This is a genomic window from Streptomyces amritsarensis, assembly GCF_001953875.1.
In the GTDB taxonomy this organism is placed as follows: domain Bacteria; phylum Actinomycetota; class Actinomycetes; order Streptomycetales; family Streptomycetaceae; genus Streptomyces; species Streptomyces amritsarensis.
The window spans coordinates 1-54,449 of the sequence record NZ_MQUR01000053.1 but is presented as its reverse complement, the minus strand read 5'-3'; the positions used below and the strand labels follow the sequence as shown (position 1 = coordinate 54,449).

Sequence of the window (54,449 nt, the reverse complement as noted above, 5' to 3'; positions counted from 1 at the left end):
GCCGTGTCCCCACCCCACGCCCCCGCTTCGACAAGCCCACCCCCAAAGCCGCCCGCACTGCGAGCCCCTGGCCCGGCCGGGAGGGCTCCCGGAGCCGGGCTCGTACTGCTGGAGTGGGGACGGGGAGGGGTGTCCCCGCAGGACGAGCGCGCTACCACCGCTCACGGCCGAGACACCCCACGCGCCGAGCCGAGGAGATACCCCTGCGCGGCGCCGCGACCCGCCCGCACCGAGCCCGTATCCCGCCCGGCGGGCACGACCCGGGCCGGCCGGAGCTTCGGCCCCCAGGGCGACGCCCCCGCCCGTGCGGCGAGGCCGCGGCCCGCAGGCTTCCTGCGGCCTCCGGGGGAACCCGGCGGGCGTGCGGGTTACGGCAGGCGGCCCGACAGCAGCCCCCGCAGGGTGTGGGCGGCGGCGAGGAGCCAGGCCGTCAGCAGGGCGAGGAAGAGGGCCGCGGCGAGCCACCCGAGGGCGGTGAGCCCGGTGTGGCGGGCCAGGCCGGCGGCGCCGGTGACGCAGGTCCCGACGGGGAAGGTCAGCGCCCACCAGGTCATCGTGAAGCCCATGCCGGCGCGGGCGGCCCGGACCAGCATGCACAGGGCGAGGGCCAGCCACAGCAGGGCGAACCCCATCACGGGCACCCCGTAGACGACCGCCAAGGCGCCGAGCGCGTCGGCGTAGGGGGCGCCGATGGCCCCGGGGGCCATGTCGGCGAGCTGGTTCACGGCGGTGGTGGACTGCCCGAGCGGGCCGAGGACCAGGAACAGGGTCGGGGTCAGCACCAGGGGCAGGGGCCCGCCCAGGATCAGTCGGCCGAAGATCAGCGGGAGCATCAGCAGGGTCGCGAGCAGGCTGATGCCGAACATGGCGTAGCAGGCGAGCAGCATGGCCTCGCGGGGCTGGCCGGCGGGCAGGTGGGGTATCAGCAGCGGGCCGAGCGCGGCCGAGACCATGGGGGCGACGAGGGGGAGCAGCCAGACGGGGCCGGCCTGCTTCGGCTCGACCTCGTGCCGCACCACCATCAGGTAGGGCACGGCCACCGCCGCGACCAGGCCGACCGCGGTGCCGGCGGTGAACAGCACGGCGTCCACCGCCACGGCGGCACCGGTCCCGATGAGGTCCTTGCCGACGATGAGGGTGCCGCCGCCGACGGCCAGCAGCGCCATCGAGAGGCAGCCGTAGAAGGGGGCGACGGCCGGGTCGAGCAGGTGGGCGCGGGCCTGGTCGCGGTGGTGGAGCCAGTGCCCGGCCCGGGCGGTCAGCAGGACCGCCAGGGCGGCGGCGGACAGCGCCCAGACGAGCTGGCAGGCCACGCGCTGGCCGGGAAGCTGGTACGGGAGGGTCGCGCCGGCGTTGGCGACGATCGCGGTGCCCATGACGCAGGCGTACCAGTTGGGGCCGAGGTGTCGCAGCGCCGGTGCCTTGTGGGCCGGGGGCGCGGGTTCGGTGAGGGTGCGGGGTCGCACGAGGGTGGTGGCCATGGGTCCAGCGTCAGGTGGGGGCGGGTCGAGCGGCAGGGACCACCTGTCTATAAGGCCATAAACTGATGTTATGGGTGATGAGACATGGGTTCCGCTGGCGCACCGCGTACCGGACCTGGGTGCGCTGGAGTTGCTGCTCGAGGTCGCCCGCGTGGGGAGCCTGAGCGGCGCCGCCCGGCGGCTGGGCATCACCCAGCCCGCGGCGAGCAGCCGGATCCGGGCGATGGAGACCCGGCTGGGGGTGGCGCTGGTGGACCGTTCCCCGCGGGGTTCGACGCTGACGGCCGAGGGCGCGCTGGTCACCGACTGGGCCCGGCGGGTGGTGGAGGCGGCGGAGGCCTTCGACGCGGGTGCGCAGGCGCTGCGCGGGCGGCGGGACTCCCGGCTGCGGGTGGCGGCCAGCATGACCATCGCGGAGTACCTGCTGCCGGGGTGGCTGATCGCGTTGCGCGGGCAGCGGCCGGACACGGCGGTGTCGCTGCACGCGGGCAACTCGGCGGTGGTCGTGCAGCGGGTGCTCACGCACGAGGCGGACCTCGGCTTCGTGGAGGGGCTGACCGTGCCCGAAGGCCTGGACTCGGCGGTGATCGCGCAGGACCGGCTCGTCGTGGCGGTGGCGCCGGTCCACCGGTGGGCGCGGCGTACCAGGGGCGTGGAGGCGGCGGAACTCGCGGCGACTCCGCTGATCCTGCGGGAGCGGGGATCGGGTACCCGGCAGGTGCTGGACGCGGCGCTGGCCGGGTACGGCGGACTGGCCGCGCCGCTGCTGGAGCTGGCGTCGACGACGGCGGTGAAGGCGGCCGCGCTGGGCGGTGCCGGGCCGTGCGTGCTGTCGGAGCTGGCGGTGGTGGACGAGCTGGCGGCCCGTCGGCTGGTGGAGGTGCCGGTGACGGGCGCGGAGCTCGGCCGGGCCCTGCGGGCCGTCTGGCCCGCGGGCGCCCGCCCGGCGGGCCCGGCCCGGGACCTGCTGTCCCTGACCCGGGGCCCTGCCGAGGCCGCGTGAGCCCGCCCCTGACCGCCGGGACAGCTCCCGGCCCACGGTGGGAGAACGGCTGAAGAGCCGAGCGGCCTGCGGGACACCGGCCGGGCCGCCGCCGCAGGCCCGGCCGGCGTCAGTCCGGCGCCTCCGACCGGGAGTGGAGGGTCTTCGTCAGCAGGGAGCCCGCGACGATCAGGGCCACGCCCAGCCACCACATGTCGTCGAAGATCAGTACGGCGATGCCGATGGGGACGAGCAGGCCCGCCAGCGGCACCAGGAAGCCCGCCCAACGAGTGCGCTCGGGAGGCAGCCCGGCGGCTTCCCGGGCCGCCCGGGCGCGGGCGACGTCCGGGTACCAGACGGTGAACTTCACCGCGGCGACGATCGCCAGGATCTGGATGATCCAGCCGGTCCAGATGTTGTTCGGGTTGTGCAGGACCAGGTCCCCGTACGCTCCCGCGGCCGCCGCGACCAGGAAGGCCGTGCCCCACGCCCCCGTGATCATGTAGTTGGTGCGCAGGAAGCCGCGGGTGTGCCAGAGGGACGGATCGACCTGCTCGCGGGCGTACTGGAGGGTGAACGGCATCCGTACGGCCATCGAGCCGAAGGCGATCACCGCCAGCGCGATGTTGGCCACCTCGCCCGCGTACGTCTCCAGCCAGTTCAGGGTTCCTTCGCCGACGAGGGCTCCGATGACGGCCATCGAGCCGAAGAAGACCACGTCGGCCAGTTCCAGCAGCTTCCAGGAGCTGCCGCGGTAGACCAGGTGGGTCAGCGCGATCAGGGCGACCGCCGCGGCCAGCGCCAGTCCGACGGCCAGTTCGAACCGTCCCGGGCCGACCAGCAGCGAGAAGATGATCCACGGCGCCATGCCCACGACCGGGTTGTCCAGGAACCCGGCCACCGGCCCCTTCGCCGCACGGTGCGCGTCGGTGCTCACCCATCCAGCGTGCGCGCGTGCGGCGCCCGGGGCCATTCGGGCGGTACGGGTCCGCCCCCGGCCCCTTCCGCGGGGCCGGGGGCGGGGCGCCGTGCGCCGGGCGACGTGCGCCGGGCGACGTGCGACGTTCGCATGTGCCGGTCAGGCCACCGGTACCATGCTGCGCGCCGTGGCCGCCTCGATCAGCGACGCCATCACCCGGGTGTCCTTGTCGCGTTCCGGGTGCCACTGGACGCCCAGCACCCAGCGCGCCGGATCGGGCAGCTCGATCGCCTCCACCGTGCCGTCGAGCGCGTGCGCCGAGGCGACCAGGCCGCGGCCCAGCCGCTCGACCGCCTGGTGGTGGTAGGTCGGGACCTGCGCCTCCTCCGGGACCAGGTCCCCGTACCGGGTGCCCGGGACCGGGCGGACCGGGTGCCGGCTCATGGCGCCCGGGGCGTCGACGTGGCCGTCGATGTGCTGGATCAGGGTGCCGCCCAGGGCCACGTTCAGCGCCTGCATCCCGCGGCAGATGCCGAGCACGGGCACGTCCGCCTCCAGCGCCGCGTTGATCAGCGCCAGCTCCCAGTGGTCGCGGACCGTGGCGGGGGCGCCCGTACGGGGATCGCGTGCGGCCCCGTAGTGCACCGGGTCCACGTCGGGGCCGCCCGCGACGACCAGGCCGTCCACCCGGCTCAACACCTCCGCCGCCGAACCGGGTTCGTCCGGGGGCAGCAGGACGGCCGCGCCGCCCGCCGCCTGGACGAGTTCGCAGTACCCGGTCGGTACGAGGGACGTCGGGAGGTCCCACACCCCGTAGCGGGTGGATTCCTCGACGTAGGTGGTGATGCCGATGAGCGGCCTGGGCACGTTCTCTACCTCCGTGAACGGGACGGCGGACGACGGGAAGGGACAGGATCTCAGTCGCGGGCCAGCTCCGCCTCGGCTTCCGCGAGGGCCGCGAACTCCTCCTCGGGGGCCGATGCCACGAGGTGGTGCCGACTGTAGAAGGCGAAGTACGCGAGGGCGACGGCGTACACGGCCAGGGCGATGAACGCGGCGTCCTTGTCCACCAGGAAGGTGGCGACCAGGGCCGAAAGGGCCAGTACGAAGGCGACCGAGGAGGTCAGGATGCCGCCCGGGGTGCGGTACGGGCGCTCCAGCTGCGGCTCCCGGCGGCGCAGCACGATGTGCGAGAGCGCCATGAGGGCGTAGGAGATGGTGGCGCCGAAGACCGCGATGTTGAGCATGCGGGCGCCGTTGCCGGTGGATGCGGCCAGGGCGAAGCCGATCGCGCCGGGGATGATCAGGCCGAGGTACGGGGCCTTGCGCCGGGAGGTGAGCGAGAGGAAGCGGGGCAGGTAGCCGGCGCGCGAGAGGGCGAAGAGCTGGCGGGATCCCGCGTAGATCAGCGAGAAGAAGGAGGCCACCAGGCCGGCCAGGCCCGCGTAGTTCACGAAGCGGCTCAGCGCGGTCGGGCCGTCGTCCCCCTCCAGGGCGACGACCAGCGGGTTGCCGGCCGTTCTGACGGCGTCGGCGCCCTGCGCGCCGGTCGCCGCGAAGAAGGTGATCAGGGCCAGCAGGGTGAGGATGCCCATGGAGATGGCGAGCGCCTTCGGCATGGACCGGACCGGGTCCTTGGCCTCCTCGGCGGCCAGCGGTACGCCCTCCACGCCGAGGAAGAACCACATGCCGAAGGGGAACGCGGCCCAGATGCCGAGCACGCCCAGCGGCAGCCAGGAGTTGGAGCCGAAGGCGCTCGGGTCGACCGGGATGTCGTTGAGGCCGTCCGCGCTGAACTCCGTGAAGGCGCCCACCGCGAAGATCAGCAGCGCGGCGACGGCCACCGCGGTCACCACGAGGCTGAAGCGCAGCGCCTCACCGACGCCCCACAGGTGCACCCCGATGAAGACCACGAAGCAGCCGAGGTAGACGGGCCAGCTGGAGGTCAGGCCGAAGAGGCCGAGGGACTCCACGTAGTCGCCGATGAAGATGACGATCGCCGCCGGGGCCAGGATGTACTCGATGAGGATGGCGGTGCCGGTGAGGAAGCCGCCCCAGGGGCCCAGCGCGCGCCGGGCGAAGCCGTAGCCGCCGCCCGCCGTCGGCAGGATGGTGGACAGCTCCGCGAGGGAGAAGACCAGGCAGGCGTACATCGCGCCCATCAGGACGGTGGCGATGGCGAGTCCGCCGAAGCCGCCCTTGTCGAGGCCGACGTTCCAGCCGGAGAAGTCGCCGGAGACGACGTAGGCGACGCCGAGACCGGTCAGGAGCAGCCAGCCGGCACTGCCGCGGCGCAGCGTGCGGCGCTCCAGGTAGTCGTCCGGGCCGTCGCCGCCGCCGGCGGGTGACGTGGTGGGTGCGGGCACGGCTGCCAGCCGTGCTTCGATGTCGTCGGCCATCGTGCGCTCCTGCCTCAGGGCAATGGTTGTGGGGCGTACCTTTGTCCTAGTGGAGCGGAGCGCGCAAGACCTCTGCGTAAAACAGAAGTTACGAAAACCTCTCGGACGCCCCCCCGCGCCCCCCGTGCCGGCCGGCTCAGGCGAGGAATCCCCGCAGCAGCGCCGCCGTGCCGCAGCAGTGCTCGCGCATGGTCTCGCGGGCCCCGGCCGCGTCCCCCTCCAGCACCGACTCCACCAGCGCGCTGTGCTGCTGCTGGGAGTGCTCCAAATTGCGGACCAGCAGCGGGATGCAGTCGAGCAGGTCGTTGACCGTGGCCCGGACGGCCGCGTACTGGGCCGTCAGGGTGGCGGACCCGGCGAGCTCGCACAGGGTGAGGTGGAAGAGGGTGTCCTGGCGGCGGTAGTCGGCGAGCGGGGCGTCGTGGGTGGCCCCCAGTGCGGCGAGCAGCCGCTCGGTGCCCTCCTCGGTCAGCCCCTGGGAGGCGCACAGCCCGGCCGCCCCCACCTCCAGGACCTCGCGGAAGCGCAGGACGTCCTCGATGTCCACGCCCGCCACCCGCCTGCGCAGTTCCTCCTCGGTGCCGCCGGCCGGGGTGTCGGGGCGGGGGAGTACGAACGTGCCGCCGTACCGGCCGCGCCGCGCCTCCACCAGGCCCTGGTCCTGCAGTACCTTCAGGACCTCGCGCAGGGTGACCCGGCTGATCCCCATCCGCTCCGCCAGCTCGCGCTCAGGCGGAAGCCGCTCGCCGCCGGGCACCAGACCCAGGCGGACCACCTGGAGGATCTGCTCCAGCGCCTCCTCGAACCCGTTGCCCGCCCGCACCTGGCGCAGCACCGGGTTCAGGCGCCGGGCGGCGTCGCCTTCGCTCGCCGTATCGGTCATCTCGGCTCCTCCCCTTCCCAAGCAATGGTTCTATTCAATACCTTAGGCCTCCTCGGCTCACCGAAGGAGAGATTCCCGTGGTAGACCGCAAGCCGCCGCTCGCGCCCGAGGAGCTCCGCGCCCTCGTCGCCAGCGGTGAGATCGACACAGTCGTCCTGGCCTTCCCCGACATGCAGGGGCGGCTCCAGGGCAAGCGGTTCGCCGCACAGTTCTTCCTGGACGAGGTCCTCGCGCACGGCACCGAGGGCTGCAACTACCTCCTGGCCGTCGACACCGACATGAACACCGTCGACGGCTACGAGATGTCCTCCTGGGACCGGGGCTACGGCGACTTCGCCATGCACCCCGACCCCGCCACCCTGCGCCGCATCCCCTGGAACCCCGGCAGCGCCTTCATCCTGGCCGACCTGGCATGGAACGACGGCACCCCCGTCGTGGCCGCGCCCCGGCAGATCCTGCGCCGCCAGCTGGAGCGCCTCGCCGAGCACGGATACACCGCGATGGTCGGCACCGAGCTGGAGTTCATGGTCTTCCAGGACACCTACGAACAGGCCTGGAACGCGAGCTACCGCGGCCTGACCCCCGCCAACCAGTACAACATCGACTACTCGGTCCTCGGGACCGGCCGCGTCGAACCCCTGCTGCGCCGCATCCGCAACGAGATGCAGGCCGCCGGCCTGGTCGTCGAGTCGGCCAAGGGCGAATGCAACCTCGGCCAGCACGAGATCGCCTTCCGCTACGACGAGGCGCTCACCACCTGCGACCAGCACTCCGTCTACAAGACCGGCGCCAAGGAGATCGCCGCCCAGGAAGGCGTCTCGCTCACCTTCATGGCCAAGTACGACGAGCGCGAGGGCAACTCCTGTCACATCCACCTCTCGCTCACCGATACCGACGGACGCAACGCGATGGCCGGAGAGGGCCAGGGGGAAGACGGCATGTCCCCCGTCATGCGCCACTTCCTGGCCGGCCAGCTCGCCGCGCTGCGCGACTTCTCTCTTCTCTACGCCCCGAACATCAATTCGTACAAGCGTTTCCGGCCGGGATCCTTCGCGCCGACCGCCGTCGCCTGGGGTCTCGACAACCGCACCTGCGCCCTGCGCGTCGTCGGCCACGGCCGCTCCATGCGCTTCGAGAACCGCCTCCCCGGCGGTGACGTCAACCCCTACCTCGCCGTCGCCGGCCTGGTCGCGGCCGGCCTCTACGGCATCGAGAACCGCCTGGAGCTGCCGCCGATCTGCACCGGCAACGCCTACACCGGCGACTACGCCCACGTCCCCGCCACCCTGCGCGAGGCCGCCGAACTCTGGGAGAACAGCGAGATCGCCAAGGCCGCCTTCGGCCCCGAGGTCGTCGCCCACTACCGCAACATGGCCCGCGTGGAACTCGACGCCTACGACTCCGCGGTGACCGACTGGGAGCTGCGCCGCTCCTTCGAACGCCTGTAGCCACCCACGCCACCGAACCGAAACTGTGAGGCACCACGTGTCCGATGCGCCGGCCCCCTTCGAACTGACAGTGCTCAATCCGGCCACCGAGGAACTCGTCGCCGTCGTCCCGGCCGCCACACGGGACGACGTCGACGCCGCAGTGGCCCGGGCCGCCGTGGCCCAACGGCCCTGGGCCGCGGCCGCCCCCGCCGACCGCGCCCGCCTCCTGCGGCGCTTCGCCGCCGTCGTCGACGGGCACATCGAGGAACTGGCACAGCTGGAGGTCCGCGAAGCCGGCCACACCATCGGCAACGCCCGCTGGGAAGCCGGCAACGTACGCGACCTCCTCGACTTCGCCGCCGGGGGAGTGGAACGGCTCTCCGGCCGCCAGATCCCCGTCGCCGGCGGCATCGACGTCACCTTCCTCGAACCCCTCGGCGTCATCGGCGTGATCGCCCCCTGGAACTTCCCCATGCCGATCGCCGCATGGGGCCTGGCCCCGGCCCTCGCCGCCGGTAACGCCGTCATCCTCAAGCCCGCCGAGACCACCCCGCTCACCGCGCTGCGCCTCGCCGAACTCGCCCTCGAGGCCGGGATCCCCGAACACCTCTTCCAGGTGCTCCCCGGCCGCGGCGACACCGCGGGCGACGCCCTCGTCGAACACGCCGGCGTCGCGAAGATCGTCTTCACCGGCTCCACCCGCGTCGGCAAGCACATCATGGCCAAGTGCGCCGACCGGGTGAAGCGCGTCACCCTCGAACTGGGCGGCAAGAGCCCCAACATCGTCTTCGCCGACGCCGACCTGGAGGCCGCCGCGGCCGCAGCCCCCATGTCCTTCCTCGACAACACCGGCCAGGACTGCTGCGCCCGCACCCGCATCCTCGTCCAGCGCTCCGTCCACGACCGCTTCCTCGACCTCGTCGCCCCCGGCATCGCGGCCGTCGCCGTCGGCGACCCGCTCGACGAGAAGACACAAGTGGGCCCGCTGATCTCACGGACCCAGCTGGACCGCGTACGGTCCTTCGTCACCGACGACCTCACCGCGATCCGCGGCACCGCACCCGAAGGCCCCGGCTTCTGGTACCCGCCGACCCTCGTCACGGACGTCGCCCCCACCGCGCCCGTCGCCGTCGAGGAGGTCTTCGGCCCCGTCGCCGTCGTCCTGCCCTTCGAGGACGAGGAGGACGCCGTACGCCTGGCCAACGCCACCGAATACGGCCTCTCCGGCTCCCTCTGGACCCGCGACATCGGCCGCGCGCTGCGCGTCTCGCGCGCCGTCGCCGCCGGCAACCTGTCCGTCAACTCCCACAGCAGCGTCCGCTACTGGACCCCCTTCGGCGGCTACAAGCAGTCCGGACTCGGCCGCGAGCTCGGACCCGACGCCCTCACCGCTTTCACCGAGACCAAGAACGTCTTCATCAGCACGGAGGCCTGAACCCATGTCCGTAGAGCCCACCGAGATCATCTGCCGCCGCCTTGTCGGCCGCACCGCCGTCATCACGGGAGCCGGCAGCGGCATCGGCCTCGCCACCGCCCGCCGACTGGCCTCCGAAGGCGCCAACGTCGTCTGCGCGGACATCGACGAGACGGCCGGCAAGGCCGCCGCCGAGGAGGTCGGAGGCCTCTTCGTGAAGGTCGACGTCACCGACAAGGAAGACGTCGACGCCCTCTTCAAGACCGCCTTCGACACCTACGGCTCCGTCGACATCGCCTTCAACAACGCGGGCATCTCTCCCCCGGACGACGACTCCATCCTCACCACCGAGCTCGACGCCTGGCGCCGGGTCCAGGACGTCAACCTCACCTCCGTCTACCTCTGCTGCAAGGCCGCCCTGCCCTACATGCAGCGCCAGGGCCGCGGCTCCATCATCAACACCGCCTCCTTCGTCGCCGTCATGGGCGCCGCCACCTCCCAGATCTCCTACACCGCCTCCAAGGGCGGCGTCCTCGCCATGTCCCGCGAGCTCGGCGTCCAGTTCGCCCGTGAAGGCATCCGCGTCAACGCCCTGTGCCCCGGCCCCGTCAACACCCCGCTCCTCCAGGAACTGTTCGCCAAGGACCCCGAGCGCGCCGCCCGCCGCCTCGTGCACATCCCGCTGGGCCGGTTCGCCGAGCCCACCGAGATCGCCGCCGCCGTCGCCTTCCTCGCCAGCGACGACTCCTCCTTCATCAACGCCACCGACTTCCTCGTCGACGGCGGGATCTCGGGCGCGTACGTCACCCCCCTCTAGGGGGTGTCCGGCGGATCAGGGCCGGGCCCGGGCCACCCGGCACCGCGGCCTGCCGCGTTGTCGTCGGGCGCCGACGCTCCGCGTGGGCTTCCTCCTCCGCCTTGCATTCCACGGCACCGGACGACCCGGGCTGTCCGGCCCTGATCCGCCGGACACCCCCTGAACCCCACCGCACCACCACCCACCCGACAGCCGGGCGTCGCACGACGCCCGGCTGTCGTGCTCCACCACCCGTGACCCCTTCACCGCCAAGGAGCGTTCACCCGTGTCCCCACGCCACACCACCCGGCGCCTCCAGAGGCTCGCCGCCGCCGCGATCACCGCGGCGGCCCTCGTCGCCGTCGCCCCCTCCGCCGAGGCCGCACACCCCGGAGCCCCCTGCACCACCCCCCAGCTGAAGGACGGCTGGTACGGCGACAACCGGGCCCGCCTCCAGCAGCTCATCGACCGCCACGCCCGCTGCAACCCGTACCGCCCCACCCGCGCCAAGCCCGTCGCCGTCTTCGACTGGGACAACACCGTCGTCAAGAACGACGTCGGCGACGCCACCATGTTCTGGCTGCTGCGCAACTCCAAAATCCGCCAGCCCGCCCGCGGCGACTGGAGCACCACCAGCCGCTTCCTGACCCCCGCCGCCGCGAAGGCCCTCGCCGAAGCCTGCGCCCCCCTCGCCCGCCCCGGCACCCCGCTGCCCACCGGGACCCCCGCCGGAGCCGGCTGCGCGGACGAGGTCCACGCGGTCTACGCCACCGCGGCCACCCGCACCGGAGCCGCCGCCTTCACCGGCTGGGACCACCGCACCATGGAACCCGGGTACGCCTGGCTGGCCCAGCTGATGCAGGGCTGGACCGCCCGCGACATCCGCAGGTTCGCCGCCGCCGCCCGCACCGAGAACCTCGCCGCGCCCGTCGGCGCCACCCAGCAGGTCGGCACCGGCCGCGCCACCGGCTGGGTGCGCTACTACGACCAGCAGAAGGACCTCGTCAACAGCCTCCGCAGGGCCGGCTTCGACGTCTGGATCAGCTCCGCCTCCCCGCAGCCCGTCGTCGAGGTCTGGGCCCAGGGCGTCGGCATCGACGCCGGCCGCGTCATCGGCATCCGCAACACCACGACCCGCGCCGGGACGTACACCCCCCACCTCAAGGGCTGCGGATCCGTCCCCGACGGCGCCGACACGATGATCACCTACATCGACGGCAAGCGCTGCTGGATCAACCAGGAGGTCTTCGGGGTGCGCGGCCCCGCCGCCGAGAAGGTCCAGCCGGCCGCCCGCCGCCAGGTGTTCGCGGCAGGCGACTCCGACACCGACATCTCGTTCCTGCGCGACGCGACCGGCCTGCGCCTCGCCGTGAACCGGAACAAGAACGAGCTGATGTGCCGGGCCTACGACAACAGCGACGGCAAGTGGATCGTCAACCCGATGTTCATCGAGCCCAAGCCGCACCGGAGCAGCCCCTACCCCTGCTCCACCACCGGCTACGTCGACCACGACGGCACGCCCGGACCGGTCCGCCGCGACGACACCACCGTCATCCCGGACCAGACGGACACCGTGTTCTAGAGGAAGGTACGGCCCTCGCCCCGGTACGTCGGCACGCCGGCCGTGACCCGGTCGCCCTCGACGAGGTGCAAGGTGTCGAACCGCTCGCACAGTTCGCCCGCCTTGGCATGGCGGAACCAGACCCGGTCGCCGATCAGCAGGTCGTCGGCCGGGCTCCCCAGCAGCGGCGTCTGCACCTCGCCCGCACCCTCCTGCGGGTCGTAGCGCAGCCCCTGCGGCAGGTACGGGACCGGCAGCCGGTCCGGGCCGGCCGCACCGGACGCCGGATACCCGCCGCCGAGCACCGTCACCACCCCGACCCCGGGCCTGCGCACCACCGGCTGCGCGAACAGCGCCGCCGGACGCCCGCGGAACGACGTGTAGTTGTCGAAGAGCCGCGGCACGTACAGCCCCGACCCGGCGGCGATCTCCGTCACCGCGTCCTCGGCCGCGGTCTGCTGCACACTGCCCGTACCGCCGCCGTTGACGAACTCCAGGTCCGGTACGACGTCCCGTACGGCCGCCACCACCGCCGCCCGCCGCGCCGCAAGCTCCCTACGGGCCGCGCCCTGCATCAGCCGGATCGCCCGTGACCGCAGCGGGCGCCCCGCCAGCGCGTCCCCGACCCCCGCGACATGACCCTCGTACGCCATCAGCCCCACCACCCGGAACCCGGGCCGCGCCGCGACGGCCCGGGCCAGCGCGGCCAACTGCGCGGGCTCGCGCAGCGGGGAGCGGCGCGCGCCCACCCGCACCCGGCCGCCCAGCAAGTGCAGGGCGGTGTCCAGCTCCAGACAGACCCGGATCTCCTCGGTGCCGCCGTCGCGGGCCGCGTCGATCAGCTCCCACTGCGCGGGGTCGTCCACCATCACCGTGACGGCGGCGGCCAGCTTGGCGTCGTGCGCCAGCTCACGGAAACCGGCCCGGTCCGCGGAGGGATAGGCGAGGAGCACGTCCTCGAACCCGGAGCGGGCCAGCCAGAGCGACTCGGCGAGCGTGTACGACATGATCCCGGCGAACCCGGGCCGGGCCAGCACCCGTTCGAGCAGGGCGCGGCACCGGACCGACTTGCTGGCGACCCGGACCGGCTTGCCGCCGGCCCGGCGGACGAGGTCGTCGGCGTTGGCGTCGAAGGCCTCGAGATCCACGATGGCCAACGGCGCGTCCAGGTGCGCGGTCGCCCGGTCGTACCGGGCGCGGTCGGCGGCGGGGGAGTTCATGGGCGGCAGCTTGCCAGAGGTCCGTACCGGTGGGTAGGGGTCGGGCAGTCTCCCCCCGAGGCTCCGCCCCGGACCCCGCGCCTCAAACGCCGGCGGGGCTGAAATCCAGCCGGCGGAGCTGGAAGCGGGCCGGCGGAGGCAGGAAGGGGGTCGGTGGGGGGCCGGGGCGTCGGGGCGGATCAAGACCTGGATCTCCGCCCCGGACCCCGCGCCTCAAACGCCGGCGGGGCTGAGTGGGAGCGGGTCGGGGCTGAAGGAGGCCGGCGGGGCTGAGGGGGAGCCGGTCGGGGCTGAGGGGGAGTCGGTCGGGGCTGAAAAGGGGCCGGCGGGGGCTGAGTGGCGGAAGGGGTGGCTGCGGGGGTTCGCGGGGGCGGGGGCGGGGACGGGGTGGGGTGTTGGCCGGGACGTAAAACGTGATTTGTTGGCGCGTTGGGAGCCCGTACGGGCGGGCCCGGCCGAGGCGCCATAAATCATGCAGTCCCGGACGACATCCCACCCCGGCCCCGGCACCGACCCGGCCACCGCTCCCGCCCGGCCCCGCCAAGGCTCCGTCGGCCCCGCCCCCGCCCGGCCCGCGCCGCCCCGGCCCGCGCCGCCCCGGCCCGCGCCGCCCCGGCCCGCCCCGCCGGGACCCGCGGGGCGGCCGTCTCGGCAGGGCGTTCTCGGCAGGGCGTTCTCGAGGACCACGTAGAGTACGGACAGGCAGCCGTACGGAACGGGGGGCGGAGCCGCCGGATGACCACGACGACACCGCGGACCACGATCCCGGGCGAGCCCGACCCCTGGTCCCCGCCGCCCCAGCCCGTTCACGCCCCACCGCGCCGCCACCCCGGCCGGGTCGCGGCCGCCACCCTCTGCGTCATCCTCGGCGGCGGCCTCATCGGCGGAGCCGCCGTCACCACCTGGGCCGAACACCGCGCCGCGAACCGCCCCCTGCCCGCGGACGCCGCCTACCGCAAGGCCGGCTCGCTCTGGCGCGCGGCCCCGGTGGACAGCCTCCTCCCGCCCGTCCTCGCCGGCCCCTCGGCCGGCCCCGGCGGAGCCGACCGCACCTGGACCCGCATCGCGCTCGCCCCCGACGCCGACTGCCCGACCGCCCTGCCCGCCGACTGGCAGGCCGCGGTGGCCGCGACCGGCTGCACCCGCGTGCTCCGCGCCACCTACACCGACGCCACCCGCAGCTTCCTGATCGCCGTCGGCATGGTCTTCACTCCCGCCGACGAGCCCGCGATGAACGCGCTCGGCGGCCGGCTCACCGCCCCGCCCGCCTACGGATTCGCCGACAACCAGCGGGCCGCCTGGGCGGCTTCGGTCCGCAGGGAGGCCCCCGTCGTCGTCTACGCCGTCTCCGCCTTCGCCGACGGCCGCACCCAGGACGCCCCGCGCCCCGCCGAGGACCTCGTCAAGAAGGACGCGACGGGCGCCGCGGCCCAGGCCGGCCTCGGCCACGAGGCGAAGGCGATCGCCGCCCGCCTCGGAGACGGCCTGGCCGCTCTCGCCGCACCGCCCGCCACCCCCGCCGCACCGCCCGCCACCCCCGCGCCGAAGGCCGCCCGATGACCCCCGCCCCCGCCCCGGGCGCCCTGCGCGGCGCGGCCGTGCTCGCCGCCGCGGCCCTGCTCGCGACCGCCACCGCCGCCCCGGCCGCCGCCGACACCGTCCGCGACCGCCAGTGGGGGCTGCTGGCCCTGCGCGCCGAGGAGGCCTGGGGCACCACCCGGGGCGACGGCGTGACCGTCGCCGTCCTCGACACCGGTGTCGACGAGTCCCACCCCGACCTGTCGGGCCAGGTCCTCGCCGGCACCGACCTCATCGGCATGGGCGCCGGCCCCGGCGACCGGGCCTGGGCGCGCCACGGGACCGCCATGGCGAGCATCATCGCCGGGCACGGCCACGGCCCCAGCCGCGGCCAGGGCGTCCTCGGTATCGCCCCGCAGGCACGGATCCTGCCCGTGCGGGTGATCCTCGAAGAGGGCGACCCGGGCCGCGCCAAGGCCCGCGAGAGCAAGGGCGGCGCCCTCGCCGAAGGCATCCGCTGGGCCGTCGACCACGGCGCCGACGTGATCAACCTGTCCCTCGGCGACGACAGCGACTCCGCCCACCACGAGGCGGGCGAGGACGAGGCCGTGCAGTACGCCCTCGCCAAGGGCGTCGTCGTCGTGGCCTCCGCGGGCAACGGAGGCGAGACGGGCGACCGGGTCTCCTATCCGGCCGCCTACCCGGGGGTCATCGCCGTGACCGCGGTCGACCGCCGCGGCCGGAAGGCAAAGTTCTCCACCCGCAACTGGTACGCCACCGTGAGCGCCCCCGGCGTCGACGTCGTCATCGCCGACCCCGACCGCTCCTACTACGAGGGCTGGGGCACCAGTGCCGCGGCGGCCTTCGTCTCCGGGGCGGCGGCCCTCGTCAAGGCCGCGCACCCCGACCTGTCCCCGGCCCAGATCAAGAAACTGCTGGAGGACACCGCCTCCGACTCCCCGGCCGGCGGCCGCGACGACGCCCGCGGCCACGGGATGGTGGATCCCGCCGCCGCCCTCCAGGTCGCGGAGGCGATGCAGCCGGAGGCCGCGGTCCCCGCCCCCGTGGCGGCAGCCGGCCCGTACTTCGGCCCGGGCCCCGAGCCGGTCCGCCCGCCCGAGCGGGGCGCCCGGCTCGGCGCACCGGCCGCCGCGGTCGCCGGGGCGGCGCTGCTCCTGCTGGCCGCCGTACTGGCCCGGCGCCCGCGACGGGGTCCCCGGGGCGGCGAGGCGTACCCGGCACAGTAGGGTCGGGTAACTGTGGCGAACATGGCGAACAAGAACATTCCCGACCCGGGCTTCTCCGACGACGACGGCTCCGCCGATCCCGAGCTGACCGCGGCGCTCGCCGCGTGGGCCGAGGACCGCACCCAGGAGCCGCGGGTGCTGGCGGCGCTCAAGGGCGCCCGGCTCCTGGTCCCCGTGGTCGCCGTGCTCGGCGAGGTGGAGACCGACCCGGAGACCGGCCTGAAGCGGGAGAAGACCAGCGACATGGCCGTCCCGACGCTGCGGGCGGGCGACCGGCGGGCCCTGCCCGCCTTCACCTCGATCGCCTCGCTCGCGCTCTGGGACCCGGCCGCCCGGCCGGTGGCCGTACCGCTGCACCAGGCCTTGGCCGCCGCGGCCCACGAGAAGGCCGACACCGTGGTGCTGGACCTGGCCGGTCCCGTCGCCTACCAGCTGACCGGCCCCGCGCTGCTCGCGCTCGCCGAGGGCCGCACGGACACCGATCCGCTGGCCGACCCCGCTGTGCGGGACGCCGTACGGGCCGCGGTGGCCGGCGAGCCCGCCGTGCTGCGCGCCCACCTCGGCCCGGGCGGCCCGGACGCGGACGGAACCCTCGCGGTCGTGCTGGCCGCCGACGCCCAGGCCCCGGCCGCGGCCCGCCGCGTCGCCGAGGCCCTGGCGGCGGACACGACCCTGCGGGCCCGCCTGGTGCGCGGCCTGAACCTGGCGCTGCTGCCCCCGGACGCCCCGGTCCCGCCCGGCGAGCCCCTCTTCACCCGCTGAACGACGAGGGAGGGGCGGACCGTGGTGCTGCCACGGTCCGCCCCTCCCTCGTCGTGCCCGGCGAGGCCGCCGGATCAGCCGAAGACCGGGCCGGTGAACTTCTCGCCCGGGCCCTGGCCCGGCTCGTCCGGGACGATCGAGGCCTCGCGGAAGGCGAGCTGGAGCGACTTCAGGCCGTCGCGCAGCGGGGCGGCGTGGAAGGAGCTGATCTCGGTGGCGCTCGCGGTGACCAGGCCGGCGAGGGCCGTGATCAGCTTGCGGGCCTCGTCGAGGTCCTTGTGCTCGGAGTCCGGCTTGTCCAGGCCCAGGTTGACCGCCGCGGCGCTCAGCAGGTGCACGGCCACCGTGGTGATCACCTCGACGGCGGGCACGTCCGCGATGTCGCGGGTCATGGCGTCGTAGTCGGGGGCGCCGTCGGCAGCGGGGTCGGTGGGGGTGGAGGGTGTCGCGTCAGTCATGCGCCCCACGATATGCCGTGCGGCGGGCTTGCAACGCGGGTGCTAGTATGTACATCGACCGGCCGGATGCTGTGGTGTCCGGCCCACAAGTGGAGGCTCCGTTCTCCCACCTGACCGCCTTCCGGGGCGGCGGGTCACCGGTCAGGCGGCATCCATCGTTCCGTACGGACGATGGAAAGCCGCCCGAGTCTGCGCCCCGCGTGTTGCATGCGGCGGTGCTCCGGTTGTTTTGGAGCCCCTGCCTGTGCCCGGCGGGGCTTTTTTCATTCTCCCGCCGCGGTCGGTCTGACGGAAATACACGTCAGCGGCTGTCTGCCAGGCAGTCGTGTGGTGCTACCGAGGAGGATCCATCAGCACCGAGCCCCGCATCAACGACCGGATTCGCGTTCCCGAGGTACGACTCGTCGGTCCCAGCGGCGAGCAGGTCGGCATCGTGCCGCTTGCCAAGGCGCTTGAGCTCGCGCAGGAGTACGACCTCGACCTGGTCGAGGTCGCGGCGTCCGCACGCCCGCCGGTCTGCAAGCTCATGGACTACGGCAAGTTCAAGTACGAGTCGGCCATGAAGGCCCGTGAGGCGCGCAAGAACCAGGCGCACACGGTCATCAAGGAAATGAAGCTCCGGCCGAAGATCGACCCGCACGACTATGACACCAAGAAGGGTCACGTCGTTCGGTTCCTCAAGCAGGGCGACAAGGTCAAGATCACGATCATGTTCCGTGGTCGCGAGCAGTCCCGGCCGGAACTCGGCTACCGACTGCTGCAGCGTCTCGCTTCGGACGTCGAGGAGCTCGGCTTCATCGAGTCGAACCCGAAGCAGGACGGCCGCAACATGATCATGGTCCTCGGTCCGCACAAGAAGAAGACCGAGGCGATGGCCGAAGCCCGCGAGGCGCAGGCCGCCCGCAAGGCCGAGCGCCAGGGCGCCGCCGCTGCCGACGAGGCGACTCCTTCCCAGGAGGCCGCCCCGGTCGAGGCGACGGACGCCAAGGATGCCGAGGTCACCGAGGCCGACGCCGGCGAGGCGAACGCCGAGGCCTGATTCCGAGGCACCTGTCTCGAATCACCTACACAACATGACGCTCCCCCAAGCCGGTCCGGACCGGACCGGCGAGGGAGCGCCACCGACGAGGAGATAACGGCGCCATGCCGAAGAACAAGACGCACAGCGGTACCAAGAAGCGCTTCAAGGTCACCGGCTCCGGCAAGGTGCTCCGCGAGCGCGCCGGCAAGCGCCACCTGCTCGAGCACAAGTCGTCCCGTGTCACCCGCCGCCTCACCGGCAACGCGGAGATGGCTCCCGGCGACGCCGCGAAGATCAAGAAGCTTCTCGGCATCTGACATCCACCGCTCCCCCCGCAGGGAGCGGATGCATGTCGAGACCGGGACCCCATCGAATTTCCGGGTCGTGTGAAGACACCCACGGCCCCGCTACAAGGAGTTAAAAAGTGGCACGCGTCAAGCGGGCAGTAAACGCCCACAAGAAGCGCCGGGCGATCCTCGAGGCGGCCTCCGGCTACCGCGGTCAGCGTTCGCGCCTGTACCGCAAGGCCAAGGAGCAGGTCACCCACTCGCTGGTCTACAACTTCAACGACCGCAAGAAGCGCAAGGGCGACTTCCGTCAGCTGTGGATCCAGCGCATCAACGCCGCTGCCCGCCAGAACGGCATGACGTACAACCGCCTCATCCAGGGTCTGAAGGCCGCCAACATCGAGGTGGACCGCAAGATCCTCGCGGAGCTGGCCGTCAACGACGCCAACGCGTTCGCCGCGCTCGTCGAGGTCGCGCAGAAGGCGCTTCCGGCCGACGTCAACGCCCCCAAGGCCGCCGCGTAAGGCCTGGCCGGCCGCACGAGCGGTCGGCACCCTCGGACCCGCAGGCGATTCGCCTGCGGGTCCGAGTGCTTTCCCGCACCATCGCGCCCCGGCGCCCGCACCCCGAGAGAGAACCGCAGAGACCATGGCTGACCTGGGTCACCCCGCCGAGCTGATCTCCCCCCGATCCCCGCGGGTGGCCGCCGCCAGGCGACTGGCGCGGCGCAACTTCCGCACCAAGGAGCGCCGGTTCATCGCCGAGGGCCCCCAGGCGGTCCGCGAGGCCGTCGAGCATCGCGGCCCCACGGGCGCCTCGACCCTGATCGAGCTGTTCGCCACCGTCGAGGCCGCCGAGCGCTACTCCGAGATCATCGGTGCGGCCCTGGAGGCGGGCGCCCGCGTGCACCTCGCCTCCGACGAGGTGCTCGCCGAGGTCTCCCAGACCGTCACCCCGCAGGGGCTCGTCGGCGTCTGCCACTTCCTCGACTCGCCCTTCGAGGAGATCCTCAAGGCCGGGCCCAGGCTCGTCGCCGTCCTCGCGCACGTCCGCGACCCCGGCAACGCGGGCACGGTCCTGCGCTGCGCGGACGCCGCCGGCGCGGACGCGGTGGTGCTGACCGACGCCTCCGTGGACCTCTACAACCCCAAGTCCGTACGGGCCTCCGTGGGCTCCCTCTTCCACCTCCCGGTCGCCGTCGGCGTCCCGGTGGAGCAGGCCGTCGAGGGGCTGCGCGCGGCGGGCGTACGGATCCTCGCGGCCGACGGCGCCGGCGAGGACGACCTGGACGCCGAACTGGACGCGGGCACCATGGGCGGCCCTTCCGCCTGGGTGTTCGGCAACGAGGCCTGGGGCCTGCCGGAGGAGACCCGGGCCCTCGCGGACGCCGTGGTGCGGGTCCCGATCCACGGGAAGGCGGAGAGCCTGAACCTGGCGACGGCCGCCGCCGTCTGCCTCTACGCGTCCGCGCGTGCACAGCGGGCGCCCGGAGGGTGCCGCTCCGTGACCCCCAGCTAGTAATGTGGCGGCCCGGGGGCCCACTGCGCTACTCGGAGATGTGGGGTACGGGGACATGACCGTCGGAACGAACAGCTCACCCGGAGCCGCGGACGCGGCCGAGGAGCGGTTCCTGGACGCCCTCGAACCCCCGGCCGCGGCCGCCGACGGGCTGTGCGGCGTACCGCCCCAGGCGGTGGACTCGGGCCGGGCCCGGGCCGCCCGCCCGGCGGTCCCCGCCGCCCGGGAGGCGGCCGGGCCCGCCGCGGCCCCCGGCGACCGGCCCGGCTTCGCCGTGGACCCCGACAGCCTGCCCGACGGCCTCGTCGTCGCCGACGACACCGGCCGGGTGGTCTGCTTCAACGCGGCCGCCGCCCGGCTCACCGCCCTGGCGCCCGAGCAGGCGCTCGGCGCCCCCATCGACCGGGCCCTCCCGCTGGAGGACCTCGAAGGCCGCCGCTGGTGGGCGCTGACCGACCCCTACGGGGGGCTCGCCACCCGCCGCGGCCAGCCCGAGCGGAACCTGCTGCTCCCCGGCGGCCGCGAGGTGCTCGTCTCCGCCAGCTACGTCCGCACCCACCCCACCGGCCCCGTGCGCCGGCTCGTCGTCACCCTGCGCGGCACCGAGGCCCGCCGCCGCACCGAACGCAGCCACGCCGAGCTGATCGCCACGGTCGCCCACGAGCTGCGCTCCCCGCTGACCTCCGTCAAGGGGTTCACCGCGACCCTGCTCGCCAAGTGGGAGAGGTTCACCGACGACCAGAAGCGGCTGATGCTGGAGACCGTCGACGCCGACGCCAACCGCGTCACCCGCCTCATCGCCGAGCTCCTCGACATCTCGCGCATCGACTCCGGCCGCCTGGAGGTGCGCCGCCAGCCGGTCGACATCGCCACCGCGGTGGGCCGCCACGTCCAGGCGCTCACCGCGAACGGCCAGGACCCCGGGCGCTTCCTCGTCAGCGTCAGCCGTCCCCTCCCCGACCTGTGGGCCGATCCGGACAAGATCGACCAGATCCTCGGCAACCTCCTCGAAAATGCGGTGCGCCACGGCGAAGGAACGGTCACCATCGGGGTGTCGCCGCATGAGAAGGGAACCGCTGTCACCGTGTCCGACGAAGGCCCCGGAATCCCCGAGGAGTCGATGGCCCGCGTCTTCACCCGCTTCTGGCGGGGGAGCAAGCGCGGCGGCACCGGCCTGGGCCTCTACATCGTCAAGGGCATCGTGGAGGCGCACGGTGGGACCATCACGGTCGGCCGCGGCCCCGGTGGCGGCGCCGAGTTCCGATTTATCCTGCCCGTGAGCGCCCCCGCGTACCTCACGCAGTAGCCCTGCGGAGCGTCCCGGCAGGCGGCCCACGGGCTCCTTCACCCCCGGCGACCTTTAGACTCGTCCTTTGGCACCTTTGTGTCCTTGTGCCGAGCGCGCCCTGCGCGTCGCGCGGGGGACCCAACCAGCCAGCCATCGGAAGTACGGGAAGAGATGTCGGCACCGAACAAGTCGTACGACCCTGTCGAGGTCGAGGCACTGAAACCGGAAGAGATCGAGCGCATGCGGGACGAGGCGCTCGCCGCCTTCGCGTCCGCCGGCGACCTCGACGCGCTGCGTGAGGCGAAGACCGCGCACATGGGCGACCGCTCGCCCCTGGCGCTCGCCAACCGCGAGATCGGCGCCCTGCCCCCGCAGGCCAAGGCCGAGGCGGGCAAGCGCGTGGGCCAGGCCCGCGGCGCCGTGAACAAGGCCTTCGGGGCCCGCACCGTCGAGCTCGAGGCCGAGCGCGACGAGCGGGTGCTGGTCGAGGAGGCGGTGGACGTCACGCTGCCCCACGACCGCACGCCCGCGGGCGCCCGGCACCCCCTGACCACGCTGATGGACCGCGTCGCGGACATCTTCGTCGCCATGGGGTACGAGGTCGCGGAGGGTCCCGAGGTCGAGGCGGAGTGGTTCAACTTCGACGCCCTCAACTTCACGCCCGACCACCCGGCGCGCCAGATGCAGGACACCTTCTTCGTCAAGGGGCCCGAGGGCACCGAGGGCGACGAGTCGGGCGTCGTGCTGCGCACCCACACCTCCCCGGTGCAGGCGCGCTCGCTGCTGGAGCGCAAGCCCCCCGTCTACATCGTCTGCCCGGGCCGCGTGTACCGCACCGACGAGCTCGACGCGACGCACACCCCCGTCTTCCACCAGGTCGAGCTGCTCGCCGTGGACGAGGGCCTGACCATGGCCGACCTGCGCGGCACCATCGACCACATGGTCAAGGAGCTGTTCGGGGAGGAGACCACCACCCGGCTGCGCCCGCACTTCTTCCCGTTCACCGAGCCGTCCGCCGAGATGGACATGCAGTGCTACGTGTGCCGCGGCGAGTCGGTGGGCAACCCCGACCGCCCGTGCCGTACCTGCTCCAGCGAGGGCTGGATCGAGCTCGGCGGCTGCGGCATGGTCAACCCCAAGGTGCTGACCGCCTGCGGTGTGGACCCGGAGAAGTACAGCGGGTTCGCCTTCGGCTTCGGCATCGAGCGGATGCTGATGTTCCGTCACAACGTTGAAGACATGCGAGACATGGTCGAGGGTGACGTTCGTTTCACCCGGCCCTTCGGGATGGAGATCTGATGCGGGTCCCGCTTTCGTGGCTGCGGGAGTACGTCGACCTCCCCGCCGGTGAATCCGGTCGCGACGTCGCGGCCAAGCTCGTCGACGCCGGCCTCGAGGTCGAGACGGTCGAGCAGCTCGGCGCCGGGCTCAAGGGCCCCCTGGTCGTCGGCCAGGTGCTGACCATCGAGGAGCTGGAGGGCTTCCGCAAGCCGATCCGCTTCTGCACGGTCGACGTCGGCACCGCCAACGGCACCGGCGAGCCGCAGGAGATCGTCTGCGGCGCCCGGAACTTCGCCGTCGGCGACAAGGTCGTCGTGGTCCTGCCCGGCGCCGTCCTGCCCGGCGACTTCGCGATCGCCTCGCGCAAGACGTACGGCAAGACCTCGCACGGCATGATCTGCTCCGGCGAGGAGCTCGGCATGGGCGACGACGGCACGCACGGCATCATCGTGCTGCCGCCGGAGCACGAGACCGGCACGGACGCGATCGAGCTGCTCCAGCTCGTCGACGAGGTGCTGCACATCGACGTCACCCCCGACCGCGGCTACTGCATGTCCCTGCGCGGCATCGCCCGCGAGGTGGCCACCGCCTACGGCCTGCCGCTGCGCGACCCCGCGCTGCTCGACGTGCCCGGGCCGAACTCGTACGGCTACCCGGTCAAGATCGACGACCTGGCCGGCTGCGACCGCTTCACCGCCCGCACCGTCACCGGCCTCGACCCCGAGGCCCGCTCCCCGATCTGGCTCCAGCGCCGCCTGCAGAAGGCCGGCATGCGCCCGATCTCGCTCGCCGTCGACGTCACCAACTACGTGATGCTCGAACTGGGCCAGCCGCTGCACGCCTACGACCGCTCGCGGATCGACGGCACCATCGGCGTCCGCCGCGCCGAGCAGGGCGAGAAGTTCACCACCCTCGACGGGGTCAAGCGCACGCTCGACGCCGAGGACCTGGTGATCACCGACAACAGCGGGCCGATCGGCCTCGCCGGTGTCATGGGCGGCGCCAACACCGAGATCGCCGACTCCGTCACCGACCCGGAGACCGGCGTGGTCACCGGCACCACCGACGTGGTCATCGAGGCCGCGCACTTCGACTCCGTGTCGATCTCGCGCACCGCCCGCCGCATGAAGCTCTCCTCCGAGGCGTCCAAGCGCTTCGAGCGGGGCGTCGACCCGCAGGCCGCCGCCGCGGCCGCCCAGCGGACCGTCGACCTGCTCGTGCTGCTCGCCGGCGGCACCGCCGAGGCCGGGGTCACCGAGGTGATCGCCCCGGGCGCGCCGCGCACCATCGCGATGGCGGCCGACCACCCGGACCGGGTGGCGGGCATGGACTACGGCCGTGAGACCGTCGTGCGCCGCCTCCAGGAGATCGGCTGCGACGTCTACGGCCAGGACGAGCTCGTCGTCACGCTGCCCTCGTGGCGGCCCGACCTCGCCGCGCCCAACGACCTCGCCGAAGAGGTCATCCGGCTGGAGGGCTACGGAAACCTCCCGTCGACCCTGCCGCAGGTGCCCTCCGGCCGCGGTCTGACCGCCCGGCAGCAGCTGCACCGCCGGGTCGGCCGCGCGCTGGCCGGCGCCGGCTACGTCGAGGCGCTCAGCTACCCGTTCCTCGGCGAGGGCGTCTTCGACCAGCTCCAGCTGCCGGCGCACGACGCCGCCCGCCAGGTCGTCAAGCTGGTCAACCCGCTCTCCGACGAGGAGCCGGCGCTGCGCACCACGCTGCTGCCGGGTCTGCTCGGTGCGCTGCGCCGCAACGACAGCCGGGGCAGCCACGACCTCGCGCTCTTCGAGACCGGTTCGGTCTTCCGGGCCGCCGCGCAGCCGGGTGTCGCCGTACGGCTGCCCGTCGACCGGCGTCCCACCGACGAGGAGATCGCCACCCTGGACGCGGCGCTGCCCACGCAGCCGCGGTACGCCGCGGTCGTGCTGGCCGGTGCCCGCGAGCAGGCGGGCTGGTGGGGCAAGGGCCGCCCGGCCGACTGGGCCGACGCGATCCAGGCGGCCCGCGCGCTGGCCGTCGAGGCCGGCACGGAGCTCGTCGTCCGCCAGGGCCAGTACGGCCCCTGGCACCCGGGCCGCTGCGCCGAGCTGGTCGTCACCGTCGACGGGGTGGAGCAGGTCATCGGCCACGCCGGCGAGCTGCACCCGCGGGTGGTCAAGGCCATGGGGCTGCCGGCCCGCACCAGCGCGATGGAGCTCGACCTGGACCGCCTCGCGGCGGCCGGCGGCGAGGTCGTCCAGGCGCCCCGGATCTCCTCCTTCCCGGTGGCGACCCAGGACGTCGCGCTGATCGTGGACGCGTCCGTCCCGGCGTCCTCCGTGGAGGCCGCCCTGCGCAAGGGCGCGGGCGAACTCCTGGAGTCGCTGCGCCTGTTCGACGTGTTCACCGGCGAGCAGGTCGGCGAGGGCAAGAAGTCCCTGGCGTACGCGCTGCGTTTCCGCGCGAGCGACCGCACGCTGACCGCCGAGGAGTCCACGGCCGCGCGCGACGCGGCGGTGGCGCTCGCCGGCGAGCGGACCGGGGCGGTGCTCCGGGGCGCGTAGCCGATCGGTCCTCGGACCGTTCAAGGCCTGATGAGGGGCGTATCCGCGACCGGATGCGCCCCTCACTCATTCGGGTGAGAACCCTCTGGGCCCATGTCGGGGGCCGCCGTCCGGTCGACACAATCGATCCGGCCGGAGGGGAGTCCTACGGATGATCACGCGCGGGGAGATGACCCGGGTGCGCCGGGTGTGCGTCGCGGCATGGGGCGGTGCCGCGGTGTCCTGGGAGCTGTCCACCCCCGGCATGCTCGTTCCGAGCCTGGCCACGTGCGCCGCCTTCCTGCTGCTGGCCACCGGGTGCGCCCTGCACATCCGGCGCGGGCTGCTGGCCGAGCTGCACCGGTCGCAGGAGATCGCGGGCGCCGCGCAGCGGGCCCTGCTGCGGCCGCTGCCGGGCCGGATCGACGGCCTGACCCTGGCCGCGGCGCAGCTCTCCGCGAGCCGGGGCGCCGCGGTGGGCGGCGACCTGTACGAGGCGGTGCCGACGGCCCACGGGATCCGGGTGGTCATCGGGGACGTACGGGGCCACGGGCTGCCGGCGCTGGGCGCGGCGGCCGCCGTCCTGGGGGCCTTCCGGGAGGCGGCGTACGACGAGCCCTCGCTCGGCGCCGTCCTGCGGCGGATGGAACGGGCCCTGGGCCGGCACGTACGCGACCGTGCCCGGGCCGAGCACCCGTCGGCCTGTCCGGCCGAGCCGGAGTCCCCGGCGGCGGAGGAGTTCGTGACCGTGCTGCTCCTCCAGATCGGCCCGGACGACAGCCTGACGGCCCTGAACTGCGGCCATCCCTGGCCGTACCTGATCCGTCCGGCCCCGGAACCCTGTGCGGCGCGCAGCCGCGGCTCCACCCCGGCCACCGCGCCTCGCACGCACCCGGCCGCCGCCGGGAGACGGCTGCGCGCGGGGCTGCGTCCGGAGCCCGGCACGGGTGAACGCCCGCCGCAGCGGGCCCCGGACGTGAGAGCGCTGGACGGGGAGACGCTGCCGCCGCTCGGGGTGGTTCCGTTACCGCCGGACCCGGGGGCGCAGGCGTGCGGTGAACTCCGGCCCGGGGAGACGCTGTTCCTGCACACCGACGGGGCGGAGGACGCCCGTGACCCCGCGGGGAGGTTCTTCCCCCTGCGGAGCGTCCTGGCACGGGCACCGCTCACGCCCGCGCGGCTGGTCGCGGGCGTGCACGCGGCCCTGCTCCGGCACACGGGCGGGCGGCCGACCGACGACGTCGCCCTGCTGGTCGTCCGCAACGACCGGTACTGACCACGCACGCCGGGCCCGGTGGATGGGCCCGGCGCGCGTCCGGTCCGGTTCCCTGCCGGGGGCCCGGCGACCAACCGGGCGCCGACGGAACCGAAGGCGCCGCCCGCCTGCCATGGAGTGTCGGGCAGACAGCAGGACGGGCGGCGCGGTGACGGGTCGTCGCACTGTTCGAGGGGGAGCCGACGACCCGAGCTCCTCTTGGCGAGGGTCTTCAGTCAAGCGCCTTGAGGGGTCCGTGCGGCAGAGTGCGGATCGCATTTATGCGCGTACTAGGTTCACACCCCGTGTGAATCGCGCACCCACTAGCCTGATACCGACGAGCTCCGGGAGCGCCCATGCAGCCCAATGTCCTGCTCGACGCCCTCCTTGCCGAGGCGGGCATGTCCCACGCCGGGCTCGCCGCCCACGTGAACCAGGCGGGGCGCACGCGCGGGCTGGCCCTGCGCTACGAACACACCGCCGTGACACGGTGGTTGAAGGGGCAGCGCCCCCGCGGCCAGGTTCCCGACCTGATCTGCGAGGTGCTCGGCGGCCGGCTGCGGCGGCCGGTCGGGCTGGACGACATCGGACTGGGCGTGCCGGACCACCCGGTGTCCCTGCACGCCTCCCCGCTCAGCGGTTTCGTGGACCGGGCCGCCGCCCTGTGGCGCTCCGACGGGCAGGCCCGGCCGCAACTGCTCACCGCCGAGGCGGTCACCGGCACCCCGGCCGTGATCCCGGTGTGGGAGTGGGAGAATCCGCCCGAGGACGCCGACGTCTCGCGCGACGGCCCCCACCGGATCGGTCCGGAGCACGTGGAGATCCTCAAGGCCGCCCGCGCCCACTACGAGCTGATGTACCGCCGGGCCGGCGGCGTGGCCACCCGCGACCGGATCGTCCGCTTCCTCGGTACGGAGACCGCGCCGATGCTGCGCGGGAGTTACCCCGACGACCTCGGCCGCCGCCTGCACCGGGCCACCGGATCCCTGGTCGCGGTGGCGGGGATCTGCGCGTACGACTCGGACGCGCACGGGCTGGCGCAGCGCTATTTCCACCAGGCGCTGCGCCTGGCCAAGGCGAGCGGGGACCGGGGGCTCGGCGCCTACGTGATCGCCCTCATCGTCAACCAGTCCCTGCACCTGCGGGAGTACCGCCAGGCCGTCGCCTTCGCCGAGGCCGCGCTGCGCGCCGCCGGCCGGCACACCACCCCGGCGCTCGCCGCCGACCTGCACGCCATGCAGGCCAAGGCGTACGCCCAACTCGGTGACGCGCAGGCCGCGCTGGCGTGCATCCGCGGCGCCGAGGCGGCCGCCGCGCGGATCCACCCGGGCAGCGAGCCGGACGAGACCGGGTACGTCCAGCCCGGACTCGTCAACGTGCAGGTCGCCGAGGCACTGCTCAGTCTGGGCGATCTGGAGGCGGCGCGGGTCCAGGCGGCCGCCGCCGTCGGCACCCCCGCGCACGACCGCGGCCGGGTGCACCGGCTGGCGATGCTCTGTGAGATCCAGCTGCGTCAGGGAGAGGCGGACCGGGCCGCGGCGGGTGCGGCCGAGATGGCCGAGCGGGCCCGCGGTATGGAGTCGCTGCGGCTGCGCGATCGGCTGCGGGCGGTCCGCGAACAGCTTCTGACCAGCGGTTGTTCGGACGCGCAGGAGACCGTACGGCTCATCGACGGGGCGCTGCGCGTTCCGCTGTGACAGGGCAGCTGCTGCGATGTTTGCCACCTACTCGAACGGAAGGTGGCACAGCCGTGCAGTGGACGAACCTGAGTGAGCAGACTGTGTACAAGAACCGCTGGTTCGATGTGAATCTCGCCGACGTGGAACTCCCCGACGGCCGGCACCTGGACCACTTCGTGATCCGGCTGCGCCCGGTGGCGGTGGCCACGGCCGTCAACGAGGCCAACGAGGTGCTGCTGCTCTGGCGGCACCGCTTCATCACCGACAGCTGGGGATGGGAACTGCCCGCCGGGGTGGTCGAGGACGGCGAGGACATCGCCGCCGCGGCGGCCCGGGAGATGGAGGAGGAGTCGGGCTGGCGGCCCGGCCCGCTCCGCCACCTGATGACCGTCGAGCCGTCCAACGGGCTGACCGACGCCCGCCACCACCTGTTCTGGGCGGACGGGGCGACCTGGACCGGCGACCCCGAGGACGACTTCGAGTCCTCGCGCCGGGAGTGGGTCCCCCTCAAGCTCGTGCCGGACATGATCGCGGACGGGGAGATCCCGGCCGCCAACATGGCGGCCGGGCTGCTCCTGCTGCACCACCTGCGGCTCGGCCGGCCGTAGCGGTCGGGTCACCCTTCGGCCGGCCGCGCGGTCAGCCGTACGGGTAGAAGCCCGCGCCCGTCTTGCGGCCCAGGCGGCCGGCGTCGACCATCCGCTGGAGCAGCGGGGGAGCGGCGTACAACGGCTCCTTGTACTCGGCGTACATCGAGTCGGCGATCGAGGCGATGGTGTCCAGACCGATGAGGTCGGACAGCTTCAGCGGGCCCATCGGGTGGGCGCAGCCCAGCTCCATGCCGTTGTCGATGTCCTCGCGGCTCGCGATGCCCGACTCGAACATCCGGATCGCGGACAGCAGGTAGGGGACGAGGAGCGCGTTGACGACGAAGCCGGAGCGGTCCTGGGCGCGGACCGCGTGCTTGCCGAGCACGTCCCGCACCAGGGCCTCTGCCCGCTTGATCGTCTCCTCGCCCGTGGTCAGCGCCGGGATCAGCTCGACGAGCTTCTGCACGGGGGCCGGGTTGAAGAAGTGGATGCCGATGACCTGGTCGGGCCGCGAGGTCGCGACGGCCAGCTTGACCAGCGGGATCGAGGAGGTGTTGGAGGCGAGGATCGCGTCCGGGCGGGTGATCACCTGGTCGAGGACCTGGAAGATCTCCGTCTTGATCTGCTCGTTCTCGACGACCGCCTCGATGACGAGGTCGCGGTCGGCGAACTCGCCGAGGTCGGTGGTGAAGGTGAGGCGGGCCAGGGCGGCGTCCCGCTCCTCCTCGGTGATCTTGCCGCGCTCGGCGGCCTTGGTCAGGGAGTTCTGAAGCCGGGTACGGCCGATCTCCAGGGCTTCGCCGGTGGTCTCGGCGACCTTGACCTCAAGGCCGCTTCGGGCACACACCTCGGCGATACCCGCGCCCATCTGGCCACAGCCCACTACGCCGACGCGTGTGATGTCGGAAGGGAGGTCAGTCACTTCGTGCCTTTCGCAGCTCATCCGTCGGCGGGTCCCCCGTGTGATTCCGGCGCCCGCCACGCCCCCCGACGTTACTCCCGACCTTGCGGGGCGCGGCGGGCCGGGGCGGGCATGCTGGGCGGACACCGCGCATCGTCACTCAGTGAAACGGAGAGGTCACATGGCGCACATCGGTCGACGGGCACTGCTGGCAGGGGCGGCGGGGGTGATCGCCGCGGCGACGGGGGGAGCGGCGTTCGCCGCGCCGCGGACTTCGGGCCCGCTCCCCGGGAGGGGCGCCGGCACCCCCGAGTTCCGGGGGATGTGGATCGCGTCCGTCTCGAACGTCGACTGGCCCTCGCGCAGCGGGCTGTCGGCCGCGACCCAGCGCAAGGAACTGCTGGCCCTGCTCGACACCGCCGTCCGCCGCCGGCTCAACGCGGTGGTCCTCCAGGTCCGGCCGGCGGCCGACGCGCTGTGGCCGTCCTCCTTCGAGCCCTGGTCGCAGTGGTTGACGGGGCGGCAGGGGGGCCATCCGGGCTGGGACCCCCTCGGCACGGCCGTCGCCGAGGCGCACGCCCGCGGTCTGGAGCTGCACGCCTGGTTCAACCCGTACCGGGTGGCCAACCACACCGACTTCGACCGGCTGGTGCCCGAGCACCCGGCACGGCAGGACGGCTGGACCGTCGAGTACGGCGGGAAGCTCTACTACAACCCGGGGGTGCCCGAGGTACGGCGGTTCGTGCAGGAGGCCATGCTCGACGCGGTCACCCGCTACCCGCTGGACGCCGTCCACTGGGACGACTACTTCTATCCCTATCCGGTGGCGGGGGAGTACTTCGACGACGACGACGCCTACGAGGAGTACGGCGGCGGCTTCTCGTCCCGGGCGGCCTGGCGTCGGAACAACACCGACACCCTGGTCCGCGAGATGTCGCAGCGGCTGCGCGCCCTGCGGCCCGCGGTCAGGTTCGGCATCAGCCCCTTCGGGATCTGGCGCAACTCGGACCGGGACCCGGCCGGCTCCAGGACCCGCGGCCTCGCGGCGTACGACGACCTGTACGCGGACACCCGCAAGTGGGTCAGGGAGGGCTGGATCGACTACGTCGTGCCGCAGGCCTACTGGCACATCGGGCACTCGACGGCCGACTACGCCGCGCTCGTCCCCTGGTGGGCCCGGACCGTCGCGGGCACGAAGGCGGACCTGTACGTGGGCGAGGCGCTCTACCGCTGCGACGCGGACAGCCCCACCGCGGCCTGGCGGGATCCGGCGGAGCTGTCGCGGCACGTGCGGTTCGCCCGCGGATACCCGGAGGTCCGCGGCCACGTCTACTTCTCGGCGAAGCAGGTGGCCGCGGACCCCAACGGGGCGATGGCACGTGTGGTGGCCGACCACTACGGTTCGGCCGTGCCCCCGCGGTGAATTCAGTGCCCGGGCTCTGCGGGGTGGCGGACGACGCAGTCGGGTCCGGGAGCCATCAGCGCTTCGTGTCCGTCCTGGAAGCGGACCCGGTACGGGGGCGTCCCGTTCTCGCCGAGCACCTGGGTGATCTCGCCCACCTTGTCGGGTTGTCCGACGATCCTGCCGTGCTGCACCAGCTGGTCGCCCTCGGTAGCTCGCATGTCTGACCTCCTCGGTGGCGCTCCGATCCGGTGCTAGCAGTTTAGGTCGTTCTGGGGTTGTTTGACCCGTTGGGTCACCGCAATGCAGACCAGAACCGCGCAGGCCGCGGCCGGTGCGGCGGGGGCCAGGCGCTCCCCGAGCAGTGCCACGGACCAGATCAGGGTCAGCAGCGGTTGCGCGAGCTGGAGCTGGCTGGCCCGGGGCGCGCCGATCTCGGCCATGCCGCGGTACCAGACGTACAGGCCGAGGAAGGTGGACCCGGCCGCCGCCCAGGCCAGCCCGGCCAGCCCGTGGCCGGTGAGGTGCACCGGCTCGTACACGAGCCCGAGCACCGAGCCGGCCGCGGTGAGCGGCAGGCACAGCACGAGGGCCCAGCCGATCACCTGCCAGCCCGGCAGGACGCGGGCGAGCCGGCCGCCCTCGGTGTACCCGGCCGCGCACACCAGCAGCGCGGCGAACAGGTAGCCGTCGCCTGCGGAGAGGGAGCCGCCGCTCTGCGCGAGGGTGAAGCCGAGCACCACCGCCGCCCCGGCCACGGCCGCCGCCCAGAAGGCCCGCGGGGGCCGGCTGCCGGTGCGCAGCGCGGACAGGGCGGCCGTGGTCAGCGGCAGGAGGCCGACGACGACGGCGGCGTGCGAGGTGGTGGAGGTCTGCAGGGCCAGGGTCGTCAGCAGGGGGAAGCCGATGACCACCCCGCCGGCGACGACGGCGAGGCCCGCCCAGTGCTCGCGGGCCGGCGGCGCCGCCCGGCGGGCCAGGAGGAAGACACCCGCGACCGCGGCGGCCAGGACGCTGCGCAGGGCCACCAGCGACCACGGGCCGAAGCTCTCCAGGCCCCAGGCCGTGGCGGGAAAGGTCAGCGAGAAGGCGACGACGCCGAGCGCGGCGAGGGCCGTCCCCCGCAGCAGCGGATTCCTCACCGCTATCGCGGGCGGGAGAGTAGCGCTATTCTGTGCTGTCATGTATGAGCGTAGCAGTGTGGCGGAGCTGGCAGATTCTCTGAGGTCCGAGCTGAACCGCTACTCGGTGGGTGGAAAGCTCCCGTCCAGCCGGGCTCTGGTCGAGCGCTACCGGGTCAGTCCCGTCACCGTCTCCCGGGCCCTGGCGCAGCTCGCCGCCGAGGGCCTCGTCGTCACCCGGCCCGGCGCCGGCGTCTACCGCGCCGCCCCGCGCACGGCGCTCCCCTCGGCCGGGGACACCTCCTGGCAGGAGGTCGCGCTCAGTGCGGAGGGGGCCGGGGACGTCGTCCCGCGCTCCGTGGACGCCTCCGGGGTGCTGGCCTGCCTGGCCGCGCCGCCGCCGTCGGTGATCGCCCTCAACAGCGGATACCTGCACGCCTCCATCCAGCCCGAGCGGGCCATGGCCGCCGCCCTCGCCCGGGCCGGGCGGCGCCCGGGGGCCTGGGACCGGCCGCCCATGGAGGGGCTGCCGGAGCTGCGCGACTGGTTCGCCCGGGAGATCGGCGGGGCCGTCGGCGCCGCCGACGTCCTGGTGACCGCGGGCGGGCAGAGCGCGCTGACCACCGCCCTGCGGGCGCTCGCCCCACCCGGGGCGCCGATCCTCGTGGAGTCCCCGACCTACCCCGGGCTGCTGGCCATCGCCCGCGCCTCCGGATGCCGGCCGGTACCCGTGCCGGTGGACGCCGACGGGGTCCGGCCGGAACTGCTGGCCGCCGCCTTCGAGGCGACCGGGGCCCGCGTCTTCGTCTGCCAGCCGCTCTTCCAGAACCCGACCGGTGCGGTGCTGGCCGCCGGGCGCCGGGCCGAAGTGCTGCGGATCGCGCGGGCCGCCGGGGCCTTCGTGGTCGAGGACGACTACGCCCGCGCCCTCGCCCACGACGACTCCGGCCCGCTGCCCGCGACCCTGGCCGCCGACGACCACGACGGGGTCGTCGTGCACGTCAGGTCCCTGACCAAGGCCACCTCGCCCAGCCTCCGGGTCGGCGCGCTGGCCGCCCGCGGGCCGGTCGTGGACCGGCTGCGCGCCGTCCAGGTCGTGGACAGCTTCTTCGTGCCCCGACCGCTCCAGGAGGCGGCGCTGGAGCTGGTCGGCGCGCCCGCCTGGCCGCGCCACCTGCGTACGGTGGCCGCCGAGCTGCGCCACCGGCGGGACGTGCTCGCCGGCGCCCTGCGGCGGGAGCTGCCCGGCCTGACCGTCCACCGCCTGCCCTCGGGCGGCTATCAGCTGTGGGCGAGGATGACCGGGGGCGGCGACGACGCGTCGTTCGCGGCGGCGGCCCTGCGCGCCGGGGTTGCGGTGGCCCCCGGCCGCCCCTACTTCTGCGCCGAACCGCCCGCTGCGTACGTCCGCCTGAGCTTCGCCGGCGTCTCCGGCCCGGGCGAACTGGTGGAGGCCGTCCAGCGCGTCCGCGCCGGGCTGGGGGAGGAGGCCCCTGCCAGGGACGCTTGACCCGCCGCCCCGCGCGCCCCACCATCACCGCATGCATGTTCGGGTTTCGCTTGTCGCCGCAGCCCGTAGTTCCTCGCTGCTCGCCGAGCGCTTCGACGACGACCGCCCGCTGGACGGGGTCGGCTGGCGGGCGGTGGAGTCCGCCGCGCAGGGCCTCGTACCCCTGGGCGCGGCCGAGCTGCGCTACTGCTCGCCGACCCCGCGCAGCCGGGCCACGGGCGAGGCCCTCGGGTACGCGCCCCTGGCCCAGCCGGCGCTGCGGGAGTGCGACATGGGCCGCTGGCGGGGGCGGACCCTCGCCGAGGTGGCCGCGCAGGAGCCCGAAGCGGTCGACGTGTGGCTCAGCGACCCGCGGGCCGCCCCGCACGGCGGCGAGTCCCTGCTCGCCTTCATCTCCCGGATCGGCGGGTGGCTCGACACCCGGCCGGCCGACGACGGCGGCGCGATCGTGGCGGTGGCGGAGCCGTCGGTGGTCCGCGCCGCACTGGTCTACGCCCTGAAGGCGCCCCCGCTGACCTACTGGAACGTGGACGTCCGGCCGCTGTCGACGATGACCCTCACGGGCTTCCCCGGCCAATGGCACCTCTGCCTGCAGGCCCCGGCCTGATCCCCGCCGGCCGGCCGCGCGCCGGCCGGACTGCGCGTCGGGCGCCGTCTCGTCGACGGGACCGATCCCGCGGCGGCGCCGGACGGTCCGACGCGGTGCGACCGCGCGACCGGCTCCCTGCGCCGGCGGGGCAATCGCCGCCGCAGCGGAGGCTTTCCTGCTAGACATCCTTCGGAGGGAGCGTGCCGCGCCCCTTCCTCCGGTGCGGCCCTTCCCCCGAGATCCACGACATTGCATAAACGTGCGTCGGTACGTATAGTCATGCCATCGATGAGGAGGGTCCGATGGTGGTACGTGTAGCGGTGGCCGGAGCGAGCGGGTACGCGGGCGGAGAAGTCCTGCGCCTGCTGCTCTCGCACCCCGAGGTGGAGATCGGCGCCCTGACCGGCAACTCCAACGCCGGACAGCTCCTCGGCTCCCTGCAACCGCACCTCGTGCCGCTCGCCGGGCGCACCCTGGAGGCGACCACCGCCGAGGCCCTCGCCGGCCACGACGTCGTCTTCCTCGCCCTCCCGCACGGCCAGTCCGCCGCCGTCGCCGCCCAGCTCGGCGACGACGTCCTCGTCGTCGACATGGGCGCCGACCACCGCCTCAAGGACGCCGCCGACTGGGACGCGTTCTACGGGGCCCCGCACGCCGGCACCTGGCCCTACGGCCTCCCCGAACTCCCCGGCGCCCGCGCCGCACTGGCGGGCGCCAGGCGGGTCGCGGTCCCCGGCTGCTTCCCCACCGCCGTCTCCCTCGCGCTCTACCCGGCCTACCAGGCGCAGCTCGCCGAACCCGAGGCCGTGATCGTCGCCGCCACCGGCACCTCCGGCGCGGGCAAGGCGCTCAAGCCGCACCTGCTCGGCGCCGAGGTCATGGGAAGCGTGACCCCCTACGGTGTGGGCGGCGGCCACCGGCACACGCCCGAGATGGTGCAGAACCTCAGCCCCCTCGCCGGCGAGCGTGTCAGCGTCTCCTTCACGCCGACCCTCGTACCCATGGCCCGCGGCATCCTCGCCACCTGCTCGGCCAAGGCCCGCCCCGGCACCACGGCGGAGTCGCTGCGCGCCGCCTACGAGAAGGCGTACGCCGACGAGCCCTTCGTCCACCTGCTGCCCGAGGGCCGGATGCCGTCCACCAAGTCCGTCCACGGCTCCAACGCCGTCCACGTCCAGGTCGCCTACGACGAGGCCGCCCGGCGGATCATCGCCGTCAGCGCCATCGACAACCTCACCAAGGGCACCGCCGGCGGTGCGGTACAGAGCATGAACATCGCCCTCGGGCTCCCCGAGCAGCTCGGGCTTTCCACGATTGGAGTCGCGCCGTGAGTGTTACGGCTGCACAGGGATTCACGGCGGCGGGCATCGCCGCCGGGATCAAGGCCAACGGCAACCCGGACCTGGCCCTCGTGGTCAACAACGGGCCGCGCCTGGCCGCCGCCGGCGTCTTCACCTCCAACCGCGTCAAGGCCGCGCCCGTGCACTGGTCCGAGCAGGTCCTGCGCGGCGGCACCGTCAGCGCCGTGGTCCTCAACTCCGGCGGCGCCAACGCCTGCACCGGCCCCAAGGGCTTCCAGGACACGCACGCCACGGCGGAGAAGGTCGCGGCCACCCTCAACGACAACGCCCTCGGCGGCGGCGAGCACAACGCCGGCGAGATCGCGGTCGCCTCCACCGGCCTGATCGGCGTCCTGCTCCCCATGGACAAGCTGCTCCCCGGTATCGAGACGGCCGCAGCGGCCCTGTCCGAGGACGGCGGCGAGGCCGCCGCCATCGCCATCAAGACCACCGACACCGTGCACAAGACCGCCACCGTCTCCCAGGACGGCTGGACGGTCGGCGGCATGGCCAAGGGCGCGGGCATGCTCGCCCCCGGCCTGGCCACCATGCTCGTCGTCCTCACCACCGACGCCGACGTGGACGCCGCCACCCTCGACGAGGCGCTGCGCTCCGCCACCCGCACCACCTTCGACCGGGTCGACTCCGACGGCTGCATGTCCACCAACGACACGGTGCTGCTGCTCGCCTCCGGGGCGTCCGGCCAGGTGCCCGCCCGCGCCGACTTCGCCGACACGGTGCGCAAGGTCTGCGACGACCTGGCCCGCCAGCTGATCGGCGACGCCGAGGGCGCCAGCAAGGACATCCGCATCGAGGTCGTCGGCGCGGCCACCGAGGACGACGCGGTCGAGGTCGGCCGCTCCATCGCCCGCAACAACCTGCTCAAGTGCGCCATCCACGGCGAGGACCCCAACTGGGGCCGCGTCCTGTCCGCGATCGGCACCACCAAGGCCGCCTTCGACCCGGACCGGCTGAACGTCGCCATCAACGGCGTGTGGGTCTGCAAGAACGGCTCCGTCGGCGAGGACCGCGACCTGGTCTCGATGAAGGACCGCGAGGTCCGCATCACCGCCGACCTCTCCACCGGCGGCGAGTCGGCCGTCATCTGGGCCAACGACCTCACCGCCGAGTACGTCCACGAGAACAGCGCCTACTCCTCATGAGCGACGAGAAGGCCGGGCAGCCCGGCGCCTCCGGCGGCACCGCCCGCAAGCACACCGCCCTGCCCAAGGCGCAGATCCTCATCGAGGCCCTGCCCTGGCTCCGGCGCCACAACGGCAAGGTCGTCGTCATCAAGTTCGGCGGCAACGCCATGATCGACGAGGACCTCAAGGCCGCCTTCGCCCAGGACGTGGTCTTCCTGCACCAGGCCGGCCTGAAGCCGGTCGTCGTGCACGGCGGCGGCCCGCAGATCAACGCCCAGCTCGACAAGCAGGGCCTGGTCAGCGAGTTCAAGGCCGGCCTGCGCGTGACGACCCCGGAGGCCATGGACGTCGTACGGATGGTCCTGGCGGGCCAGGTCCAGCGCGAACTGGTCGGACTGCTCAACCAGCACGGGCCGCTCGCCGTCGGCATGACCGGCGAGGACGCCCGCACCATCACCGCGACCAAGCACAGCCCGGAGATCGACGGCGAGCTCATCGACATCGGCCGGGTCGGCGAGATCACCGACATCGACACCGGCGCCATCGAGGCGCTCCTGGCCGACGGCCGGATCCCGGTCATCTCCTCCATCGCCCGCAGCGCCGACGACCACCACGTCTACAACGTCAACGCCGACACCGCAGCCGCGGCCCTCGCCGCCTCCCTCGGCGCCGAGACGCTGATGGTCCTCACCGACGTCGAGGGCCTCTACGCCGACTGGCCGCACAGCGACGAGGTCATCAGCCGGCTCACCGTCAGCGAGCTGCAGAAGCTGCTGCCCGAGCTGTCCAGCGGCATGGTCCCCAAGATGGAGGGCTGCCTGCACGCCGTGCGCGGCGGCGTCGGCACCGCCCGCGTCCTCGACGGACGGATCCCGCACTCGATCCTGCTGGAGATCTTCACCGACTCCGGCATCGGCACGATGGTCGTGCCCGACCGACAGCCAGGGGGAGCAGCATGACGCAGGGCACCGGCAACCACGAGTACCGGGCACGGTGGCAGGGCGCGCTGACCGACAACTACGGCACACCCGCCCTCGCCCTCGTACGCGGTCGGGGCGCCCAGGTCTGGGACGCCGACGGCAAGCAGTACACCGACTTCGTCGGCGGCATCGCCGTCAACGCCCTCGGCCACGCCCACCCGGCGATCGTGACGGCCGTGACCGAGCAGATCTCGACGCTCGGCCACGTCTCCAACCTCTTCGCCTCCGAGCCGGTCATCGCGCTCGGCGAGCGCCTGCTCCAGCTCTTCGGCCGCCCGGGCAAGGTCTTCTTCTGCAATTCCGGCGCCGAGTCCGTCGAAGCCGCCTTCAAGATCGGTCGGCTGACCGGGCGGACCCACATGGTCGCCACCGACGGCGGCTTCCACGGCCGGACCATGGGCGCCCTCGCGCTGACCGGCCAGCCGAAGAAGCAGGAGCCCTTCCTGCCCCTGCCCGGCGACGTCACCCACGTCCCGTACGGCGACGCCGAGGCCCTGCGGGCCGCCGTCACCGAGGAGACCGCGCTCGTCGTCATCGAGCCGATCCAGGGCGAGAACGGCGTCGTCGTGCCCCCGGCCGGATACCTGACGGCCGCCCGCGAGATCACCCGGGCCACCGGCACCCTGCTGGTCCTCGACGAGGTCCAGACCGGCATCGGCCGCTGCGGCCAGTGGTTCGAGCACCAGGCCCACGAGGGCGTCGAGCCCGACATCGTCACCCTGGCGAAGGGGCTGGGCGGCGGCCTGCCGATCGGCGCCGTGGTCGCCTTCGGGCCCACCGCCGACCTGCTCCGGCCGGGCCAGCACGGCACCACCTTCGGCGGGAACCCGGTCGCCTGCGCGGCCGGCCTCGCCGTCATCGACACCATCGCCGCCGACGACCTGCTCGACCGGGTCAAGGCGCGGGGCGAGCGACTGCGCTCGGGCATCGAGTCCTCGGGGCACCCGCTTGTGTCCCACGTCCGCGGCGCCGGACTGCTGCTGGGTATCGTGCTGACCGAGCCGCTCGCACCCAAGGTGCAGCAAGCGGCTCAGGACGCCGGCTTCCTGGTCAACGCGCCCGCCCCCGACGTCGTACGGCTCATGCCCCCGTACGTACTCACCGAGGCCGAGGCGGACGCGTTCGTCCGGGCGCTGCCCGGCATCCTCGACGCAGCCCACGGGGACGGATCCGGAGAATGAGACGACGATGAGCCAGCCGCAGGACAACGAGCACGGCGGGCAGGCCGTCCCGCAGACCCGCACCGCACGCCACCGCCGGATCGTGGACATCCTCAACCGGCAGCCGGTCCGCTCCCAGAGCCAGCTGGCGAAGCTGCTCGCCGACGACGGGCTGAGCGTCACCCAGGCGACGCTCTCCCGCGACCTCGACGAGCTGGGCGCGGTGAAGATCCGCAACACCGGCGGCGAGCTGATCTACGCCGTGCCCAGCGAGGGCGGCTTCCGCACCCCGCAGGCCCCGCTCGGCGAATCCGCGAAGGAGGAGCGCATGCGGCGCCTCTCCGGGGAGCTGCTGATCTCCGCGGAGGCCTCGGCGAACCTCGTGGTCCTGCGCACCCCTCCGGGTGCGGCGCAGTTCCTCGCATCGGCCATCGACCAGGCCGAGCTCCGCGAGATCCTCGGCACGATCGCCGGCGACGACACCCTGATGCTGATCAGCCGGGACCCGGCGGGCGGCCAGGCCCTCGCCGACCACCTCCTGCGGCTGGCACAGAAGGAGGGCTGAGCGGGACGGGCCCGGGGGACGCCCGCGGGCGGGGGAAATCCCGGTGCTGCGGCGGCGTTCGCCGACATAGCCTCCGAACGTGCGCCAATTCGCCCTCGCCACCCTGGTGTCCGCCGTGACCGCAGCCGTCTACGGGCCCATCGCCCTGCTGTGGTGGCGCCGCGCCCGGGTCCGCAGCCGGACGCTCCGGCTCGTCGCCGCCGTCGAGCCGGAGCCGTACTACATGGCCGAGTTGCGGCAGGAGGCGACCGGGGCGGCCGCCGCCGAACTCCTCCTCTCCGGGTACGTGCGGATCGACGACGAGGGTGCCGCGTTCCTGACCGGGCGGGGCCGCGACCCGGCCCGGGCCCCCGCCCACCCGCTGCCCGCCGCCCTGCTGGACGCCGTACGCCGGCACGACCCCGAACCCGTCTCGTTCGGCTGGATCGACGGGAGCGACGAGGAGTACCTGGAGCGGCGCAGCGCGTACCGGAGCGAACGCGAGGCCCTGCTGCCGGAGCTCCCGCGGATGCCCGGCGGCCGGGAGAACCTCCTCCTGGCCTGCGCGGGTTGTGCGGGCATCGCCCTGGTGGCGTTGTTCTGGCTCCTCGCCGCCGCGCTGCTGGTGACCGGTCGCCCGCAGGGTGTGCGGGAGTGGGCCTTCGCCGGGGTGGCGGCCCTCGGTCTGGCAGCGCTGCTGTCGGCCGAGAAGGCCGGCAGGGTGGTCCGGGAGCGCACGGACTGCGGCGACCCGCTGGGCGAGCTGGTGCGCTCCGCACCGCACCCGGCCTGCGCGGCGCTGGACGAGGAGCAGCGCGTGCTGGTGCTGCGGAGCATCGGCGACCGGGACAGGTGGCGCGGCGCCGACACGGTCGTCCACGAGGACGCCGATCACGGGGACGACGACGGCGACGGGGACGGGGACGACGAGTGGCTGGACGACAAGGTCTGGTGGGAGGACGCGTACGAGTACCGGGCCTCCGACGAGGACGGGCCCGACGCCGCGCCCGGTACCCCTCCTAGTAGCGGGTGATCGCGAGCGGACCGTCCTGCGTGCCGATCGCGATGTGCGGGCGCCGGTCCGGGTCCGCCCAGCGCAGGATCGCCCGCATGTCCCGCTCGGGCACAGACACGCAACCGGCCGTCGCGCCCTTGCCGTTGACGTGCAGGAAGATCCCGGCGCCCCGTCCGCGCACCGGCCGGTCGTAGTTGAAGGCGATCAGCAGCGCGTGCGCGTACTGCCGGTCGTAGGTGACCAGGTGCTCGGCCTCGCCCGGCGCGCAGTCCGCGGGCAGCGGCTCCACCCAGCGGTTGTAGGCGGCCGAGGCGTTGTCCTGGCACCACCAGGAGTCCGCGGTCACCGGCCGGTAGCGGTACTCCGTCCCGGCCGGCGCCCGCCGGATCCCGAAGGCGTACGGCAGCTCGTACAGGCCCGCCGGGGTGGTGCCCGTGCCCTGCGTACGGGTCGCACCATCGGTCAGGCCGCCCGCGCCGAACCGGGCGGGCGCGCTCCCGGCCTCGTACCAGCGCCCGGCCCGCCAGTCCCACCAGGTCAGGCGGCCGGTCGTGGATCCGGGCGCGGGGGCGACGGCGGTGATCAGCTGACTGCCGCCGCCGGTGTCGGCGAGACGGGCGGGCAGGGGCACCGGCGAGGACCCGGCCCCTTGCGGGAGCAGGGTGGTGACGATCAGTGAGCCCGTGACGAGAGCGGTACGCAGCACATGTCAGACGGTACGGGCAGGAAGGGGCAGGGGCAGTGCAGGCAGGCCGTCGAGGCTCGTCGCGATGTGTTCCTTCTTCTCGCAGTACGCGGCGAACTCCTCGTCCGTCTTGCGGGCGAGGTACTCCGAATGGAGGGTGCGCTCGCCGCGGTACTCCATGAAGGGGACGGCGTACCCGCACACGTCGGCGATCCGGCGGGCGTGCACCAGGATGATCGCGCGTGCGCCGGGCCCGTCGGCCTCGCCGAAGAGGCCGATCAGCTCGGGCCAGCGCGGGTCGTCGCGGAAGACGGCCTCGCCGTCCCCGTGGATGCGGACGATGTTCGGGGGTCCGCTGAAGGCGCACCACATGAGGGTGATCCGGCCGTTCTCACGGACGTGGGCGATGGTTTCGGCGCCGCTTCCGCCGAAGTCCAGGTAGGCGAGCCGCTGTTCGTCGATGACGACGAGGGTGCCGGCACGGCCCTTGGGGGACAGGTTGACGTGGCCGTCACCCGAGAGCGGGGCGGTGGCGGTGAAGAAGACCGGCTGCTCCTCGATGAACGTGCGCAGCCTGCTGTCTATGCGTTCGTAGAGCTTTCCCATGAGCCGATTATCTGCCTGCCCGGTGGTGCGGGCCGGAGTATTTCAGCTCCTCGGTCCCAACCGGTTGCGCCGCACGCCCAGTCCGTAGTCGTCGAAGAGCTTCGCGGACCGTTTCAGCAGGGCCGCCAGCTCCGCGGTGTCCGCCTCCCCGCCGAACTCGGCCGGGTGCCACGGGCAGGCGCACACCACGGCCCGCGCCGTCATCCGCGTCCTGGGGTGCCAGTCGTCGATCAGCGCGACGGCCGCCCGCAGCGCGTGGATCCCGCCCCGGGCGCGCAACAGCCGGAAGGCGGCCCGCCGGACGTGCAGCGGGCCGCGGACGTCCAGCCGCTCGGCGAGGTACGAGGGGTCCAGGCGCCGGACCGCCGGCAGCAGGGCCAGGCTCGCCTCCCGGGCCACGGCCGGCGCCGGGTCGTCCAGCAGCGCGAGCAGGACGGAGTCCGCCACAGCGGCCTCCCGGCGTCGCAGCCCGGCCAGCGCGGCGGCGCGGACCGGGCCGGCGGGGTGGGCCACGAGCCGCCGCAGCAGGTCCGTGTCCTCTTCCCGGCCGCACTCGGCGAGTCCGGCCACGGCGTGCGGGGACGGTCCGGCGGGGTCAAAGACCAGCCAGCGGTAGTGGCCGTGGGCGTCGCCGCCGTCCTGGCCGACCAGCCGGCGGGCGCACGCACGGACGAGCCCGGAGCCGTCCGCGAGGTGCGTCACGCCCTCCGCGGCCCGGCCGGCCCGGCGCAGGGCGGTGACCCCGGCGGCGCGCACGGCGGGGATCCGGGCGCCGGTCAGGACGCCGATCACCGCGTCGTCCTCGGACCCGGGCGCGGCCAGGGCGGCATCGGTCCAGAGCGCTGCCGTCGCCGGGTCGGGCTCGGCGGCCGCCCGCCGGGCGCACTCCACGGCGTCGGCCCGGCCGGGCCCGGCGAGGGCGAGCCGGACGGCGAACTGCCGGGTCTGCCGGTCGGGGGAGTCCAGCAGGCCGGCGAGCACGGCGGCCGTCGTGCCGTCCGGCGCCCACTCCCCGCCCCCGGCCGCCGGGGGCGCGGGCAGGTGCCACCACGGCGTGGCGGCCTGGGCCTGCCGGCGCAGCGCGTCCTGGAACCGCGCCAGGATCCAGTCCCCCCGGTGGCGGCGCCCGAGCCGCAGCGCAAGCGGGGTCACCGCCCGCAGGGTGGCCTGCGGCTGGGCGTGGAGCGTGCGCTCCATACGGGCGCGGGCCCGGTCCCGCACGGGCGCGGCCCAGTCGGTGGTCAGGACGGCGACCAGTTCCACGGGGGCCTCCGGCTCGGCGAGCGCCGCCTCGCGGATCCACCCCCGCGGGTGGCAGAGCCGTAGCGCCGGGGGAGCCGGCACCGGGAGCGGCCGGCCGTCGTGGGCCCGGCTGCGGATGTGCTCCGCGAAGGCGAGCCAGACGTCCGGTCCCGCACCGGGCGGCGGCGCCGCGGCCGCACGCCCCTCCAGCAGCTCCTGCGCCAGGGCGCGCCCCGTCGCGGCGTCGCTGCCGGGTCCCGTGCCGCGTCGTGTGCCGCGTCCTGTGCGGGTCATCCGCCGCCACCCCCTCCCGAAGGTCTTCGAGCCCCGATCGTAGGCGGCGGCCCTGACCCCCTGCCCGGAAATATCCGGCCTGCTCAGGCGCCTGCCACCGACCCGCCATTGACGAAACATACGGAGCAGTGCATAGTTATGCCTGTCGTTGAATGCACCGCAAGGAGAAGTCCCGTGACCGAGCGCGTCGTACTCGCCTACTCAGGCGGCCTGGACACCTCCGTCGCCATCGGCTGGATCGCCGAGGAGACGGGCGCCGAGGTCATCGCCGTCGCGGTCGACGTCGGTCAGGGCGGCGAGGACCTGGACGTCATCCGCAAGCGCGCCCTCGCCTGCGGTGCCGTCGAGGCCGAGGTCGCCGACGCCAGGGACGAGTTCGCCGACGAGTACTGCCTCCCGGCGGTCAAGGCGAACGCCCTGTACATGGACCGGTACCCGCTGGTCTCGGCCCTCTCCCGGCCGGTCATCGTCAAGCACCTGGTGGCCGCCGCGAAGAAGCACGGCGCCGGCACCGTCGCCCACGGCTGCACCGGCAAGGGCAACGACCAGGTGCGGTTCGAGGCCGGCATCCAGGCCCTCGGCCCCGGCCTGAAGTGCGTCGCCCCGGTCCGCGACTACGCCATGACCCGGGACCGGGCCATCGCCTTCTGCGAGGACAAGGGCCTGCCGATCGCGACCACCAAGAAGTCCCCGTACTCCATCGACCAGAACGTCTTCGGGCGGGCGGTCGAGACGGGCTTCCTGGAGGACATCTGGAACGGCCCCGTCGAGGACATCTACGAGTACACCTCGAACCCGGCCACCCCGCGCGAGGCCGACGAGGTCGTCATCTCCTTCAAGGAGGGCGTGCCCGTCGCCGTCGACGGCCGGCCGGTCACCGTCCTCCAGGCCATCCAGCAGCTCAACGAGCGCGCCGGCGTCCACGGCGTGGGCCGGATCGACATGGTCGAGGACCGCCTCGTCGGCATCAAGTCCCGCGAGGTCTACGAGGCCCCGGGGGCGATCGCGCTGATCACCGCCCACTCGGAGCTGGAGAGCGTCACCGTCGAGCGCGAGCTGGCCCGCTACAAGCGGCAGGTCGAGCAGCGCTGGGGCGAGCTGGTCTACGACGGCCTGTGGTTCTCCCCGCTCAAGCGGGCGCTGGACGGGTTCATCGACGAGGCCAACCAGCACGTCACCGGTGACATCCGGATGACCCTGCACGGCGGCCGCGCCGTCGTCACCGGCCGCAGGTCCCAGGAGTCGCTGTACGACTTCAACCTCGCGACCTACGACACCGGCGACACCTTCGACCAGTCCAAGGCGCAGGGCTTCATCGACATCTTCGCCCTGTCGTCGAGGATCGCGGCCAAGCGCGACCTGGCCTGATCCCCGCCACCCAGCCCGTACGAAGACGGCCTCCCCGTTACCTCCGCGGCGGGGAGGCCGTTGCACATCCATACATGCAGTCTTGAGGAGCAGTAGCTGTGAGCAGCAACAACGCTGGTGACGTCCGGCTCTGGGGCGGCCGGTTCGCCGACGGCCCCGCCGAGGCCCTCGCGAAGCTGTCCGCGTCGGTCCACTTCGACTGGCGCCTCGCGCCGTACGACATCGCCGGCTCGCGCGCCCACGCCCGTGTGCTGCACACGGCGGGACTGCTCACGGCCGACGAGCTCGAGCGCATGATCGCCGGCCTGGACCGGCTGGAGGCGGACGTCGCCGACGGCTCCTTCACCGGCACCATCGCCGACGAGGACGTGCACACCGCGCTGGAGCGGGGCCTGCTGGAGCGGCTCGGCGCCGACCTCGGCGGCAAGCTCCGCGCCGGCCGGTCCCGCAACGACCAGGTGGCCACCCTCTTCCGGATGTACCTGCGCGACCACGCCCGGATCATCGGCGGCCTGATGGCCGACCTCCAGGACGCGCTGGTCGGCCTCGCGGAGAGCCACGCGGACGTGGCCATGCCGGGCCGGACCCACCTGCAGCACGCGCAGCCGGTGCTCTTCGCCCACCACGTACTGGCCCACGTTCAGGCCCTGTCCCGGGACGCCGAGCGGCTGCGGCAGTGGGACACGCGGACGGCGGTCTCGCCGTACGGCTCCGGCGCACTGGCCGGCTCCTCCCTGGGCCTGGACCCGGAGGCGGTCGCCGCGGAACTGGGCTTCGAGCGGGGCTCGGTGGGCAACTCGATCGACGGCACGGCCTCGCGCGACTTCGTCGCCGAGTTCGCCTTCGTCACCGCGATGATCGGGATCAACCTGTCCCGGATCGCGGAGGAGATCATCATCTGGAACACGAAGGAGTTCTCCTTCGTGACGCTGCACGACGCCTTCTCCACCGGTTCGTCGATCATGCCGCAGAAGAAGAACCCGGACATCGCGGAGTTGGCGCGCGGCAAGTCCGGCCGCCTCATCGGCAACCTGACGGGCCTGCTCGCCACCCTCAAGGCGCTGCCCCTGGCCTACAACCGGGACCTCCAGGAGGACAAGGAGCCCGTCTTCGACTCCTGCGACACCCTCGAAGTCCTGCTGCCCGCCTTCACCGGCATGATGGCCACGCTCACCGTCAACCGGGAGCGGATGGAGGAGCTGGCCCCGGCCGGCTTCTCCCTCGCCACCGACATCGCGGAGTGGCTGGTCAAGCAGGGTGTCCCGTTCCGGGTGGCACACGAGGTGGCCGGCGAGTGCGTGAAGGAGTGCGAGGCGCTCGGCATCGAACTGGACGAGCTCACGGACGAGCAGTTCGCGAAGATCTCGGAGCACCTGACCCCCGAGGTCCGCACCGTCCTCAACGTCAAGGGCGCACTCGCCTCCCGCAAGGGCCGCGGCGGCACCGCCCCCTCGGCGGTCGCGGTCCAGCTCACCGAGCTGAAGGCCGACCTGGTCATCCAGCACGCCTGGGCCGTCCACAAGCAGTAGACACCCCACTGCCCCCGCCGCCCTGCGGCCCGCACGCCCGCCCGACCCGGGTCGGGCCTGTACGTCCGCACGCGGCGGAATGCCCGGAGGGGCGGCAGGAGCCCTGTGCTCCTGCCGCCCCTCCGGCGCGTCCCCTGCGGCTCAGCCGAGCGGGTTGTCCGGCTCGTAGTTCGTCAGGACGCAGCCCTCGACCTTGGACTTCTCCAGCCGGTAGCCCGACGGGGCGGAGAAGCCGGGCACGCAGTTCAGGTACAGGAACTGCAGCTGGTAGAGGCCGTGACGGGACGACGGGCTGTTGGTCTCGACGGCGATGTTCTCGCCGACGAGCAGCCGGCTCGCGGTCTGCTTCAGCCTGCCGTCCTCCTTGTAGTCGGCCAGTTGGGCGGCCTTCGCCTTGGTCTGGAGCAGCTTCATGTCGCCGACGGTGTCGAGCCAGCTCAGATTCCGGGCGCGCTGCGCCCCGGCGGGTTCCCCGCACAGGGCACGGCCCGTCACACCCCACTCCAGCGCGCTGCCCGTCACCACCGGCGCGAAGTCGATCGACTCGATCGCGACGGCTTCCGGGTCGGTCGAGAAGTGCTTCGCGCAGTCGAGGCTGTTGCCCACGAGCGTGCGCAGCTCGGCGATGCTGTCGGCGCGCGGAAGCCCGAGGCTGCCCGTCTTCGGCTGCCCCGCCTTCTCGCCCCCGCCCGCCGGGTCCTGGGGGGTTTCGAGGTTGGGGCTGCCCGATCCGTCCTCCGACCCGACGAAGTCGCTGAGGGTGCAGTGTTCGACCAGCGGCTTCTCCCGCTTGTAGCCCTGGGGGACGGAAGCACCCGGGTTGCACGTCAGGACCCGCAGGTCGGAGCGGACCAGGGCGAGGGCCGTCCTGGTGCTGGTCGGGAACGCGACGAAGCCCTTGCCGATCAGGACCCGGCTCTCCAGGCCGTAGGAGCCTTCACCGCCGCCCATCCTGTCCAGGACGTACTTCTTGTAGCCCTCCTGGAACTGCTTCATGTCCGTGGGAACGGCGATGACGATCTCGCCCTGCCGCACCTTGTCGCTGCAGACGCCCAGCTCCTTCACCGACCACTGACCGGCCTTGGGGAAGGCGGCCGAGGGTATCCGGGGGTCGTCGGGCCGCTCGCTCAGGTCGTCGCAGTTGGCGAACTGGCGCAGGTACTGCTGGGCCGCGGTGAGCGGGCCCGTGTCGGCGGCCGCGGCCGAGGAGGACGCCGCGGCCGGTGTGCCCGGCTGCCCGCCCTCCTTGCACGCGGCGAGTGTGGCGAGGCATCCGAGGGCGGCGGTCGCGGCGAGGATCCGCTGAAGGCGCATGGGTCGCTTTCGTCAGTACGGGGCGGGGGGCATGTGCATGCTAAGTGGCGGCCGGAGCGTGATCAAAAATCCGGTCCGCGGCGCTCGCCCGCCTCGGCGGGTCACGCCGCCCAGTCCGCCAGTGCGTCGAAGTCCCCGCGCACCAGGCCGATCTGCTCGTCGATGCGCATCAGTAGGGTCCGCGCCGGGTGGCGCTGGTCGACGTACTCGCGGTCCATCGCCGTGATGTCGTCGTCGATCCAGGCGAAGGGCCGCTCGCCCGCGTACTCCAGGACGTACTGGGTTTTCCAGAAGGTGCCGCGCGGCGCCCGGCCGTGCATCGCCGGCCAGTCGACGAACGGGAGCCGGGGCAGGCCCAGGTGCGGGCCTATCCAGTCGTTGGCCTCGTCCTTCCAGGTGGTCGCCCAGACCAGCTCGTACGCGTCGGCGAGCGCGAGCAGCTCCGCTCCGTGGCCGTGGTTCAGCCATACCCGCAGCGGCTTCGCGCTCTCCTTCGCCGTCCAGCCCGTCGGCCGCATCCGGTGGGTGGAGTACCCCTCGGGGCGGCGCTGCGGCCGGGCCGCGTAGGGGTTCAGCGGTCCGTCGACGTCGATCAGCAGCAGTGGCTTCATGTCGGCAGGATTCCCTCCCGGCTGCCCGCAGGCAGCCCATTTTTCGGCAGAATGAGACGTGGGTGTCTCAATCGGGGTATGCTTGTCTCATGGCCATGGATCGTGACCAGGTGCTCCGCGACGCGGCCGCCCTGCTCTCCCGCAAATCGACCGCCACGATGGACGAGGTCGCCCGCGCCGCCGGAATCGGCCGCGCGACCCTCCACCGGCACTTCGCCGGACGCGACGCCCTCGTCCGCGCGCTCGAAGACCTCGGCATCCGCGAGTTCGAGGTGGCGTTCGACAACGCCCGCCTCGACGAGGGCACCGCCGTGGAGGCGCTCCGGCGCCTCGTCGCCGAGGCCGAGCCCAACGCCGAGCTGCTGGCCTTCCTCGTCACCGAGAACCAGCTCTTCGAGGGCGACGAGGTCAACGAGGGCTGGGCCCGGCTCGACGCCCGCGTCATCGCCCTGTTCCGGCGCGGCCAGGAAGAGGGCGACATCCGGATCGACCTGAGCCCCGCCTGGCTCACCGAGGCCCTCTACGGCCTCATCGGCAGCTGCGCCTGGGCCGTCATGGACGGCCGGGTCGCCGCCAAGGACTTCCAATACATGATCACCGAGCTGCTGCTCGGTGGCGCCCGACGGAGTGTGGAGAAATGAGCCGTACCGAACAGCTGATACGTCAGACGGGGGTGGAGGAGAAGAGCCGCGGCCGCTGGCTCGCGCTCTCCGTGCTCGTCCTGGCCGTGCTGCTCGTCGCGGTCGACGCCACGGTCCTCGGCCTCGCCACACCCTCCCTCAGCGAAGACCTCAAGCCGTCGGGCACCCAGCTGCTGTGGATCGGCGACATCTACTCCTTCGTCATCGCCGGACTCCTGGTGTCCATGGGCTCCCTCGGCGACCGGATCGGACGCAAGAAGCTGCTCCTCGCCGGCGCCACCGCCTTCGGCGCCGTCTCGGTCCTGAACGCCTACGCCACCAGCCCCGAGATGATGATCGTCGCCCGCGCCCTGCTCGGCGTGGCCGGCGCCACCCTGATGCCGTCCACCCTCGCGCTGATCCGCAACATCTTCACCGACCCCAGGGAGCGCAGTCTCGCCATCGGCATCTGGGGCGCCACCGCCTCGGCGGGCGCGGCCATCGGCCCGGTCGTCGGCGGAGCCCTCCTCCAGCACTTCTGGTGGGGCTCGGTCTTCCTCATCAACCTCCCCGTGATGATCGCCCTGGTCCTCGTGGGAATCAAGCTGCTTCCCGAATCCAAGAACCCGGTCGCCGGCCCCTGGGACCTGCTCAGCGTGGGCCTGTCCCTCGTCGGCGTCATCGGCGTGGTCTACGCCGTCAAGGAAGCCGCCACGCACGGCATGACCACTGAGGTCGCGGTCTGCGCCGTCCTCGGCGCGGGCGCCCTGTACGCCTTCGTCCGCCGCCAGTTCACCCTGCCGTCCCCGCTGCTCGACATGCGGCTCTTCCGCCACCGCGGCTTCTCCGGCGCGGTCCTCGCCGACCTCCTCACCGTCTTCGGCCTGTCCGGACTGGTCTTCTTCCTCTCCCAGTTCCTCCAGCTCGTCCAGGGCCGCGGCCCGCTGGAGGCCGGCCTGGCCGAACTGCCCGCCGCCGTCGGCGCGGTGGTCACCGGCCTCGTCGCCGGCAGGTACGCCCGCCGGTACTCGGTGCGCTCCGTCGTCACCGGCGGCCTCGCCGCGATCGGCGCCGCCCTGGCCGTCCTGACCGTGATCCACAAGGACACCGGCTACCCGCTGCTCGGCGCGGCCCTGCTCGTCGTCGGCCTCGGCGCCGGCTTCTCCTTCACCGTCACCGCCGACGTGATCCTCTCCAGCGTGCCCAAGGAGCAGGCCGGATCGGCGTCCGCCGTCTCCGAGACGGCGTACGAACTCGGCGCCGCCCTCGGTATCGCCCTGCTCGGCTCCATCGTCACCGGCGTCTACCAGGGCTTCACCGCCCCGGCCTCCGTCGCCGGACCGGTGGCCGACGCCGCGCACGAATCCCTCGGCGGAGCCGTGGAGGCCGCCAAGGCGCTGGACCCGGAGACCGCCGCCCGCATGGTCGGCGCCGCCCAGGAGGCCTTCGTCGACGGCCTGCGGTTCGCCTCCGGCGTCGGCGCGGCCGTCCTGCTGGCCACCGCCGCGGCCGCCTGGTTCCTGCTCCGGGGCCAGCGGCTCCAGGAGGGCGTCAAGCACTGATATTCAGACATCTGAAGATGTTTCGGGCTTTTGCATCCATCCGGGCTGATTGCCCATCATCAGATGAATGAGCCGTGTAGTTTCTCGATCTGGCCGAGAAGCGTTGCGACGCACCCGGCTGAAAGGTTCTTTTTCGCTGGGGGAGCGGGGTGCGTCCGATCCGGGCTGCAGACATGGACCGACATGGCTGGAGACCCGCGGGAGGGCAGCGGTCCGCCCGAACTGGAGGGGAAGGCACATGCCCGATATCGATCTTGGACTGGCGTCGGACTGGGACGAGGGCGACACGCACGGCCGCATCAAGCTGCGGCCGAACCAGATCTACCCGAACTCGCCCAAGAAGGACGTGCTCATCAGCTCGCCGGTGAGCATCGAGCTGTCGGTGAACACGAACTACTCCTCCTCGCAGGAAGCGGACAAGATCTACTTCACGACCCACCACGGCTCCACGAAGAAGGTCATCGCGGTGCTCGACTCCGACGGCAACCTGCACATCGCCGGCCGCCTGATCACGGAGCAGAAGGACCTCTCGTACTAGAAGGCGACGGGGGCGGTGGCGGACTCCGCCACCGCCCCCGTCGCACGATCCGGCGCCTGACGCGCCCGTCGGCCGATCTCCGGGTCAAGGGCCGCCTTCCGGGCACGAGTTGACAGTCCGTCGAACTCCGGGACACCATCCCCGCGATGGAGATCAACGATCTGACCCCGGCCGAGCGCCGCGTATGGGAGGCCTTCCCGCGCGGCGACGGAGTCGACTTCCGGGAGCACCCCGAGGACAGCTCCGTCGACGGCGCCGGCTGGGGCCCCGACCGCACCCTGCGGGCCGAGGTACTGCGCGCCATCCTGCTGGGCGCCGCCCCCGCCGTGGAGGGCCGGGTCGCCGGGCTCAAGATCAAGGGCGCAAGGATCGTCGGCAAGCTCGACCTCCGCTACGCGGTGGTCGACCACCCGATCCGCATGCGCGACTGCTGGTTCGAACGCAAACCGCTCCTGTACGGCGCCCAGGTGAAGGCCCTCGTCCTCGGCTACTCGACCCTGCCCGGCCTGACCGCGGCCACCCTGCGCGTCGACGTCGTCCTGCGGCTCTCCTGCTGCCGCATCAGCGGCCCCGTCCGGCTCCAGGGCGCCAAGATATCCGGCGGCCTCTTCCTCCAGGGCGCGGTGATCGGCCCGGTGGCGGGCGAGGAGGCGGACGAGCCGCCGCTCCAGCTCAACCACGTGGAGATCGGCACCGACATCATCGCCAACGACCTGACCGTCCACGGCCAGCTCCGCCTCAACGGAGCCGTCGTCGGCGGCCAGGTCAGCCTCGACAACGCACGCCTGCTCGCCCCGGGCGGCATCGCCCTGCACGCCGAGACCCTGTCCGTCGGCACGGACCTGCGAGCCCACCGCCTGGAGGCCCGCGGCATGGTCAATCTCACCGGCGCCCGGATACCCGGCCAGCTCAACCTGGCCCGCGCGGTCTTCGCCAACCCCGGCGGAACCGCCTTGCGCGCCTCCAGCTGCACCATCGGTGAAGTGTGGCTGCGCGGCTGCGACCGGATCCAGGGCGTGGTCAACCTGCGCCGCTCCCATGTCGACATGCTGCACATACCGACCGAGACCTGGCCCGATCGCATCCGCATCGACGGCCTGACCTACCGCACGCTGGCCCCGCACCTGCCGGCCGAGGAGCGGCTGCCCGCGCTGGAGCGCGAGGAGTCGGGCTACCTCCCGTACGCCTACGAGCAGCTGGCCGCCGCATACCGTACGGCGGGTGACGAGGCGGCCGCCCGTACGGTCATGCTCGCCAAGCTGCGCCGGCACCGCCGCACCCTGCCCCGGCACACCCGCCTGTGGGGGCTCCTCCAGGACGCGACCGTCGGCTACGGCTTCCGGCCGCTGCGCGCGGCGGGGTGGCTGACGGCGCTGCTGCTCACCGGGGCTGTCGCGTTCGCGCTGCAGCCCCCGCGCCCGCTCAAGCAGGGCGAGGCGCCGGACTTCAACGCCGTCTTCTACACCATCGACCTGATGCTGCCGATCATCGGTTTCGGCCAGGAACAGGCCTTCGCGCCGAGCGGCTGGCACCAGTGGCTGTCGTACCTGCTGATCGTGACCGGCTGGATCCTCGCCACCACGACGGCGGCGGGCGTCAGCCGGTCACTGCGGCGCCAGTGAGGACCGCGGGAACCGCGACGGTTACGCCGCCTTCGCCTTGGTCGCGTACATGTCGACGTATTCCTGGCCCGAGAGCCGCATGACCTCGGCCATCACCGAGTCCGTGACGGCCCGCAGCACGTACCGGTCGCGGTCCATGCCCTCGTAGCGGGAGAACTCCATCGGCTCGCCGAAGCGGACGGTGACCCGGCCCGGGCGCGGCATGCCGGCGCCGCCGGGCTGCAGCTTGTCCGTGCCGATCATCGCGAACGGCACCACGGGGGCGCCGGTCATCAGGGTGAGGCGGGCGATGCCGGTGCGGCCGCGGTAGAGCCGGCCGTCGGGGGAGCGGGTGCCCTCGGGGTAGATGCCGAAGATCTTGCCCTCTTCGAGGATCCTGCGGCCGGTCATCAGGGCCGCGACCCCGCCGTTGGCACCGTCACGGTCGACGGGGATCATGCCGGAGCCGGTGAAGAACCACGCCATGAGCCGGCCCTTGATCCCCTTGCCGGTCACGTACTCGTCCTTGCCGATGAAGTGGACCGTGCGGTCGCACACCAGGGGCAGGATCATGGAGTCGATGAAGGTGAGGTGGTTGCCCGCCAGAATCACCGGACCGGAGCCGGGGATGTTGTCGACGCCCTCCACGCGGGTGCGGAACATCGTGCGCATGACCGGTCCGACAGTGGCTTTGATGAGCTTCGTACGGAACAACGTGGGCCCTCCGGCATCGAAAAGCGGCTCGCGCCCCCGCCGCTCGGCGGTGGCGCAGGTGAGGACGATACTCGCGGGTCAGCTCCGAGCGCACATCGGGTTCACGTGTCGGATACGTATTGTTGACGCGCGTTTTCGCCAAGTTCCCCGGATGTGCCTTCGAGGCACCCCCCGTGGCCACCCCCCTTTGCCTACCATCGGCACGCCGATCGCGGGCCGCGGAATGCCGTGACGCCACAGGTCCCGGGACCGCCGGCCCCTTTCACGACGAGGAGTGTGGCACTCATGACACAGGGTGGGGCAGCGCGGCGCACGGTCCTGGGAGCGGCCGTCCTGGCGGCGGGGTCGGGGATCACCGGCCTCGCGGCGGGACCGGCCTCCGCGGCATCCGCGGCCGGGCACGGCGACAGGGGCCACCGGGGCCTTCCGTACCCGGCGGTCATCGGCCATCGCGGCGCCAGCGGCTACCGGCCGGAGCACACCCTCGGCTCCTACCGGCTGGCCCTGGACCTCGGGGCGGACGTCGTCGAACAGGACCTGGTGCCGACACGCGACGGGCACCTCGTGTGCCGCCACGAGAACGAGATCGGCGGGACCACCGACGTCGCCGACCACCGTGAGTTCGCCTCCCGGCGCACCACCAAGACCGTCGACGGGGTACAGGTCACCGGCTGGTTCACCGAGGACTTCACCCTCGCCGAGCTGAAGACCCTGCGCGCGAAGGAGCGCATCCCCGCCGTCCGCCAGCGCAACACGCTCTACGACGGGCAGTGGGCCGTCCCCACCTTCGAAGAGGTGCTCCGCTGGGCCGACCGCGAGGGCAGGCGGCGCGGCGAGCGCGTCTGGCTGCACGTCGAGACCAAGCACCCCAGCTACTTCCGGAGCCTCGGCCTCGGCCTGGAGGAGCCCCTCGCCCGGCTGCTGCGCCGGTACGGGCGCGACGGCCGGGACGCCGCCGTGTTCCTCCAGTCCTTCGAGCCGTCCAGCATCCAGCGGCTCTCGCGGCTGGTCTCCGCGCCCCGCGTGGTCCTGCTGTCCGCCGCCGGCACCCGGCCCTGGGACTTCGAGCAGGCGGGGGACCCGCGCACCGTCGCCGACCTGGTCAAGCCCGAGGGCCTGAAGTGGATCGCCGGCTTCGCCCAGGGCATCGGCCCCACCATGGACCTGATCCTCCCGCGCGACGCCGCCGGCCGGCTCGGCGCTCCCACCACCCTGGTCAGGGACGCCCATGCCCGCGGGTTGCTGCTGCACCCCTATACCGCGCGCAACGAGAACAGCTTCCTGCCGGCCGAGTACCGCAGGGGTACGGATCCGGCCGCGTACGGCGACGCGCTCGGCGCCTTCCGCACCTACTTCGAACAGGGCATCGACGGCATCTTCACCGACAACCCGGACACCGGACTCCTGGCCGCCGAGGCGTTCCGTCCCGGCCGACGCCCCGTCAACGGCTGAGCCCCGCTTCCCGAACGAGTGGGCCGCGCCCGGCGGGGAAACCGCCGGGCGCGGCCCNNTCGTCCCGCTCGGCATGGACCTGCTGAAGGACC

50 protein-coding genes are annotated in these 54,449 nt (G+C 73.2%); 34 read left to right on the top strand and 16 right to left on the bottom strand.

Annotated features, from left to right (window positions below; genetic code table 11):
- Nucleotides 1-368 precede the first annotated feature (368 nt).
- Complete coding sequence (locus AVW11_RS21820) at nucleotides 369-1,481, bottom strand: TDT family transporter (protein WP_076045438.1); 1,113 nt, start codon at nucleotides 1,479-1,481, stop codon at nucleotides 369-371.
- Between the two features lie 70 nt (nucleotides 1,482-1,551).
- Between AVW11_RS21820 and AVW11_RS21815 the strand changes: the two genes are divergently transcribed.
- Nucleotides 1,552-2,484, top strand: coding sequence for a LysR family transcriptional regulator (locus AVW11_RS21815; protein WP_030855956.1), 933 nt, complete (start codon nucleotides 1,552-1,554; stop codon nucleotides 2,482-2,484).
- Nucleotides 2,485-2,593: 109 nt separating this feature from the next.
- Here the strand turns inward: AVW11_RS21815 and AVW11_RS21810 are convergent, their stop codons facing one another.
- The 4 genes from AVW11_RS21810 to AVW11_RS21795 form a co-directional block, all read right to left on the bottom strand.
- Complete coding sequence (locus AVW11_RS21810) at nucleotides 2,594-3,400, bottom strand: hypothetical protein (RefSeq protein ID WP_037834768.1); 807 nt, start codon at nucleotides 3,398-3,400, stop codon at nucleotides 2,594-2,596.
- A gap of 141 nt (nucleotides 3,401-3,541) precedes the next feature.
- Nucleotides 3,542-4,249, bottom strand: coding sequence for a gamma-glutamyl-gamma-aminobutyrate hydrolase family protein (locus AVW11_RS21805; RefSeq protein WP_076045436.1), 708 nt, complete (start codon nucleotides 4,247-4,249; stop codon nucleotides 3,542-3,544).
- Between the two features lie 50 nt (nucleotides 4,250-4,299).
- Entirely contained in the window at nucleotides 4,300-5,781 is a 1,482-nt protein-coding gene (gene eat / locus AVW11_RS21800; protein WP_030855947.1) for an ethanolamine permease, read from the bottom strand.
- A gap of 136 nt (nucleotides 5,782-5,917) precedes the next feature.
- Complete coding sequence (locus AVW11_RS21795) at nucleotides 5,918-6,664, bottom strand: FadR/GntR family transcriptional regulator (RefSeq protein WP_030855945.1); 747 nt, start codon at nucleotides 6,662-6,664, stop codon at nucleotides 5,918-5,920.
- A 77-nt stretch (nucleotides 6,665-6,741) separates the two neighbouring features.
- Here AVW11_RS21795 and AVW11_RS21790 point away from each other — a divergent pair, with 77 nt between their 5' ends.
- The 4 genes from AVW11_RS21790 to AVW11_RS21775 all read left to right on the top strand — a co-directional run bounded on the left by AVW11_RS21790 (nucleotide 6,742) and on the right by AVW11_RS21775 (nucleotide 11,886).
- Complete coding sequence (locus tag AVW11_RS21790) at nucleotides 6,742-8,112, top strand: glutamine synthetase family protein (RefSeq protein WP_076045434.1); 1,371 nt, start codon at nucleotides 6,742-6,744, stop codon at nucleotides 8,110-8,112.
- Nucleotides 8,113-8,149: 37 nt separating this feature from the next.
- The gene (locus tag AVW11_RS21785) at nucleotides 8,150-9,529 is read left to right on the top strand and encodes an aldehyde dehydrogenase family protein (RefSeq protein ID WP_076045446.1); all 1,380 of its coding nucleotides are present in this window, start codon (nucleotides 8,150-8,152) and stop codon (nucleotides 9,527-9,529) included.
- Nucleotides 9,530-9,533: 4 nt separating this feature from the next.
- Complete coding sequence (locus AVW11_RS21780; RefSeq protein WP_030855938.1) at nucleotides 9,534-10,325, top strand: 3-oxoacyl-ACP reductase; 792 nt, start codon at nucleotides 9,534-9,536, stop codon at nucleotides 10,323-10,325.
- Nucleotides 10,326-10,590: 265 nt separating this feature from the next.
- On the top strand, nucleotides 10,591-11,886 hold the full coding sequence (locus AVW11_RS21775; protein ID WP_076045432.1) for an HAD family hydrolase: 1,296 nt from the start codon (nucleotides 10,591-10,593) through the stop codon (nucleotides 11,884-11,886).
- Here the strand turns inward: AVW11_RS21775 and AVW11_RS21770 are convergent.
- Nucleotides 11,883-13,085: an alanine racemase gene (locus tag AVW11_RS21770; protein WP_030855934.1), complete on the bottom strand. Its 1,203-nt coding sequence runs from the start codon at nucleotides 13,083-13,085 to the stop codon at nucleotides 11,883-11,885. The two genes, AVW11_RS21775 and AVW11_RS21770, sit on opposite strands and share 4 nt — an antisense overlap.
- A 735-nt stretch (nucleotides 13,086-13,820) precedes the next feature.
- On the opposite strand from AVW11_RS21770, the gene AVW11_RS21765 reads away from it, so the two are divergent.
- The 3 genes from AVW11_RS21765 to AVW11_RS21755 are packed head-to-tail and all read left to right on the top strand — an operon-like array spanning nucleotide 13,821 to nucleotide 16,612.
- Nucleotides 13,821-14,645 carry a hypothetical protein gene (locus tag AVW11_RS21765; RefSeq protein WP_076045430.1) on the top strand — a complete coding sequence of 275 codons (825 nt, stop codon included), beginning with the start codon at nucleotides 13,821-13,823 and terminating at the stop codon, nucleotides 14,643-14,645.
- The gene (mycP, locus tag AVW11_RS21760) at nucleotides 14,642-15,850 is read left to right on the top strand and encodes a type VII secretion-associated serine protease mycosin (RefSeq protein ID WP_060178553.1); all 1,209 of its coding nucleotides are present in this window, start codon (nucleotides 14,642-14,644) and stop codon (nucleotides 15,848-15,850) included. The genes AVW11_RS21765 and mycP overlap by 4 nt, the downstream gene beginning before the upstream one ends.
- 21 nt (nucleotides 15,851-15,871) lie before the next feature.
- Nucleotides 15,872-16,612 (top strand): SseB family protein, encoded by a 741-nt coding sequence (locus tag AVW11_RS21755; protein WP_076045428.1) that lies wholly within the window; start codon nucleotides 15,872-15,874, stop codon nucleotides 16,610-16,612.
- 74 nt (nucleotides 16,613-16,686) lie between these two features.
- On the opposite strand, the gene AVW11_RS21750 is transcribed toward AVW11_RS21755, so the two are convergent.
- On the bottom strand, nucleotides 16,687-17,070 hold the full coding sequence (locus AVW11_RS21750; protein WP_030841856.1) for a DUF1844 domain-containing protein: 384 nt from the start codon (nucleotides 17,068-17,070) through the stop codon (nucleotides 16,687-16,689).
- Nucleotides 17,071-17,395: 325 nt separating this feature from the next.
- On the opposite strand from AVW11_RS21750, the gene infC reads away from it, so the two are divergent.
- From infC to AVW11_RS21700, 10 genes are all read left to right on the top strand, one after another.
- On the top strand, nucleotides 17,396-18,109 hold the full coding sequence (gene infC / locus AVW11_RS21745; protein ID WP_030037391.1) for a translation initiation factor IF-3: 714 nt from the start codon (nucleotides 17,396-17,398) through the stop codon (nucleotides 18,107-18,109).
- A 104-nt stretch (nucleotides 18,110-18,213) separates the two neighbouring features.
- Nucleotides 18,214-18,408 carry a 50S ribosomal protein L35 gene (rpmI, locus tag AVW11_RS21740; RefSeq protein ID WP_030012385.1) on the top strand — a complete coding sequence of 65 codons (195 nt, stop codon included), beginning with the start codon at nucleotides 18,214-18,216 and terminating at the stop codon, nucleotides 18,406-18,408.
- A gap of 107 nt (nucleotides 18,409-18,515) precedes the next feature.
- Nucleotides 18,516-18,902 (top strand): 50S ribosomal protein L20, encoded by a 387-nt coding sequence (gene rplT, locus AVW11_RS21735; protein WP_007263143.1) that lies wholly within the window; start codon nucleotides 18,516-18,518, stop codon nucleotides 18,900-18,902.
- Between the two features lie 133 nt (nucleotides 18,903-19,035).
- Nucleotides 19,036-19,896 (top strand): TrmH family RNA methyltransferase, encoded by an 861-nt coding sequence (locus AVW11_RS21730; RefSeq protein ID WP_030841853.1) that lies wholly within the window; start codon nucleotides 19,036-19,038, stop codon nucleotides 19,894-19,896.
- A gap of 55 nt (nucleotides 19,897-19,951) precedes the next feature.
- A complete protein-coding gene (locus AVW11_RS21725) occupies nucleotides 19,952-21,202 on the top strand; it encodes a sensor histidine kinase (protein ID WP_078857473.1) in 1,251 nt (416 codons plus the stop codon).
- A 153-nt stretch (nucleotides 21,203-21,355) separates the two neighbouring features.
- Nucleotides 21,356-22,483 (top strand): phenylalanine--tRNA ligase subunit alpha, encoded by a 1,128-nt coding sequence (pheS, locus tag AVW11_RS21720; protein ID WP_030841847.1) that lies wholly within the window; start codon nucleotides 21,356-21,358, stop codon nucleotides 22,481-22,483.
- On the top strand, nucleotides 22,483-25,011 hold the full coding sequence (gene pheT, locus AVW11_RS21715; RefSeq protein ID WP_076045426.1) for a phenylalanine--tRNA ligase subunit beta: 2,529 nt from the start codon (nucleotides 22,483-22,485) through the stop codon (nucleotides 25,009-25,011). Before pheS ends, pheT begins: the two co-directional genes overlap by 1 nt.
- A 151-nt stretch (nucleotides 25,012-25,162) precedes the next feature.
- Nucleotides 25,163-26,266, top strand: a complete 1,104-nt coding sequence (locus tag AVW11_RS21710) for a PP2C family protein-serine/threonine phosphatase (RefSeq protein WP_076045424.1) — start codon at nucleotides 25,163-25,165, stop codon at nucleotides 26,264-26,266.
- Between the two features lie 335 nt (nucleotides 26,267-26,601).
- Nucleotides 26,602-27,942 (top strand): NsdA family TPR-like regulatory protein, encoded by a 1,341-nt coding sequence (locus AVW11_RS21705; protein ID WP_060178548.1) that lies wholly within the window; start codon nucleotides 26,602-26,604, stop codon nucleotides 27,940-27,942.
- A 53-nt stretch (nucleotides 27,943-27,995) separates the two neighbouring features.
- Nucleotides 27,996-28,532, top strand: a complete 537-nt coding sequence (locus AVW11_RS21700; RefSeq protein WP_030841834.1) for an NUDIX hydrolase — start codon at nucleotides 27,996-27,998, stop codon at nucleotides 28,530-28,532.
- Between the two features lie 31 nt (nucleotides 28,533-28,563).
- Here the strand turns inward: AVW11_RS21700 and AVW11_RS21695 are convergent, their stop codons facing one another.
- Complete coding sequence (locus AVW11_RS21695; RefSeq protein ID WP_051699632.1) at nucleotides 28,564-29,457, bottom strand: 3-hydroxybutyryl-CoA dehydrogenase; 894 nt, start codon at nucleotides 29,455-29,457, stop codon at nucleotides 28,564-28,566.
- 139 nt (nucleotides 29,458-29,596) lie between these two features.
- On the opposite strand from AVW11_RS21695, the gene AVW11_RS21690 reads away from it, so the two are divergent.
- Nucleotides 29,597-30,838 carry a glycoside hydrolase family 10-like protein gene (locus tag AVW11_RS21690; protein ID WP_079250730.1) on the top strand — a complete coding sequence of 414 codons (1,242 nt, stop codon included), beginning with the start codon at nucleotides 29,597-29,599 and terminating at the stop codon, nucleotides 30,836-30,838.
- Between the two features lie 2 nt (nucleotides 30,839-30,840).
- Here AVW11_RS21690 and AVW11_RS21685 read toward each other — a convergent pair whose 3' ends face one another.
- Nucleotides 30,841-31,038 carry a DUF1918 domain-containing protein gene (locus AVW11_RS21685; RefSeq protein ID WP_030841812.1) on the bottom strand — a complete coding sequence of 66 codons (198 nt, stop codon included), beginning with the start codon at nucleotides 31,036-31,038 and terminating at the stop codon, nucleotides 30,841-30,843.
- Between the two features lie 33 nt (nucleotides 31,039-31,071).
- Entirely contained in the window at nucleotides 31,072-32,001 is a 930-nt protein-coding gene (locus AVW11_RS21680) for a DMT family transporter (protein WP_076045422.1), read from the bottom strand.
- Here AVW11_RS21680 and AVW11_RS21675 point away from each other — a divergent pair.
- The 8 genes from AVW11_RS21675 (at nucleotide 32,000) to AVW11_RS21640 (ending at nucleotide 40,239) form a co-directional block, all read left to right on the top strand.
- Nucleotides 32,000-33,448: an aminotransferase-like domain-containing protein gene (locus AVW11_RS21675; RefSeq protein ID WP_060178545.1), complete on the top strand. Its 1,449-nt coding sequence runs from the start codon at nucleotides 32,000-32,002 to the stop codon at nucleotides 33,446-33,448. The two genes, AVW11_RS21680 and AVW11_RS21675, sit on opposite strands and share 2 nt — an antisense overlap.
- 31 nt (nucleotides 33,449-33,479) lie before the next feature.
- A complete protein-coding gene (locus tag AVW11_RS21670) occupies nucleotides 33,480-34,055 on the top strand; it encodes a histidine phosphatase family protein (protein WP_060178544.1) in 576 nt (191 codons plus the stop codon).
- A gap of 284 nt (nucleotides 34,056-34,339) precedes the next feature.
- Entirely contained in the window at nucleotides 34,340-35,368 is a 1,029-nt protein-coding gene (argC, locus tag AVW11_RS21665) for an N-acetyl-gamma-glutamyl-phosphate reductase (RefSeq protein ID WP_060178543.1), read from the top strand.
- On the top strand, nucleotides 35,365-36,540 hold the full coding sequence (argJ, locus tag AVW11_RS21660) for a bifunctional glutamate N-acetyltransferase/amino-acid acetyltransferase ArgJ (RefSeq protein ID WP_076045420.1): 1,176 nt from the start codon (nucleotides 35,365-35,367) through the stop codon (nucleotides 36,538-36,540). The genes argC and argJ overlap by 4 nt, the downstream gene beginning before the upstream one ends.
- On the top strand, nucleotides 36,537-37,481 hold the full coding sequence (gene argB / locus AVW11_RS21655; RefSeq protein WP_030841793.1) for an acetylglutamate kinase: 945 nt from the start codon (nucleotides 36,537-36,539) through the stop codon (nucleotides 37,479-37,481). Before argJ ends, argB begins: the two co-directional genes overlap by 4 nt.
- The gene (locus AVW11_RS21650; RefSeq protein WP_060178541.1) at nucleotides 37,478-38,683 is read left to right on the top strand and encodes an acetylornithine transaminase; all 1,206 of its coding nucleotides are present in this window, start codon (nucleotides 37,478-37,480) and stop codon (nucleotides 38,681-38,683) included. Before argB ends, AVW11_RS21650 begins: the two co-directional genes overlap by 4 nt.
- A 7-nt stretch (nucleotides 38,684-38,690) precedes the next feature.
- Complete coding sequence (locus AVW11_RS21645; protein WP_030841787.1) at nucleotides 38,691-39,227, top strand: arginine repressor; 537 nt, start codon at nucleotides 38,691-38,693, stop codon at nucleotides 39,225-39,227.
- A 79-nt stretch (nucleotides 39,228-39,306) separates the two neighbouring features.
- Nucleotides 39,307-40,239 (top strand): hypothetical protein, encoded by a 933-nt coding sequence (locus AVW11_RS21640; RefSeq protein ID WP_076045418.1) that lies wholly within the window; start codon nucleotides 39,307-39,309, stop codon nucleotides 40,237-40,239.
- Here the strand turns inward: AVW11_RS21640 and AVW11_RS21635 are convergent.
- From AVW11_RS21635 to AVW11_RS21625, 3 genes are read right to left on the bottom strand one after another with little or no spacing between them, the layout of a single operon-like run.
- Nucleotides 40,226-40,927 carry a L,D-transpeptidase family protein gene (locus AVW11_RS21635; RefSeq protein ID WP_420856391.1) on the bottom strand — a complete coding sequence of 234 codons (702 nt, stop codon included), beginning with the start codon at nucleotides 40,925-40,927 and terminating at the stop codon, nucleotides 40,226-40,228. The two genes, AVW11_RS21640 and AVW11_RS21635, sit on opposite strands and share 14 nt — an antisense overlap.
- 3 nt (nucleotides 40,928-40,930) lie before the next feature.
- The gene (locus AVW11_RS21630; protein WP_030841780.1) at nucleotides 40,931-41,512 is read right to left on the bottom strand and encodes a pyridoxamine 5'-phosphate oxidase family protein; all 582 of its coding nucleotides are present in this window, start codon (nucleotides 41,510-41,512) and stop codon (nucleotides 40,931-40,933) included.
- A gap of 42 nt (nucleotides 41,513-41,554) precedes the next feature.
- Nucleotides 41,555-43,048: a hypothetical protein gene (locus AVW11_RS21625; protein ID WP_079250729.1), complete on the bottom strand. Its 1,494-nt coding sequence runs from the start codon at nucleotides 43,046-43,048 to the stop codon at nucleotides 41,555-41,557.
- 174 nt (nucleotides 43,049-43,222) lie between these two features.
- Between AVW11_RS21625 and AVW11_RS21620 the strand changes: the two genes are divergently transcribed.
- A complete protein-coding gene (locus tag AVW11_RS21620; protein WP_206281915.1) occupies nucleotides 43,223-44,416 on the top strand; it encodes an argininosuccinate synthase in 1,194 nt (397 codons plus the stop codon).
- A gap of 98 nt (nucleotides 44,417-44,514) precedes the next feature.
- A complete protein-coding gene (argH, locus tag AVW11_RS21615; RefSeq protein ID WP_076045414.1) occupies nucleotides 44,515-45,945 on the top strand; it encodes an argininosuccinate lyase in 1,431 nt (476 codons plus the stop codon).
- Between the two features lie 141 nt (nucleotides 45,946-46,086).
- Here argH and AVW11_RS21610 read toward each other — a convergent pair whose 3' ends face one another.
- Nucleotides 46,087-47,259, bottom strand: a complete 1,173-nt coding sequence (locus tag AVW11_RS21610; RefSeq protein ID WP_060178537.1) for a hypothetical protein — start codon at nucleotides 47,257-47,259, stop codon at nucleotides 46,087-46,089.
- 101 nt (nucleotides 47,260-47,360) lie between these two features.
- Nucleotides 47,361-47,870 carry an HAD domain-containing protein gene (locus AVW11_RS21605; RefSeq protein ID WP_076045412.1) on the bottom strand — a complete coding sequence of 170 codons (510 nt, stop codon included), beginning with the start codon at nucleotides 47,868-47,870 and terminating at the stop codon, nucleotides 47,361-47,363.
- Nucleotides 47,871-47,959: 89 nt separating this feature from the next.
- Here AVW11_RS21605 and AVW11_RS21600 point away from each other — a divergent pair, with 89 nt between their 5' ends.
- From AVW11_RS21600 to AVW11_RS21585, 4 genes are all read left to right on the top strand, one after another.
- Nucleotides 47,960-48,511, top strand: a complete 552-nt coding sequence (locus AVW11_RS21600) for a TetR/AcrR family transcriptional regulator (RefSeq protein WP_030841767.1) — start codon at nucleotides 47,960-47,962, stop codon at nucleotides 48,509-48,511.
- Nucleotides 48,508-50,052, top strand: a complete 1,545-nt coding sequence (locus AVW11_RS21595; protein ID WP_076045410.1) for an MFS transporter — start codon at nucleotides 48,508-48,510, stop codon at nucleotides 50,050-50,052. Before AVW11_RS21600 ends, AVW11_RS21595 begins: the two co-directional genes overlap by 4 nt.
- A gap of 238 nt (nucleotides 50,053-50,290) precedes the next feature.
- Nucleotides 50,291-50,590, top strand: a complete 300-nt coding sequence (locus tag AVW11_RS21590) for a DUF6342 family protein (protein ID WP_060178534.1) — start codon at nucleotides 50,291-50,293, stop codon at nucleotides 50,588-50,590.
- A 146-nt stretch (nucleotides 50,591-50,736) separates the two neighbouring features.
- Complete coding sequence (locus AVW11_RS21585) at nucleotides 50,737-52,212, top strand: membrane-associated oxidoreductase (protein ID WP_076045408.1); 1,476 nt, start codon at nucleotides 50,737-50,739, stop codon at nucleotides 52,210-52,212.
- 21 nt (nucleotides 52,213-52,233) lie between these two features.
- Here AVW11_RS21585 and AVW11_RS21580 read toward each other — a convergent pair whose 3' ends face one another.
- Nucleotides 52,234-52,863: a lysophospholipid acyltransferase family protein gene (locus AVW11_RS21580; RefSeq protein ID WP_060178588.1), complete on the bottom strand. Its 630-nt coding sequence runs from the start codon at nucleotides 52,861-52,863 to the stop codon at nucleotides 52,234-52,236.
- 327 nt (nucleotides 52,864-53,190) lie between these two features.
- Between AVW11_RS21580 and AVW11_RS21575 the strand changes: the two genes are divergently transcribed.
- A complete protein-coding gene (locus AVW11_RS21575; protein WP_060178532.1) occupies nucleotides 53,191-54,357 on the top strand; it encodes a glycerophosphodiester phosphodiesterase in 1,167 nt (388 codons plus the stop codon).
- Nucleotides 54,358-54,449 lie beyond the last annotated feature (92 nt).

Excerpts from the sequence above, each read along its gene's own strand:
- AVW11_RS21820 (WP_076045438.1), bottom strand. The coding sequence starts at position 1,481 with ATGGCCACCACCCTCGTGCGACCCCGCACCCTCACCGAACCCGCGCCC.
- AVW11_RS21815 (WP_030855956.1), top strand. The coding sequence starts at position 1,552 with ATGGGTGATGAGACATGGGTTCCGCTGGCGCACCGCGTACCGGACCTG.
- eat (WP_030855947.1), bottom strand. The coding sequence starts at position 5,781 with ATGGCCGACGACATCGAAGCACGGCTGGCAGCCGTGCCCGCACCCACC.
- AVW11_RS21795 (WP_030855945.1), bottom strand. The coding sequence starts at position 6,664 with ATGACCGATACGGCGAGCGAAGGCGACGCCGCCCGGCGCCTGAACCCG.
- AVW11_RS21780 (WP_030855938.1), top strand. The coding sequence starts at position 9,534 with ATGTCCGTAGAGCCCACCGAGATCATCTGCCGCCGCCTTGTCGGCCGC.
- AVW11_RS21770 (WP_030855934.1), bottom strand. The coding sequence starts at position 13,085 with ATGAACTCCCCCGCCGCCGACCGCGCCCGGTACGACCGGGCGACCGCG.
- AVW11_RS21765 (WP_076045430.1), top strand. The coding sequence starts at position 13,821 with ATGACCACGACGACACCGCGGACCACGATCCCGGGCGAGCCCGACCCC.
- mycP (WP_060178553.1), top strand. The coding sequence starts at position 14,642 with ATGACCCCCGCCCCCGCCCCGGGCGCCCTGCGCGGCGCGGCCGTGCTC.
- AVW11_RS21755 (WP_076045428.1), top strand. The coding sequence starts at position 15,872 with ATGGCGAACAAGAACATTCCCGACCCGGGCTTCTCCGACGACGACGGC.
- AVW11_RS21750 (WP_030841856.1), bottom strand. The coding sequence starts at position 17,070 with ATGACTGACGCGACACCCTCCACCCCCACCGACCCCGCTGCCGACGGC.
- rpmI (WP_030012385.1), top strand. The coding sequence starts at position 18,214 with ATGCCGAAGAACAAGACGCACAGCGGTACCAAGAAGCGCTTCAAGGTC.
- AVW11_RS21725 (WP_078857473.1), top strand. The coding sequence starts at position 19,952 with ATGACCGTCGGAACGAACAGCTCACCCGGAGCCGCGGACGCGGCCGAG.
- pheS (WP_030841847.1), top strand. The coding sequence starts at position 21,356 with ATGTCGGCACCGAACAAGTCGTACGACCCTGTCGAGGTCGAGGCACTG.
- pheT (WP_076045426.1), top strand. The coding sequence starts at position 22,483 with ATGCGGGTCCCGCTTTCGTGGCTGCGGGAGTACGTCGACCTCCCCGCC.
- AVW11_RS21710 (WP_076045424.1), top strand. The coding sequence starts at position 25,163 with ATGATCACGCGCGGGGAGATGACCCGGGTGCGCCGGGTGTGCGTCGCG.
- AVW11_RS21705 (WP_060178548.1), top strand. The coding sequence starts at position 26,602 with ATGCAGCCCAATGTCCTGCTCGACGCCCTCCTTGCCGAGGCGGGCATG.
- AVW11_RS21695 (WP_051699632.1), bottom strand. The coding sequence starts at position 29,457 with ATGAGCTGCGAAAGGCACGAAGTGACTGACCTCCCTTCCGACATCACA.
- AVW11_RS21690 (WP_079250730.1), top strand. The coding sequence starts at position 29,597 with ATGGCGCACATCGGTCGACGGGCACTGCTGGCAGGGGCGGCGGGGGTG.
- AVW11_RS21685 (WP_030841812.1), bottom strand. The coding sequence starts at position 31,038 with ATGCGAGCTACCGAGGGCGACCAGCTGGTGCAGCACGGCAGGATCGTC.
- AVW11_RS21675 (WP_060178545.1), top strand. The coding sequence starts at position 32,000 with ATGTATGAGCGTAGCAGTGTGGCGGAGCTGGCAGATTCTCTGAGGTCC.
- AVW11_RS21680 (WP_076045422.1), bottom strand. The coding sequence starts at position 32,001 with ATGACAGCACAGAATAGCGCTACTCTCCCGCCCGCGATAGCGGTGAGG.
- AVW11_RS21670 (WP_060178544.1), top strand. The coding sequence starts at position 33,480 with ATGCATGTTCGGGTTTCGCTTGTCGCCGCAGCCCGTAGTTCCTCGCTG.
- argC (WP_060178543.1), top strand. The coding sequence starts at position 34,340 with ATGGTGGTACGTGTAGCGGTGGCCGGAGCGAGCGGGTACGCGGGCGGA.
- argB (WP_030841793.1), top strand. The coding sequence starts at position 36,537 with ATGAGCGACGAGAAGGCCGGGCAGCCCGGCGCCTCCGGCGGCACCGCC.
- AVW11_RS21650 (WP_060178541.1), top strand. The coding sequence starts at position 37,478 with ATGACGCAGGGCACCGGCAACCACGAGTACCGGGCACGGTGGCAGGGC.
- AVW11_RS21645 (WP_030841787.1), top strand. The coding sequence starts at position 38,691 with ATGAGCCAGCCGCAGGACAACGAGCACGGCGGGCAGGCCGTCCCGCAG.
- AVW11_RS21630 (WP_030841780.1), bottom strand. The coding sequence starts at position 41,512 with ATGGGAAAGCTCTACGAACGCATAGACAGCAGGCTGCGCACGTTCATC.
- AVW11_RS21625 (WP_079250729.1), bottom strand. The coding sequence starts at position 43,048 with ATGACCCGCACAGGACGCGGCACACGACGCGGCACGGGACCCGGCAGC.
- AVW11_RS21610 (WP_060178537.1), bottom strand. The coding sequence starts at position 47,259 with ATGCGCCTTCAGCGGATCCTCGCCGCGACCGCCGCCCTCGGATGCCTC.
- AVW11_RS21605 (WP_076045412.1), bottom strand. The coding sequence starts at position 47,870 with ATGAAGCCACTGCTGCTGATCGACGTCGACGGACCGCTGAACCCCTAC.
- AVW11_RS21600 (WP_030841767.1), top strand. The coding sequence starts at position 47,960 with ATGGCCATGGATCGTGACCAGGTGCTCCGCGACGCGGCCGCCCTGCTC.
- AVW11_RS21595 (WP_076045410.1), top strand. The coding sequence starts at position 48,508 with ATGAGCCGTACCGAACAGCTGATACGTCAGACGGGGGTGGAGGAGAAG.
- AVW11_RS21590 (WP_060178534.1), top strand. The coding sequence starts at position 50,291 with ATGCCCGATATCGATCTTGGACTGGCGTCGGACTGGGACGAGGGCGAC.
- AVW11_RS21585 (WP_076045408.1), top strand. The coding sequence starts at position 50,737 with ATGGAGATCAACGATCTGACCCCGGCCGAGCGCCGCGTATGGGAGGCC.
- AVW11_RS21580 (WP_060178588.1), bottom strand. The coding sequence starts at position 52,863 with ATGCGCACGATGTTCCGCACCCGCGTGGAGGGCGTCGACAACATCCCC.
- AVW11_RS21575 (WP_060178532.1), top strand. The coding sequence starts at position 53,191 with ATGACACAGGGTGGGGCAGCGCGGCGCACGGTCCTGGGAGCGGCCGTC.